The sequence below is a fragment of the Nocardia sp. NPDC003726 genome, assembly GCF_053586955.1.
Genome location: NZ_JBSFNF010000026.1, coordinates 1 through 56,292, shown reverse-complemented (window position 1 = coordinate 56,292; position 56,292 = coordinate 1). Strand labels below are relative to the sequence as shown.

56 protein-coding genes and 1 pseudogene (1 of these 57 only partly in view) are annotated in these 56,292 nt (G+C 69.2%); 23 read left to right on the top strand and 34 right to left on the bottom strand.

All coding sequences use genetic code 11. The annotated features are described in order from the left end of the window. Positions 1-811, bottom strand: partial view of a DUF2157 domain-containing protein gene (locus ACWDMM_RS27650; RefSeq protein WP_357103626.1) — the 5' portion only. The gene continues 161 nt to the left of window position 1, outside the view; 811 of the gene's 972 nt are visible here — the first part of the coding sequence; its start codon is at positions 809-811; its stop codon lies off the left edge, out of view. Positions 812-1,004: 193 nt separating this feature from the next. Between ACWDMM_RS27650 and icmF the strand changes: the two genes are divergently transcribed. Both icmF and ACWDMM_RS27640 read left to right on the top strand, forming a co-directional pair. Further along, entirely contained in the window at positions 1,005-4,223 is a 3,219-nt protein-coding gene (gene icmF, locus ACWDMM_RS27645) for a fused isobutyryl-CoA mutase/GTPase IcmF (RefSeq protein WP_357103629.1), read from the top strand. 185 nt (positions 4,224-4,408) lie between these two features. Then, positions 4,409-5,479, top strand: a complete 1,071-nt coding sequence (locus ACWDMM_RS27640) for an amidohydrolase family protein (RefSeq protein WP_195080579.1) — start codon at positions 4,409-4,411, stop codon at positions 5,477-5,479. An 18-nt stretch (positions 5,480-5,497) separates the two neighbouring features. Here ACWDMM_RS27640 and ACWDMM_RS27635 read toward each other — a convergent pair whose 3' ends face one another. The 3 genes from ACWDMM_RS27635 to ACWDMM_RS27625 all read right to left on the bottom strand — a co-directional run bounded on the left by ACWDMM_RS27635 (position 5,498) and on the right by ACWDMM_RS27625 (position 10,153). Next, a complete protein-coding gene (locus tag ACWDMM_RS27635; protein WP_195080578.1) occupies positions 5,498-6,295 on the bottom strand; it encodes a helical backbone metal receptor in 798 nt (265 codons plus the stop codon). 283 nt (positions 6,296-6,578) lie between these two features. After that, positions 6,579-7,346, bottom strand: a complete 768-nt coding sequence (locus ACWDMM_RS27630; RefSeq protein WP_357103633.1) for an SWIM zinc finger family protein — start codon at positions 7,344-7,346, stop codon at positions 6,579-6,581. After that, entirely contained in the window at positions 7,343-10,153 is a 2,811-nt protein-coding gene (locus tag ACWDMM_RS27625) for a DEAD/DEAH box helicase (protein WP_357103635.1), read from the bottom strand. The genes ACWDMM_RS27630 and ACWDMM_RS27625 overlap by 4 nt, the downstream gene beginning before the upstream one ends. Before the next feature lie 149 nt (positions 10,154-10,302). On the opposite strand from ACWDMM_RS27625, the gene ACWDMM_RS27620 reads away from it, so the two are divergent. Further along, the gene (locus tag ACWDMM_RS27620) at positions 10,303-10,665 is read left to right on the top strand and encodes a hypothetical protein (protein WP_195080575.1); all 363 of its coding nucleotides are present in this window, start codon (positions 10,303-10,305) and stop codon (positions 10,663-10,665) included. A gap of 4 nt (positions 10,666-10,669) precedes the next feature. On the opposite strand, the gene ACWDMM_RS27615 is transcribed toward ACWDMM_RS27620, so the two are convergent. Then, positions 10,670-11,488 (bottom strand): sulfurtransferase, encoded by an 819-nt coding sequence (locus ACWDMM_RS27615; RefSeq protein WP_449940220.1) that lies wholly within the window; start codon positions 11,486-11,488, stop codon positions 10,670-10,672. Between the two features lie 173 nt (positions 11,489-11,661). On the opposite strand from ACWDMM_RS27615, the gene ACWDMM_RS27610 reads away from it, so the two are divergent. Then, complete coding sequence (locus ACWDMM_RS27610; protein ID WP_195080573.1) at positions 11,662-12,861, top strand: benzoate/H(+) symporter BenE family transporter; 1,200 nt, start codon at positions 11,662-11,664, stop codon at positions 12,859-12,861. 242 nt (positions 12,862-13,103) lie between these two features. Here the strand turns inward: ACWDMM_RS27610 and ACWDMM_RS27605 are convergent, their stop codons facing one another. Together ACWDMM_RS27605 and ACWDMM_RS27600 are read right to left on the bottom strand one after the other, a co-directional pair. Further along, positions 13,104-13,910 (bottom strand): SDR family oxidoreductase, encoded by an 807-nt coding sequence (locus ACWDMM_RS27605; RefSeq protein WP_357103642.1) that lies wholly within the window; start codon positions 13,908-13,910, stop codon positions 13,104-13,106. A gap of 145 nt (positions 13,911-14,055) precedes the next feature. After that, positions 14,056-14,547, bottom strand: coding sequence for an Lrp/AsnC family transcriptional regulator (locus ACWDMM_RS27600; RefSeq protein WP_195080571.1), 492 nt, complete (start codon positions 14,545-14,547; stop codon positions 14,056-14,058). Positions 14,548-14,684: 137 nt separating this feature from the next. Between ACWDMM_RS27600 and pdhA the strand changes: the two genes are divergently transcribed. The 3 genes from pdhA (at position 14,685) to ACWDMM_RS27585 (ending at position 18,276) form a co-directional block, all read left to right on the top strand. Continuing rightward, the gene (gene pdhA, locus ACWDMM_RS27595; protein ID WP_357103645.1) at positions 14,685-15,797 is read left to right on the top strand and encodes a pyruvate dehydrogenase (acetyl-transferring) E1 component subunit alpha; all 1,113 of its coding nucleotides are present in this window, start codon (positions 14,685-14,687) and stop codon (positions 15,795-15,797) included. Further along, a complete protein-coding gene (locus ACWDMM_RS27590) occupies positions 15,794-16,777 on the top strand; it encodes an alpha-ketoacid dehydrogenase subunit beta (RefSeq protein ID WP_195080569.1) in 984 nt (327 codons plus the stop codon). The genes pdhA and ACWDMM_RS27590 overlap by 4 nt, the downstream gene beginning before the upstream one ends. Positions 16,778-16,842: 65 nt before the next feature. After that, positions 16,843-18,276: a dihydrolipoamide acetyltransferase family protein gene (locus ACWDMM_RS27585; RefSeq protein WP_397070883.1), complete on the top strand. Its 1,434-nt coding sequence runs from the start codon at positions 16,843-16,845 to the stop codon at positions 18,274-18,276. Positions 18,277-18,288: 12 nt separating this feature from the next. On the opposite strand, the gene ACWDMM_RS27580 is transcribed toward ACWDMM_RS27585, so the two are convergent. Together ACWDMM_RS27580 and ACWDMM_RS27575 are read right to left on the bottom strand one after the other, a co-directional pair. Then, the gene (locus ACWDMM_RS27580; protein WP_357103651.1) at positions 18,289-18,711 is read right to left on the bottom strand and encodes an acyl-CoA thioesterase; all 423 of its coding nucleotides are present in this window, start codon (positions 18,709-18,711) and stop codon (positions 18,289-18,291) included. A gap of 58 nt (positions 18,712-18,769) precedes the next feature. Further along, positions 18,770-19,735: an AraC family transcriptional regulator gene (locus ACWDMM_RS27575; protein WP_357103654.1), complete on the bottom strand. Its 966-nt coding sequence runs from the start codon at positions 19,733-19,735 to the stop codon at positions 18,770-18,772. Positions 19,736-20,121: 386 nt separating this feature from the next. Between ACWDMM_RS27575 and ACWDMM_RS27570 the strand changes: the two genes are divergently transcribed. Next, positions 20,122-21,465: an MFS transporter gene (locus ACWDMM_RS27570; RefSeq protein ID WP_357103657.1), complete on the top strand. Its 1,344-nt coding sequence runs from the start codon at positions 20,122-20,124 to the stop codon at positions 21,463-21,465. Positions 21,466-21,470: 5 nt separating this feature from the next. Here the strand turns inward: ACWDMM_RS27570 and ACWDMM_RS27565 are convergent, their stop codons facing one another. The 6 genes from ACWDMM_RS27565 to ACWDMM_RS27540 all read right to left on the bottom strand — a co-directional run bounded on the left by ACWDMM_RS27565 (position 21,471) and on the right by ACWDMM_RS27540 (position 27,053). Further along, complete coding sequence (locus tag ACWDMM_RS27565; RefSeq protein ID WP_357103660.1) at positions 21,471-21,920, bottom strand: nitroreductase family deazaflavin-dependent oxidoreductase; 450 nt, start codon at positions 21,918-21,920, stop codon at positions 21,471-21,473. A gap of 26 nt (positions 21,921-21,946) precedes the next feature. Continuing rightward, positions 21,947-22,687, bottom strand: a complete 741-nt coding sequence (locus ACWDMM_RS27560) for an LppU/SCO3897 family protein (RefSeq protein ID WP_195080565.1) — start codon at positions 22,685-22,687, stop codon at positions 21,947-21,949. Positions 22,688-22,858: 171 nt separating this feature from the next. Further along, positions 22,859-23,980, bottom strand: coding sequence for a DUF5925 domain-containing protein (locus tag ACWDMM_RS27555; protein WP_195080564.1), 1,122 nt, complete (start codon positions 23,978-23,980; stop codon positions 22,859-22,861). 129 nt (positions 23,981-24,109) lie between these two features. After that, positions 24,110-25,540: an NAD(P)(+) transhydrogenase (Re/Si-specific) subunit beta gene (locus ACWDMM_RS27550; RefSeq protein WP_195080563.1), complete on the bottom strand. Its 1,431-nt coding sequence runs from the start codon at positions 25,538-25,540 to the stop codon at positions 24,110-24,112. Next, a complete protein-coding gene (locus ACWDMM_RS27545; RefSeq protein WP_449940209.1) occupies positions 25,540-25,857 on the bottom strand; it encodes an NAD(P) transhydrogenase subunit alpha in 318 nt (105 codons plus the stop codon). Before ACWDMM_RS27545 ends, ACWDMM_RS27550 begins: the two co-directional genes overlap by 1 nt. Further along, a complete protein-coding gene (locus ACWDMM_RS27540; protein ID WP_357209011.1) occupies positions 25,857-27,053 on the bottom strand; it encodes a Re/Si-specific NAD(P)(+) transhydrogenase subunit alpha in 1,197 nt (398 codons plus the stop codon). The genes ACWDMM_RS27545 and ACWDMM_RS27540 overlap by 1 nt, the downstream gene beginning before the upstream one ends. A gap of 406 nt (positions 27,054-27,459) precedes the next feature. Here ACWDMM_RS27540 and ACWDMM_RS27535 point away from each other — a divergent pair, with 406 nt between their 5' ends. From ACWDMM_RS27535 to ACWDMM_RS27525, 3 genes are read left to right on the top strand one after another with little or no spacing between them, the layout of a single operon-like run. Then, positions 27,460-27,921, top strand: a complete 462-nt coding sequence (locus tag ACWDMM_RS27535) for an HIT family protein (RefSeq protein ID WP_195080562.1) — start codon at positions 27,460-27,462, stop codon at positions 27,919-27,921. Continuing rightward, a complete protein-coding gene (locus tag ACWDMM_RS27530; RefSeq protein ID WP_449940205.1) occupies positions 27,918-28,754 on the top strand; it encodes a maleylpyruvate isomerase family mycothiol-dependent enzyme in 837 nt (278 codons plus the stop codon). The genes ACWDMM_RS27535 and ACWDMM_RS27530 overlap by 4 nt, the downstream gene beginning before the upstream one ends. 3 nt (positions 28,755-28,757) lie before the next feature. Next, positions 28,758-29,411, top strand: coding sequence for a Type 1 glutamine amidotransferase-like domain-containing protein (locus ACWDMM_RS27525; protein WP_449940202.1), 654 nt, complete (start codon positions 28,758-28,760; stop codon positions 29,409-29,411). A gap of 107 nt (positions 29,412-29,518) precedes the next feature. Here the strand turns inward: ACWDMM_RS27525 and ACWDMM_RS27520 are convergent, their stop codons facing one another. Beyond that, a complete protein-coding gene (locus tag ACWDMM_RS27520) occupies positions 29,519-30,028 on the bottom strand; it encodes a GtrA family protein (protein ID WP_449940199.1) in 510 nt (169 codons plus the stop codon). A 60-nt stretch (positions 30,029-30,088) separates the two neighbouring features. Beyond that, positions 30,089-30,409, bottom strand: coding sequence for a hypothetical protein (locus ACWDMM_RS27515; protein ID WP_357103673.1), 321 nt, complete (start codon positions 30,407-30,409; stop codon positions 30,089-30,091). A gap of 232 nt (positions 30,410-30,641) precedes the next feature. On the opposite strand from ACWDMM_RS27515, the gene ACWDMM_RS27510 reads away from it, so the two are divergent. After that, positions 30,642-32,000, top strand: coding sequence for an FAD-binding oxidoreductase (locus ACWDMM_RS27510; RefSeq protein ID WP_357103676.1), 1,359 nt, complete (start codon positions 30,642-30,644; stop codon positions 31,998-32,000). Positions 32,001-32,031: 31 nt separating this feature from the next. Continuing rightward, positions 32,032-32,331 (top strand): annotated as a pseudogene (locus ACWDMM_RS27505) (GNAT family N-acetyltransferase); the annotation flags it as partial. A gap of 109 nt (positions 32,332-32,440) precedes the next feature. On the opposite strand, the gene ACWDMM_RS27500 reads toward ACWDMM_RS27505, so the two are convergent. Further along, the gene (locus ACWDMM_RS27500; protein WP_195080555.1) at positions 32,441-32,644 is read right to left on the bottom strand and encodes a DUF397 domain-containing protein; all 204 of its coding nucleotides are present in this window, start codon (positions 32,642-32,644) and stop codon (positions 32,441-32,443) included. After that, entirely contained in the window at positions 32,641-33,525 is an 885-nt protein-coding gene (locus ACWDMM_RS27495) for a helix-turn-helix domain-containing protein (RefSeq protein WP_195080554.1), read from the bottom strand. Before ACWDMM_RS27495 ends, ACWDMM_RS27500 begins: the two co-directional genes overlap by 4 nt. A gap of 226 nt (positions 33,526-33,751) precedes the next feature. On the opposite strand from ACWDMM_RS27495, the gene ACWDMM_RS27490 reads away from it, so the two are divergent. Together ACWDMM_RS27490 and ACWDMM_RS27485 are read left to right on the top strand one after the other, a co-directional pair. Beyond that, positions 33,752-34,270 (top strand): DNA-directed RNA polymerase subunit beta, encoded by a 519-nt coding sequence (locus ACWDMM_RS27490; protein WP_449940192.1) that lies wholly within the window; start codon positions 33,752-33,754, stop codon positions 34,268-34,270. Next, the gene (locus ACWDMM_RS27485; protein WP_449920056.1) at positions 34,263-34,484 is read left to right on the top strand and encodes a hypothetical protein; all 222 of its coding nucleotides are present in this window, start codon (positions 34,263-34,265) and stop codon (positions 34,482-34,484) included. Before ACWDMM_RS27490 ends, ACWDMM_RS27485 begins: the two co-directional genes overlap by 8 nt. Before the next feature lie 160 nt (positions 34,485-34,644). Here ACWDMM_RS27485 and ACWDMM_RS27480 read toward each other — a convergent pair whose 3' ends face one another. The 6 genes from ACWDMM_RS27480 to ACWDMM_RS27455 form a co-directional block, all read right to left on the bottom strand. Then, the gene (locus tag ACWDMM_RS27480) at positions 34,645-35,244 is read right to left on the bottom strand and encodes a hypothetical protein (protein ID WP_357209018.1); all 600 of its coding nucleotides are present in this window, start codon (positions 35,242-35,244) and stop codon (positions 34,645-34,647) included. 219 nt (positions 35,245-35,463) lie between these two features. Then, a complete protein-coding gene (locus ACWDMM_RS27475) occupies positions 35,464-36,621 on the bottom strand; it encodes an acyl-CoA dehydrogenase (RefSeq protein WP_195080551.1) in 1,158 nt (385 codons plus the stop codon). 165 nt (positions 36,622-36,786) lie between these two features. Beyond that, positions 36,787-37,449: a TetR family transcriptional regulator gene (locus tag ACWDMM_RS27470; protein ID WP_195080646.1), complete on the bottom strand. Its 663-nt coding sequence runs from the start codon at positions 37,447-37,449 to the stop codon at positions 36,787-36,789. A gap of 180 nt (positions 37,450-37,629) precedes the next feature. Next, positions 37,630-38,682, bottom strand: a complete 1,053-nt coding sequence (locus tag ACWDMM_RS27465; RefSeq protein ID WP_323123970.1) for a hypothetical protein — start codon at positions 38,680-38,682, stop codon at positions 37,630-37,632. Between the two features lie 28 nt (positions 38,683-38,710). Further along, positions 38,711-39,670 (bottom strand): RNA polymerase sigma-70 factor, encoded by a 960-nt coding sequence (locus tag ACWDMM_RS27460; protein WP_195080550.1) that lies wholly within the window; start codon positions 39,668-39,670, stop codon positions 38,711-38,713. 175 nt (positions 39,671-39,845) lie between these two features. Then, the gene (locus ACWDMM_RS27455) at positions 39,846-41,045 is read right to left on the bottom strand and encodes an NAD(P)/FAD-dependent oxidoreductase (RefSeq protein ID WP_195080549.1); all 1,200 of its coding nucleotides are present in this window, start codon (positions 41,043-41,045) and stop codon (positions 39,846-39,848) included. A gap of 66 nt (positions 41,046-41,111) precedes the next feature. Here ACWDMM_RS27455 and ACWDMM_RS27450 point away from each other — a divergent pair, with 66 nt between their 5' ends. Continuing rightward, a complete protein-coding gene (locus ACWDMM_RS27450; RefSeq protein ID WP_357209020.1) occupies positions 41,112-41,648 on the top strand; it encodes a helix-turn-helix domain-containing protein in 537 nt (178 codons plus the stop codon). 27 nt (positions 41,649-41,675) lie between these two features. Here ACWDMM_RS27450 and ACWDMM_RS27445 read toward each other — a convergent pair whose 3' ends face one another. Genes ACWDMM_RS27445 through ACWDMM_RS27435 form a run of 3 tightly spaced genes read right to left on the bottom strand, consistent with a single transcriptional unit; the run spans position 41,676 to position 44,133 of the window. Further along, the gene (locus ACWDMM_RS27445; RefSeq protein ID WP_195080548.1) at positions 41,676-42,401 is read right to left on the bottom strand and encodes a phosphotransferase; all 726 of its coding nucleotides are present in this window, start codon (positions 42,399-42,401) and stop codon (positions 41,676-41,678) included. Positions 42,402-42,404: 3 nt separating this feature from the next. Beyond that, entirely contained in the window at positions 42,405-42,920 is a 516-nt protein-coding gene (gene purE, locus ACWDMM_RS27440) for a 5-(carboxyamino)imidazole ribonucleotide mutase (protein ID WP_195045335.1), read from the bottom strand. Further along, positions 42,913-44,133 (bottom strand): 5-(carboxyamino)imidazole ribonucleotide synthase, encoded by a 1,221-nt coding sequence (locus tag ACWDMM_RS27435; RefSeq protein WP_449940185.1) that lies wholly within the window; start codon positions 44,131-44,133, stop codon positions 42,913-42,915. Before ACWDMM_RS27435 ends, purE begins: the two co-directional genes overlap by 8 nt. Before the next feature lie 39 nt (positions 44,134-44,172). Here ACWDMM_RS27435 and ACWDMM_RS27430 point away from each other — a divergent pair, with 39 nt between their 5' ends. Then, positions 44,173-44,712, top strand: coding sequence for a GtrA family protein (locus ACWDMM_RS27430; protein ID WP_067803340.1), 540 nt, complete (start codon positions 44,173-44,175; stop codon positions 44,710-44,712). Between the two features lies 1 nt (position 44,713). On the opposite strand, the gene ACWDMM_RS27425 is transcribed toward ACWDMM_RS27430, so the two are convergent. The 3 genes from ACWDMM_RS27425 to ACWDMM_RS27415 are packed head-to-tail and all read right to left on the bottom strand — an operon-like array spanning position 44,714 to position 47,257. Next, the gene (locus ACWDMM_RS27425) at positions 44,714-46,015 is read right to left on the bottom strand and encodes a sensor histidine kinase (RefSeq protein ID WP_195080547.1); all 1,302 of its coding nucleotides are present in this window, start codon (positions 46,013-46,015) and stop codon (positions 44,714-44,716) included. Between the two features lies 1 nt (position 46,016). Continuing rightward, a complete protein-coding gene (locus tag ACWDMM_RS27420) occupies positions 46,017-46,694 on the bottom strand; it encodes a response regulator transcription factor (protein WP_039796233.1) in 678 nt (225 codons plus the stop codon). Between the two features lie 17 nt (positions 46,695-46,711). Then, a complete protein-coding gene (locus tag ACWDMM_RS27415; protein WP_195080546.1) occupies positions 46,712-47,257 on the bottom strand; it encodes a PH domain-containing protein in 546 nt (181 codons plus the stop codon). Between the two features lie 159 nt (positions 47,258-47,416). Here ACWDMM_RS27415 and ACWDMM_RS27410 point away from each other — a divergent pair, with 159 nt between their 5' ends. After that, the gene (locus tag ACWDMM_RS27410; protein WP_449940180.1) at positions 47,417-48,370 is read left to right on the top strand and encodes an acyl-ACP desaturase; all 954 of its coding nucleotides are present in this window, start codon (positions 47,417-47,419) and stop codon (positions 48,368-48,370) included. A 30-nt stretch (positions 48,371-48,400) separates the two neighbouring features. Here ACWDMM_RS27410 and ACWDMM_RS27405 read toward each other — a convergent pair whose 3' ends face one another. After that, complete coding sequence (locus ACWDMM_RS27405) at positions 48,401-49,204, bottom strand: biotin--[acetyl-CoA-carboxylase] ligase (RefSeq protein WP_323123972.1); 804 nt, start codon at positions 49,202-49,204, stop codon at positions 48,401-48,403. A 27-nt stretch (positions 49,205-49,231) separates the two neighbouring features. Further along, a complete protein-coding gene (locus tag ACWDMM_RS27400) occupies positions 49,232-49,420 on the bottom strand; it encodes a hypothetical protein (protein WP_195080544.1) in 189 nt (62 codons plus the stop codon). Positions 49,421-49,623: 203 nt separating this feature from the next. Here ACWDMM_RS27400 and ACWDMM_RS27395 point away from each other — a divergent pair, with 203 nt between their 5' ends. The 3 genes from ACWDMM_RS27395 to ACWDMM_RS27385 all read left to right on the top strand — a co-directional run bounded on the left by ACWDMM_RS27395 (position 49,624) and on the right by ACWDMM_RS27385 (position 52,418). Beyond that, positions 49,624-51,264: an acyl-CoA carboxylase subunit beta gene (locus ACWDMM_RS27395; RefSeq protein WP_195080543.1), complete on the top strand. Its 1,641-nt coding sequence runs from the start codon at positions 49,624-49,626 to the stop codon at positions 51,262-51,264. Positions 51,265-51,465: 201 nt separating this feature from the next. After that, a complete protein-coding gene (locus tag ACWDMM_RS27390) occupies positions 51,466-51,789 on the top strand; it encodes an acyl-CoA carboxylase subunit epsilon (RefSeq protein ID WP_397070748.1) in 324 nt (107 codons plus the stop codon). Further along, positions 51,786-52,418: a nucleoside triphosphate pyrophosphatase gene (locus ACWDMM_RS27385; RefSeq protein WP_195080541.1), complete on the top strand. Its 633-nt coding sequence runs from the start codon at positions 51,786-51,788 to the stop codon at positions 52,416-52,418. The genes ACWDMM_RS27390 and ACWDMM_RS27385 overlap by 4 nt, the downstream gene beginning before the upstream one ends. On the opposite strand, the gene ACWDMM_RS27380 is transcribed toward ACWDMM_RS27385, so the two are convergent. Next, positions 52,347-53,120, bottom strand: a complete 774-nt coding sequence (locus ACWDMM_RS27380) for a helix-turn-helix transcriptional regulator (RefSeq protein ID WP_195080540.1) — start codon at positions 53,118-53,120, stop codon at positions 52,347-52,349. The two genes, ACWDMM_RS27385 and ACWDMM_RS27380, sit on opposite strands and share 72 nt — an antisense overlap. Before the next feature lie 168 nt (positions 53,121-53,288). Between ACWDMM_RS27380 and ACWDMM_RS27375 the strand changes: the two genes are divergently transcribed. Together ACWDMM_RS27375 and ACWDMM_RS27370 are read left to right on the top strand one after the other, a co-directional pair. Next, positions 53,289-54,206: a sulfurtransferase gene (locus ACWDMM_RS27375; RefSeq protein ID WP_449940245.1), complete on the top strand. Its 918-nt coding sequence runs from the start codon at positions 53,289-53,291 to the stop codon at positions 54,204-54,206. Between the two features lie 197 nt (positions 54,207-54,403). Further along, positions 54,404-56,209 (top strand): acetyl/propionyl/methylcrotonyl-CoA carboxylase subunit alpha, encoded by a 1,806-nt coding sequence (locus tag ACWDMM_RS27370; RefSeq protein WP_195080539.1) that lies wholly within the window; start codon positions 54,404-54,406, stop codon positions 56,207-56,209. Positions 56,210-56,292: the final 83 nt, after the last annotated feature.

The window sequence follows — 56,292 nt, the reverse complement described above, 5'->3', positions numbered from 1 at the left end:
CGACCGCGATGGTGACCCCACCCCCGATGACGAGCACCGCCGAGCGCTGCGTCGCGTACAACGCGAAGCAGACCACGGCGATCACCGCCGTCACCCCATAGGCCCAGGCCCGGCCGTCGAGACTCTGCGCTGCCGCGACGGAGGTGACGATCGCGATCAGGTATCCGACCCGGAGGTCGGCCGTGGCGCCGGTTCTGGTCAGGCCGAACCACCCGGCGCCGAGCAGTAGCACCGCCACGGCGGCCCACATGTCGTCGAGGTCGAACACTTCGGTCAGCACCCCGGCGACGGCCGCGGGCACGAAGCAGGCGCAGACGAGCATGCCGAGCACGGAGGGCAGCGCGAGGTAACCGAGCACCGCGATCACCGCCCCGGCCGCGCACGCGAAAACCCAACCGGCATCGGCTCCGTCGAGCGCGGTGCCGACGGAGCCGGCGACCGCGACGGAACCGAGGGCGAACAGCGCGGCCGCCAACCTGCCGCGGGCGCTGTGGGCGTTCCCGCGACCGGACGGCAGCCCGGCGAGCAGCACTCCTCCGAGCAGCAGACCGGCCGCCACGACGGCGAGCACGCCGACCCGTACCGGCCGATCGAGCGCATCCCAGGACGAGGCCGCCACCAGGGCGATTCCCCCGAACAGCAGACCCGCGCCTACGTACGAGGCGATTTCGGCGAGCACCCTGCCGCGCGCCGACGCCGCGGCCCGCTCGACGGCCAACGCCGCGAGCACCGCGTCGGCCTGGTCACGGGTCAGCACGCCGTCGGCGACCAGCCGCCCGATCGCGGCGTCCGCTCTGCCGTCGCTCACCATGCGCCCAGTATGTCCGAGTCCGCCGCTATGACAACACGATCGGCCGCGCGACCGACCGGAGTTCCAGGTCCATCGCTCGACAGCAACACGAAGACACCGCCGCGCGACGCGCTGGCGATGTGACGCCAGTCACCGTACGATTAGTTTGACGTCCTAGTATCGGGCGACAATGGAATCCCCGGAGGAATCCCCAGTGGCCGACAGCAGCGCGCTCTACACGCCCACCCATCCCGTTCGCTTCGTCACCTCGGCGGCCCTGTTCGACGGGCACGACGCGGCGATCAACATCATGCGCCGCATCCTGCAGAGCCAGGGCGCGGAGGTGATCCACCTCGGCCACAACCGCTCGGTCGGTGAGGTGGTCGACGCCGTGCTCACCGAGGACGCCCAGGGCGTCGCGGTCAGCTCCTACCAGGGCGGCCATGTGGAGTACTTCGAATATCTCGCCGACGCGCTGCGCGAAGCCGGAGCCGGGCACGTGCGGATCTTCGGCGGCGGCGGTGGCGTGATCGTGGCGGAGGAGATCGCGCGGCTGGCCGCGTCCGGCGTGACCATCTTCTCCCCCGAGGACGGACAGCGACTCGGCCTGCCCGGCATGATCAATCAGCTGATCCGCGCTTGCGATGTCGACCTCGCGGCCGAGCCGCCCGCGCCGGACGCGGTGCTCGCGGGCGAGCGCGCCGCCCTGGCGCGCGCCATCACCTGCCTGCAAGCGGACGCGCTGCCGGAGGCCGACCGCAGGAAGCTGGCCGAGGCCGCGGCGGCGCGCACCGTGCCGGTGCTCGGCATCACCGGGACGGGCGGCTCAGGAAAGTCCTCGCTCACCGACGAATTGGTGCGCAGGCTGCGGTCGGACCAGCAGGACAAGGTGCGCGTGGCGATTCTCGCCGTCGACCCGACCCGGCGGCGCGGCGGCGGCGCGCTGCTCGGCGACCGCATCCGGATGAACGCCCTCGACGGCGAGCACGTCTTCTTCCGCTCGCTGGCCACCCGCGGCGGACACGAACTGCCGGACAACATCGATCTCATCGTGGCCGCTTGCAAGGCGGCGGGCTACGACCTGGTCATCCTGGAGACGCCGGGCATCGGCCAAGGCGACGCCGCGGTGATCGACCACGTGGACGTGTCGATGTACGTGATGACGCCCGAGTTCGGCGCCGCCTCCCAGCTGGAGAAGATCGACATGCTGGACTACGCGGACGTGGTGGCGATCAACAAGTTCGAGCGCCGCGGCGCCGCGGACGCGCTGCGCGACGTGGCCAGGCAGCTGGTCCGCAATCGCGAGGCCTTCCACGCCGCGCCGGAGGACATGCCGGTGTTCGGCACCAGCGCGGCGACGTTCAACGACGACGGCGTGACGGCGCTCTACCAGCACCTGACCGGCCTGCTCGCGAACCACGGCCTGCGGCTGGAGCCGGGCGCGCTGCCCCGGGTGGACACCCGCGCGTCCACCCGCTTCGCCCAGCTCATCCCGCCCGCGCGGGTGCGCTACCTGGCCGAGATCGCCGAGACCGTGCGCGACTACCACGCCGAGACCGCCGCGCAGGTGCCGGCCGCGCGACGGCTGCAACGTCTGGAGCAGGTCGCGGCCGAACTGCCCGACGACACCGCCGTCGCGGAACTGGCCGAACGCGCCCGCGCCGATCTCACCCCCGCGAACGCCGCGCTGCTGGCGGAGTGGCCCGCGCTCGCCGAGTCGTATCGCGGCGAAGAACAGGTGGTCCGGGTGCGGGACCGGGAGATCCACACCCCACTGCGCCGGGAGACTCTGTCGGGCAGTTCGATTCCGCGCGTCGCGCTGCCCCGTTTCACCGACCACGGTGAGCTGCTGCGATTCCTGCGCGCCGAGCATCTGCCGGGGCGCTTCCCGTTCACCGCCGGAGTGTTCCCCTTCAAACGCGACAACGAGGACCCGGCGCGGATGTTCGCCGGCGAGGGCGACCCGTTCCGCACCAACCGCCGGTTCAAGGTGCTCAGCGAGCATTCCGACGCGAAAAGGCTGTCCACGGCCTTCGATTCGGTGACGCTCTACGGGCACGATCCCGCCGAGCGGCCCGATATCTACGGCAAGGTCGGCACGTCCGGCGTGTCGATCGCCTCGCTCGACGACATGAAGGTGCTCTACGACGGTTTCGACCTGACCGCGCCCACCACCTCGGTATCGATGACGATCAACGGCCCCGCGCCGACCATCCTGGCCTACTTCCTCAACACCGCGATCGATCAGGCGCTGGACCGCTTCGCGGCCGAGCAGGGACGGCCGCCGACCGACGCCGAAGCGGCCGACGTGCGCGCCCGCACGCTGGCGACGGTGCGCGGCACGGTGCAGGCCGACATCCTCAAGGAGGACCAGGGCCAGAACACCTGCATCTTCTCCACCGAGTTCAGCCTGCGCATGATGGCCGACATCCAGGAGTGGTTCGTGCGCAACGGCGTGCGCAATTTCTACTCGGTGTCGATCTCCGGCTATCACATCGCCGAGGCGGGCGCGAACCCGATCAGCCAGCTGGCCTTCACCTTGGCGAACGGATTCACCTATGTCGAGGCGTATCTCGCGCGCGGCATGCACATTGATGACTTCGCGCCCAACCTGTCGTTCTTCTTCTCCAACGGCATGGATCCGGAGTACTCCGTGATCGGCCGGGTGGCCCGCCGCATCTGGGCGATCGCCATGCGGGACCGCTACGGCGCCAACGAGCGGTCGCAGAAGCTGAAGTACCACATCCAGACCTCCGGCCGCTCGCTGCACGCGCAGGAGATGAACTTCAACGACATCCGCACCACGTTGCAGGCGCTGATCGCGATCTACGACAATTGCAACAGCCTGCACACCAACGCCTACGACGAGGCGGTCACCACGCCCACCGAGGAATCGGTGCGGCGCGCGCTGGCCATCCAGCTCATCATCAACCGCGAGTGGGGCGTCGCGATGAACGAGAACCCGCTGCAGGGCAGCTTCCTGATCGATGAGCTCACCGATCTGGTCGAGGAGGCGGTGCTGGCCGAGTTCGAGCGGATCAGCGAACGCGGCGGCGTGCTCGGCGCGATGGAGACCGGCTATCAGCGCGGCAAGATCCAGGACGAGTCGATGCGCTACGAACAGCGCAAGCACGACGGTTCGCTGCCCATCATCGGGGTGAACACCTTCCGCAACTCCCACGAGGAGCCGCACCGGGAGCTGGAGCTGGCGCGCGGCACCGAAGCGGAGAAGCAGTCCCAGCTGCGGCGGGTGCGCGAGTTCCAGCAGCGCAACCGCGACGCAGCCCATGCCGCGCTGGCCCGGCTGGAGGCGGTGGCCCGCACCGACGACAACATCTTCGATGTGCTGATGGACGCCGCACGCGTGTGCACGTTGCAGCAGGTCACCGACACGTTCTTCACCGTCGGCGGTCAATACCGCCGCAACGTGTGAGCTGGACGCGCGGATTCGGAGCTGGCGGTGCTCAGCGGACGGCCGTTCGCGCTCGCGCACCGGGTTCGCCCGCCGATCCGGCCGGACCCGCCGCGCAGACTCGGCCGACGCGGATTCCGGACGCACCGCGCGCCGCGCATGTGACAATCGCCGGGCAAACCTTCGGCGCGGTTGGGACGGCAGACATGGAGCTATCGGGAATCCGGATCATCGACGCACATATCCACCAGTGGGATCCGTTCACCACACCGCGGGATTTCAGCGCTCTGGCGAAACTGTTCCGGCTGCTGCCGGTGCCGGTGGACGCGGCCAAGCGCCTCGCGCCGCGGCGGGACCGGGAGTTCGTCGGTGATCCGGTCGCCTACCTGCGGCCCTACCTGCCGTTCGACTACCGCGCCGACGCCGGGAACGCGCCGATCGAGGTGATCGCGCACATCGAGGTCGAGTGGTCGCAATCGGGACCGTTGGGGAAGGCCGGGGAGACCGCCTGGGTCGCGGGACTGCCGCTGGCGGAGGCGCCTCGGCTCGGCGCGATCCTCGCCGGCGGCGACCCGGCCGACCCGGGGTTCGGCGAACTGCTCGACGCGCACGCCGCCGCCTCGCCGCTTCTGCGCGGTATCCGCACCATGGTCGCCCACCATCCCGATCCCGGGGTGCGGTCGTTCACCGGCACGCCGGGCAAACTCGTCACCAAGGAATTCCTGGACGGCTTCGCACGGCTGGCCGAGCGCGGCCTTTCGTTCGAAGCGTGGGTCTACTCGCACGCGATTCCCGACGTCACCGCGCTGGCCGAGCGCTATCCCGAAGTTCCGATCGTGCTGAATCACCTCGGCACCCCCGCTGGCATCTTCGGGGCGGTGGGCAAACACACCGGCGCCAATCCGGGCCTGCGCAGGCAGTTGCTGGTGCGATGGCGCGACGATCTGGCCGCGCTGGCCGAGCGGCCGAACGTGGTCGCGAAGGTGAGCGGACTGATGATGCCGATCCTGGGGCATCCGATCCCGCCGCGCGGCACGCCGACACCGGCGCCGCAACTGCTCGACCGCATCGGCCCGCTGGTCGAGCACGCCTTGGACGTCTTCGGCGCGGACCGTCTCATCTGGGGGTCCAACTTCCCGGTGGACAAGCCGGTCACCAGCATCGCGAACAGCATCGAGGCGATCGCGACGGCCGTCACCGGCCACGGCGGCGGGCAGGCCGAACTCGAGCAGATCTTCCGGACCACCGCGCAGCGCGTGTACCGGATCGCGGACTGATCCGGTTGTCGGTGGGCGTTACGAATCGGGTTGAGCCGCCCTGGCCAGCTGCGCGGTAAGGGTCTCGCGGGCGGTCGCCAACGACGGCCCGTACCAGGTGAGGGCCCGGCCCTCGACCAGCGCGACCGGTATGCCCGGAAATGCTTCCGGTCCATCGGTTTCGGTGAAGACGTAGGGCTCGTCGGGCAGCACCGCGATGTCCACGCCTTCGGTCAATTCGGCCTCCGTGATGCGCGGATAGCGGTCGGGGCGATCGGCGTGCACGAGCCGCAGGCCGAGACGGCGGGCGATGTCGCCGGTGAAAGTGTTGCGGCCCACCACCATCCACGGATTCCGCCAGACCGGGATGACGGCCGCGCGTACCGGTTCGGGCGGTGGTGCGGCCCAAGCGGTTCGAGCCTCGGCGAGCCAGGCGGGGATGTCGACGCCGAGCGCCTCGACACACAGCCGGGCGAGGGAGGCCATGGCATCCTCGACGGTCTCGATCTCGGTCACCCACACCGGGATTCCCGCCGCGCGCAGCCGTTCGACGTCGCGGCGGCGGTTCTCCTCCTTGTTGCACAGCACCAGGTCGGGAGCGAGTTCGATGATCCGGCGGACATCCGGGTTCTTGGTCCCACGGACCCGCTCGACCGCCAAGTCGGCTGGGTGCGTGCACCATCGCGTTGCGGCCACCAAGACGTCCGGGCAAGTGCGCGCCACCGCCTCGGTGAGTGATGGAACGAGCGACACCACCCGGCGCGGAGGTGTTCGCAGATCCACCGGAGCGCCGAGGTCGTCGCGGGGCGACCCGGCCGCCGGGCTCTTTCCTGCCACACTGTCAGCGTATAACAGGATGTTTACGCAGGTCTGTGCGCTTTTGCGGCCCGGAGACGAGGCGTGCGGCGCTCCGGCGGCGCGAGGCCGACGACTCGGCAAGTTCGGCACAAGGGCAGCAGCCGGGCGTCGCTGGGGCAGTTCCCGCACGGGTTACGCGGCGCGACACTGGATGGTGGCACCCGGCGTCGGGAAGTCTCCGGTCCCTTCGCTCCGCCGGTATCGATCCCGCCCCGACAGACCGGCGGTAACCGACAGCCCCGATGCTGGGTGCCAACCAAACTCAGCGGTCGAACCGCCGATAGAGCGCGGTGAGATCGCGCAGACCGGTCGCCGCGACCGTCTCCTCCGCCGAGGTCATCCGCAGCGCCTTGCGCAGCAGCAACGGATCCAAGTCTTCCAGGGCGGCCCGGAATTCGACCGCGGGCAAGTCCGGCAAGATACTGCGCTCACCGTACGGATCGTCGGCGACCGTGGGGCTCGGCTCGCGTTCGATGCCGCCGATCAGGGTGTCCAGATCGAGTCCGCGCAGGGTCAGGATCTCGCGCGGGTGTTCGTCGAGCCGCTCGGCCATCAGGTAGCAGACCGCGGCCACGTGCTTGCACGGCCAGCCCGGGTCCGGGCAGGTGCAGGTGAAATCCAGGTCCGCCGCGGTGCTCGGCAGCAGCAGCGGCCCCAGCCCGGCGGGCAGCGCGCCAGAGGCGATCTCGGCGAGCATGCCCGGCGCCGAGCGGATGGTCTCGATGAGCAATTCGATTTCGTCCTCGCGCAACGGGCGCACGGTGAACACCGCCGTGAACGGGCGCGGTTGACTGCCCTGCACTTCCGCCGTCACCGCGCCCGGCTCGATCCGGTAGTTCACCACCTGACCGGATCTGGCGTAGTTGCGGCCGCGCGCCAGCCGCCCCGGCTCCGCCATCCGCTCCACCGATTCCACCAGCGCCTTGCCCCACCAGGTACGGCCGAAACCGCCGCGCCTGCTGCGAGCTTCCACTCCGCCGCGCACCGGCAGCTTCTTGCCGTACTCGGAGTAGTCGATGAAAGGACTCATTCGCCCACCGCCGCCGCGCCGAGGGCGAACAGATCGCGCAGTTCGTCGGTGCTCAGTTCGGTGATCCAGTTCTCCCCGGCGCCGACGGCCAGATCGGCGAGCTGCCGCTTGCCGTTGATCATCTCGTCGATCCGCTCCTCGATCGTGTCCACGCACACCAGCTTGCGCACCTGCACATTGCGCTGCTGGCCGATCCGGAAGGCGCGGTCGGTGGCCTGGTTCTCCACCGCGGGATTCCACCAGCGATCCAGGTGGACCACGTGATTGGCGGCGGTGAGATTCAGCCCGGTGCCACCGGCCTTGAGCGACAACAACATCAGCGGCGGACCGTTCTGCGCCTGGAAACCGGTGACCATCGCGTCGCGCTTCTTCTTCGGCACGCCACCGTGCAGGAACGGGATCTCGGCGCCGAACCGCTCGGCCAGATACGGCGCGACCAGTTCGCCGAATTCCCGGAACTGGGTGAACAACAGCGCTTTCTCGCCGTCGGCCAGCACCGCGTCCACCACGTCCTCGACGAGGGCGAGCTTGCCGGAGCGGTGCGCCCCTCGGTGCAGCAGGCTCGACCCGTCGCCCAGGAAATGCGCGGGATGGTTGCACACCTGCTTGAGCCGGGTGAGCGCCCCGAGCACGGCGCCCTTGCGGGCCATGCCTTTCGCGTCCTTCAGCTTGGCGAGCATGTCGTCGACGACCGCCTGGTAGAGGGCGGCCTGCTCGACGGTGAGGTTGGCCCGCACGGTCATCTCCAGCTTCTCCGGCAGGTCGCTGATCACCGTGGGGTCGGTCTTCACCCGGCGCAGCACGAACGGCTGGGTGAGCCAGCGCAGGCGGCTGATCGCGTTCTGGTCGCGCTCGCGTTCGATGGGCACCGCGAAGCGGGCGCGGAACGACTGCGGGCTGCCGAGCACTTTGGGCATCGCGAAATCCATGATGGAGCGCAGCTCCTCCAAGCGGTTCTCCACCGGAGTGCCGGTGAGCGCCAGCCGATGTCGCGCGGGCAGCGACCGCGCCGCCCGCGCCTGCCGCGTCCCCGCGTTCTTGATGTGCTGCGCTTCGTCCAGCACGACGCGGTCCCACTGCTGCCTGCCCAGTTCCCCGGCGTCGCGCGCCAGCAGCGCGTAGGTGGTGATCACCAGATCCGCGGCGGCGACCGTCTCGTCGAACTCGGCGCCCGCTCGCCGCCCCGCGCCGTGGTGCACCCACACCCGCAGATCGGGCGCGAACCGCTCCGCCTCGCGCTGCCAGTTGCCGACCACCGACATCGGGCACACCAGCAAAGTCGGGCCGGGCTGCGGCTCGGACGTCTCCCGTTCGTGCACCAGCAGGGCCAGCACTTGAACGGTCTTGCCGAGCCCCATGTCGTCGGCCAGGATCGCCCCGCACCCCATCCGGCTCATGGTCGCCAGCCAGGCCAGGCCGCGTTCCTGGTAGGGCCGCAGCTCGGCCTTCAGCCCGACCGGCGCGGCGACCGCTTCCGGTTCCCGAGCGCGGTCGAGCAGGTCCCCGGCCCATCCCGAGGCGGTGACCTCGGTGATCGGCACCTGCGGCACCCGGGAGACCGCGATCTCGCCGAGCATGTCCGCGAAGGTGATCGGCGAGTCGTCGGCGTGCGCGGCGACATACTTGGCCGCGGCGGCCAGCGCCTTGTGATCGGCCTGCACCCATTGGCCGCGCAACTGGACAAGATCGGATTTGGCGCGTACCAGCCGTTCCATCTCGGCCGTGGTGAGCACCATCCCGCCGAGCGCGAGTTCCCAGCGGTAGGAGACCAGGCCGCGCAGACCCACCGTGCTCTCCGCGGCGGGCACCGCGCTCTCCACCCGCAACCGCATGCTCGGCTCGGCGACGCTCCAGGCGCGCGGGAGCAGCAACTGAACGCCCGCGTCATGCAGGGCGTGTACGCCGTGGGCGACCAGATCGAGCACCACTTCGGTGGGCAACAGCAGATCCATGCTGCGCGGATCGCTCGGCAGATCACGCAACCTCGGATACGCCCGCTGGGCCGCGCCGAGCTTGTCCACCGCTATCCGGACCAGATTCGGATCATCGTGCAGCGGAATGGTTCTCGGCGCCTCGCCGGTGAGCCGCAGGCACACCTCCAGTCGCCACAGCGCCACCGACTCGTCGGCGGCGCCGAGTTCGCCGTCCGGCTCGAGCAGCCGCAGCACCAGTTCCGGTTCGTCACCGGTCAGGCTGGCCCGCCAGCGCTCGAGCACCTCGGCGACCTGATAGCTGCCGCTGTCGAGCGGAACATCGCCGACCAGGGCGGCCACCAGCGGATGCGGTGAGTCCGGCAGGTCGGCCAGTGACCGCGCGATCGGGTCGGTGAGTTCGGTGACCAGGTTGTCGAGCAGTGCCGCCGGACGCCCGGCCACCCGCAACGCCTCCGGCATGGCGACCGCCAGTTCGGCCAGCCAGGCCCGCTGCCGCTCCCCGCCGACCAGCCGCCAGCGCACCCACCACTGGCCGTCCTCCCTGCGCAGCTCCGGCACGACACGCCCGGCGCGCACCCAGCGTTCGATGCCGCTCGCGACATGTGCCAGGTAGCGCAGATCCCCCGACACCAGCTCGGTGGGCAACCGTTGCCGCAGGGCCCGCGCCGCCACGGCCGGGGCCAGGGCGTGCGCGCGAACCCGCGCCGTCCCGGCGGCCCCGCCCTCGACGACCATGACCTCGGCCCGGTGCCGGAACTTCGATGCCCGCAGCACGCCGCCCAGCGGATCGGGAAGATCGGCGGACGTCGTGGCGGCCTGCGAGTCGTGCCAGAGCAGCAACCCGGCACCCGGCGACCACAGTCCGTGCAGCATCACCCCATCCAAGCAGGCGGGTACGACACGGCCGCGCACACCGTGCCACGACCGTTGTGGATTTCTGCGCCCAACCGGCACATACTGGAATATCCGCAGGTCATCGCAGAACAACCGCAGCTTGGTTTCGAGAAAGCGGAGGAAGCAGCATGACGATTCTGCTCCAGGTTCTCGAGCAGAGCTTCACACCGACGACCACGTGGGAACGGCGCAAATTCACCTTCGTGCATGCCGACAAGATCGTCGGGATGCGCCTCGACGGGCAGTGTGGCGTGTGGCTGGACCTGTCGCGTCCGGGTGAATCGCAGCGGCTGGCCCGCACCACCGACCCGCGTGAGGCGATCACTTTCCTGCTCACCACCTTCGCCAAGATCGCCGAATGCGAGGAGCGCGGTGGCTCGTGGGTGATCGGCCACGACGGGACGCATATCGAGTCGATCGCGGCCACCCGGTTCCCGCCCCGGGTGAGCGAGGTCGCCGACGACGACCTCCTGGCCCGGGCCTGGCTGTAAGGCGTCAGCTACCGGTCGCGACCGGTCGTTTCGGATCGTTCGACCACTGCGACCACGACCCGGGATACAACGCCGCCTCCACGCCCGCGATGGCGAGCGCCGCCACTTGGTGCGCCGCCGTCACGCCGGAACCGCAGTACACGGCCACCGGCCCGGATCCGAAACCGGCGAACCGGTCGCGCAGCTCCGCCACGGCGCGGAAGCGCCCGGCCGCGTCGAGATTGTCGGCGGTCGGAGCGCTCAACGCGCCGGGGATGTGCCCGGCGCGGGGGTCGATCGGCTCCACCTCGCCGCGGAAACGCTCGCCCGCCCTGGCATCCAGCAGCACGCCCTTCCAGCGCGCCGCCGCGTCGGCGTCGATCACGGGCAGGTGGCCGGGGCGCAGTTCGACGTCACCCGGTTGCGGGTCGGGCTCGGCGCCGGTCGCGACGGCGCCACCCGCTTCGATCCAGGCGGGCAACCCACCGTCGAGGATGCGCACGTCCGCGACGCCCGCCCAGCGCAGCAGCCACCAGGCGCGCGCGGCCGCCATGCCGCCGGTGGCGTCGTAGACGACCACCGGGTCACCCTCGCACAACCCCCAGCTGCGCGCGCACTTCTCCAGCTGCGCGGGGTCCGGCAGCGGATGCCTGCCGCGCGCGGGTGAGGGCGGCGCGGCCAGCTCGGTTTCCAGATCGACGAACACCGCGCCGGGCACATGCCCGGCGAGATAGTGCTGCGGCCCGTCCGGATCACCCAGCGCCCAGCGCACATCCAGTAGGCGAAGCCGTTTGTCCGCCAACGCTTCCCGAAGCTCCTCCGGTGAGATCAGTACCGCGCTCAACTCAGCTCCTCATCCCGAATCGCGTCCTCGCGCACCGACTCCCCCACCCTACGCATCCGGATGTGCCGATGTCGCCGAACACTCGCGCCGCTGCCGCCCGCAGGTCCAAGTCAGGCCAGTTTCGCGGCACTGGCAGGCGACACGCCTTCGTGACCAGCGGCAATATGCCACCGATGTCGAACGTATCCACCGAGACCACTGCCACCCCGCAGCAGGAACGGTCGCGAGCCGGACTGGCGCTGCCGCTGGGCGCGGGCGCGGTGACGGCGCTGGTCGGATTCACCAGCTCGTTCGCCGTGGTGCTGAGCGGCTTGACCGCGGTAGGGGCGAGCCACGCCCAGGCCGCGTCGGGCCTGCTGGCGCTGTGCGTCACGCAGGCGATCGGCATGATGGCGCTGAGCTACCGCTACCGCATGCCGATCACGCTGGCCTGGTCGACGCCGGGCGCGGCGCTGCTGGCGGGGACGGGCGCGGTGACGGGCGGCTGGCCCGCCGCGATCGGGGCGTTCGCGGTGGCGGGGGTGCTGATCGTCGTCACCGGACTGTGGCAGCGGCTCGGCGCGCTGGTCGCGGCGATTCCGGTGGAGATAGCGCAGGCCATGCTGGCCGGAGTGCTGCTGCCGCTGTGCCTGGCGCCGGTGCGGGCGGTGCAGACCAGTCCGGCGGTGGTGGCGCCGGTGATCCTGGTCTGGCTGGTGCTGCAACGATATGCCCAGCGCTGGGCCGTGATCGCGGCGTTCGCCACCGCCGCGGTCGCCGCCGCCGCCAGCATCGCCGTGCAGCACCGGCGCCTCGACGTCGGCGCGATGGTTCCGCACCTGGAGCTGACGCTGCCGCAGTGGAGCTGGCAACCCGTGATCGGTGTCGCGATTCCGCTCTACATCGTCACCATGGCCTCGCAGAACATCCCGGGCACCGCGGTGCTGGCCTCGTTCGACTACCGGGTGCCGTGGCGCGCGGCGATGACGGTCACCGGGCTCGGCACCATCGTCGGCGCGCCCGCGGGCGGGCACGCGATCAATCTCGCCGCCATCAGCGCCGCGCTCTCGGCGGCTCCCTCGGCGCATCCGGACCCGAAGCGGCGCTGGATCGCGGCGTTCACCACGGGCGCGATCTACCTGCTGCTCGCGCTCGGCTCGGCCGCCTTGGTCACGCTGATCGCGACCGCTCCGGCCGGAACACTGGAAACCGTCGCAGGTCTGGCCCTGCTGGCGACCCTGGCCGCGGCGCTCGGGGCGGCGCTGCGCTCCGAACACCGCGAGGCCGCCGTGGTGACCTTCCTGATCGCCGCCTCCGGAGTCGGCTTCGCGAACATCGGCGCCGCCTTCTGGGCATTGCTCGCCGGTCTCGTGGTGCGCAAGGTGCTGTGCTAAGTCGCCGGGCCGAGCGAAGGCCGAGGCAGCCGCCCTATTAGACACAGCCGGACGCAGTCCGCCCACAGCCCGCGCCGGGCCGAGCGAAGGCCGAGGCAGCCGCCCTATTAGACACAGCCGGACGCAGTCCGCCCACAGCCCGCGCTGGGCTGAGCGAAGGCCGAGGCAGCCGCCCTATTAGACACAGCCGGACGCAGTCCGCCCACAGCCCGCGCCGGGCCGAGCGGAGGCGAGGCAGCCGCTTACGCGCGCAGCGCGGCCTGGAAGCGGCGCATGCCATCGATCCAGCGGTCGTAATCGGAACCTTTGTGGCGGTACATCTTCAGGACCTCGGGGTGGGGCAGGATCAGGAAGTGCTCGTCGGCCACTCCGGCGAGCACGATTTCGGCGACCTCTTCCGGTGTCAGCACCGCGCCCGCGCTGGTCACGGCCTTGACCGCGAGTTCGGCTTCGGCGGCATGCTCCGGCGGAACGAGGCCGCCGCGCAGCAGCCGCGTGTCAACACCCATCGGGCACACGCAGCTCACCCGCACCCCCTGGTCGCCGTAGGTCACCGACAGCCACTCCGCGAAACCGACGGCCGCGTGCTTGGACACCGCGTAAGGGGCCGAACCGAGCTGGGTGAGCAGTCCCGCCGCCGACGCCGTGCCGACGAAATAGCCACCGCCACGGGCCAGCCACCCCGGCACGAGCAGCCGCGCGGCGCGGACGTGGGCCATCACGTTGACCTCCAGCGCCGCCGCCCACTGCTCATCGGTGCTGTCCAGACCCGCGCCGCCGCCGATGCCCGCGTTCGCGAAGTACAAGTCGACCGGTCCGAACTCCGCCTCGGCGCGCTCGAGCAACGCGCGGATCACCGCCTCGTCGGCCACGTCCCCGCCGACCGCGACCGCATCCGCCCCGAGAGACTCCGCGACCCGCGCGGCGCTCTCGCCGTCGAGGTCGGCGAGCACCACGCGCGCACCGGCGGCGACCAGCCGGGCGGCCAACGCCGCGCCGATCCCCGCGCCAGCCCCCGTGACAATGGCAACTTTGCCCGAAATCTCCATTCCCGCACCCTAGCGGCAGATCACCGCCCCCCGCCGAGAAGACCGCGACCACCTGATACCGGTCGCGTGGCGTATCTGCGCGAACTGGAACCCGGTGCCCGGCCGAGAATTCGTGGGCTCTCGATCGGACTCGGCGACAAGGTTTTCAGCCCGAATTCGCCAGCCGCTCCAGCAGCGGAGCGGTGCGCGGACCGACCAGCTCCCGCATCACCAGCGCCATGTTCGTCCGCTCGACGCCGGGGATCTTGAGGATCTGCCCGGCGATGCGATACAGGTCGTCGGCGTCGCGCGCGACCACCCGCACGGTGAGATCGGTGAGTCCGGTCATGCCGCACACCTCGGTCACCTCGGGCACCTCGGCGAGTTCGTCCACCACCGAATCCAGCTGGTGCTGGTCGACGACCACCGCGACGAACGCCGCGAGCGGATAACCGAGCGCGCGCGGCTCGACGCGCCGCTCGAAGCTGCCCAGCACGCCGCCGGCCTCCCAGCGGGACAACCGGGCCTGCACGGTATTGCGGGACAGACCCAGCCGGGTGGCCAGCTCGACACCCGTCGCCCTGGGGTTGGCGACCAGTTCCAATAACAGCCTGGCGTCGGTGGCGTCCAGGCTCACGCCGGCGCTTTCTCTGGTCATACCACGCAGTATGACACCACCGCGCGGGTCGCAATTGAGCATTCTGCCCATGCCGCGGCCGACCACTTGCGCAGTTCGCATTGGGGTGGATGCTGTGAGTTAGGACACAATCCGACCAGTCGAGGAGGCGATCACCCATGCCGGGCAAACCCGAGTATCCGGTGCAGCTGGTGCAGCCGGACGGTCGCCGCGTCCTCGACCGTGAGCACGCCGCGCTGGTCGCCGACATCGGGCCGGACGAGCTGCGGGCGCTGTACGCGGACATGGTGGTGACTCGCAGGATCGACCTAGAGGCCACCGCCCTGCAACGGCAAGGCCAGCTCGGCCTGTGGGCGCCGATGCTCGGGCAGGAGGCCGCCCAGGTCGGCTCCGCGCACGCGCTGCATCCCGACGACTACGTCTTCTGCAGCTATCGCGAGACGGCGGTGGCCTACTGCCGCGGCGTGCCGCCCACCGATCTCACCCGGCTGTGGCGCGGCGCCGCGCACCATTGCTGGGACCCGCACGCGGTGAACATGACCAACCCCAACATCGTCGTCGGCTCCCAGGGCCTGCACGCCACCGGCTACGCGTTCGCGGCGCACCTGGACGGCGCGGAGATAGCCACCATCGCGTACTTCGGCGACGGCGCCAGCAGCCAGGGGGACCTGGCCGAAGCCCTCGGGTTCGCCGCGACCTGGAGCGCGCCCGTGGTGTTCTTCTGCCAGAACAACCAGTGGGCGATCAGCGCGCCGGTGCGGGTGCAGAGCGCGACGCCGATCGCCCGCCGCGCCTACGGCTACGGCATGCCTGGCAGGCAGGTCGACGGCAACGACGTGCTCGCCGTGCTCGCCGTGACCAGGCAGGCGATCGCCAGGGCGCGCACCGGCGGCGGACCGTCGTTCATCGAGGCGCTCACCTACCGGATGGGCCCGCACACCACGGCGGACGATCCCACCCGCTACCGTTCGGCCGCCGAGACCGAGCAATGGGCGCGGCGCGATCCGATCGACCGCATCCGCAGACTGCTCGAACGTGAGGGCCACTGGGACGACGCGTTCGGCACGCGGGTCGCCGAGCGATCGGACGCGGTGGCCGCGGCGGTGCGCCGCGCGACCATCGACATGCCCGATCCCGCGCCGAGCGAGCTTTTCGACCACGTCTACACCACCCCGCATCCGCTGATCACCGAACAGCGGCGGGCGTACGCGGAATACCTGGCCGGCGATCCCGGCGGGTCCTCCGCACGAGGAGAAGGAGTCCCGCGATGATCACCACCTTCGCCGCCGCGCTCAACACCGGCCTGCGCCGCGCGCTGGAGGATGATCCGAAGGTCTTGCTGATGGGCGAGGACATCGGCCGCCTCGGCGGGGTCTTCCGGGTGACCGACACCTTGCAGAAGGACTTCGGCGACAACCGCGTCATCGATACGCCGCTGGCCGAATCCGGCATCGTCGGAACGGCTTTCGGCATGGCGCTGCGCGGGTACCGGCCGGTGTGTGAGATCCAGTTCGACGGCTTCGTCTATCCCGCCTTCGACCAGATCGTCTCGCACGTCGCCAAGATCAACTACCGCACCCAGGGGAAGGTGCACGCGCCGTTGACCATTCGCATCCCGTTCGGCGGCGGGATCGGCTCGGTCGAGCACCACTCCGAATCTCCCGAAGTCTATTTCGCGCACACCGCCGGACTGCGCGTCGTGTCACCGAGCAACCCGGCCGACGCGTACTCGATGATCCGGGCGGCGATCGCGCTGAACGATCCGGTGATCTTCTTCGAGCCCAAACGCAGGTACTGGGACAAGGCCGACGTCGATTTCGCCGCGCTCGATCGCGACGGCGGCCTGCCGCTGGATCGCGCGCGCGTGTGCGCCACGGGTGCGGACGCGACCGTCGTCGCCTACGGCGGGACCGTGGCGACCGCGCTGGCGGCCGCGAAGATCGCTGAAGGGGAGGGGCACTCGCTCGAGGTGATCGATCTGCGCAGCCTCTCGCCGATCGACTTCGACACCGTCGAGCGGTCGGTCGCGAAGACCGGGCGGCTGATCGTCACGCACGAGGCTCCGGTATTCGCCGGGCTCGGCGCCGAGATCGCCGCGCGGATCACCGAGCGCTGCTTCTACCACCTGGAAGCGCCCGTGCTGCGCGTCGGCGGATTCGACATCCCCTACCCCCCGGCTAAGCTCGAAAAGCACCATCTGCCCGACCCCGACCGCATTCTCGACGCGGTCGACCGTTCCCTCGCCGCGTGAGGCGGGCTCGCCGTAGTGAGAGGTGCCGCGTGGAGAATTCTGCCGGCCAGGATCTTCCGGCCTCCGTGCTGGAGTTCCGGCTGCCGGACCTCGGCGAAGGGCTGACCGACGCCGAACTGGTCTCGTGGGCGGTGGCCGTGGGCGACACGGTCGAGCTGAACCAGGCCATCGCCGACGTCGAGACGGCCAAGGCGGTCGTCTCGTTGCCGTCGCCGTTCGCGGGCCGGGTGGTCGAACTGCTGGCGCAGCCGGGCGACACCGTGGCGGTCGGAGCGCCGCTCATTCGCATACGAACAGCGGGAACAGAACAGACGACGAACGAAGCGGGCCGCACGTCGGTCCTGGTCGGCTACGGCCCCGAGGCGGAGGCGACGTCCCGGCGGCGCCCTCCGGCACAGCCCGGCGTCTCGCGAACCGAAAGCATGAACAGCCCGGCGGAACCCGGCCTTTCGCGGCCCGGTGGCGTAGGCGGCCGACCAGGAGAATCCCGCGCCTCGCGGCCCGATGGCACGGGCGGCGAGGCGCAGGAGCCCGGCGTCTCGCGGCCCGGCGATGTCGGCGCGGCGGAGGAACCGCACCGGCGACAACCGGATCATGCGCCCGGCCCGGCCCGCGCGGCGGCGACGCCCGCCGCGCGGAAACTGGCGCGCGAACTCGGCCTGGACCTGTGGTTCATCGCGGGTTCCGGTCCCGGCGGCGCGGTCACCGTCGAGGACGTGCGCGGCGCGGTACCCGTCTCGCAGCCGCGCGCGGCAACCGCGCCCACCGTCGCGGATGCCGGACCGGTCCGGCCGTCCATTCGCGAAGAGCGCACCCCGATCAGCGGCATCCGCAAGCGCACCGCGGCGGCGATGCTCACCAGCGCGCGCACCATTCCCCAGGCCAGCACGTTCGTCACCGTGGACGGCACCGCCTCGATGGAGCTACTCGATCATCTGCGCAGTACGAAACCCTTCGCGGGCCTCACCCTGACCCCGCTGGCCCTGGTCGCGCAGGCGGCGCTGGCCGCGCTCGCCGACTTCCCCGGCATGAACGCCTGCTGGGACGAAGCCGCTCAGGAGATCGTCACCAAGCACTACGTCAACCTGGGCATCGCGGTGGCCACCGAGCGCGGGCTGCTGGTGCCGAACATCAAAGAGGCGCAGACCTTGAGCCTGCGCGACCTGACCAAGGAGATCGGCTGGCTGGCCGACACCGCGCGCGCGGGCGGCGCGACGCCCGCGGAGCTGCGCGGCGGCACGTTCACCATCACCAACGTCGGCGTCTTCGGTGTGGACGCCGGAGTCCCGCTGGTCAATCCGGGCGAGGCCGCGATCCTGTGCCTGGGCTCGATCCGCAAGCGGCCGTGGGTGGTTCGCGACGAGATCGCGGTCCGGTGGGTCACCACCGTGGGCGTCAGCTTCGACCATCGCATGGTCGACGGCGAACTCGCCGCCCGCTTCCTCGCCACGGTCGCGGGATTCCTGGAGGACCCGCTCACCCTGCTCAGCCGCGTCTGACCGGCCCGGCGGTCACTCGGTGACGAGCGCGGCCGCGGCCGTGCGGATGACCTCGGGAATCTCGACCGGCTTGCGCGTATCGGCGTCCACGTAGACGTGCACGAAGACACCGGTGGCCGACAGTTCCAGCTCGCCGTCGGCCTCGCGGAAGATGGCCAGGTCGTAGGTGATGCTGGAGCGTCCGAGCCGGGAGATGCGCAAGCCGACCTGCAACTGGTCCGGGAAACTGATCGAGCCCAGGTACTGGCAGGAGGTCTGCGCCACCACGCCGAGCGCGGGCAGCTCGCGGATGTCGGTTCCGGTGGCGTGCATCAACCACGCGTTGACCGCGGTGTCGAAGTACGAGTAGTAGGTCACGTTGTTCACGTGCCCGTAGTGGTCGTTGTCGGCCCACCGGGTCGGCACCGGCCAGAGCACCGGATACTGCTGCGTCACCCGGCCGACGATAGCTCAGTAGTCGTCCCGCTGTGTCGATCGTGCCGCGTGCGGGGCCCTACGTGGCTACGCGAGCTCCCTCCTCCGGGCCTGACCGCACGCGGCTGTGCCGGTGGTCGCGCGGGGAGACACCGAAGTGCCGTTTGAACGCGGCGCTCAGCGCGAAGGCGCTGCCGTACCCGACCTGACGGGCGATGGCCTCGATGGTGGCGTCGGATTCCTGCAGCAGATCGGCGGCCAGCGCCAGCCGCCATTCGGTGAGGAACGCCATCGGCGGCTCGCCAACCAGGTCGGTGAACCGGCGCGCCAGCGCGGCCCGCGACATCCCCACCGCCTCGGCCAGGCCGGCGACCGTCCACCCGTGCGCCGGATTGTGCTGCAACAGGCGCAGGGCCTTCCCGACCAGCGGGTCGCCGTATGCGTGGTACCAGGCGGGCGCGTCGTTGCGGGAGAACCAGGCACGGAGCGCGGCGATCAGCACCAGATCGAGCAGACGGTCCAGCACCGCGCTCTGCGCGGGCTCGTCCTTGGTCACCTCGTCGACCAGCAGGTCGAGCACCCTGCTGTCCAACTCGCCGCGCCGCAACACCAGCACCGGCGGGAGCGCGCGCAGCAGGCGACGGCTGGCCGCGCCCGCGGACTCGTAGGTTCCGGTGACCATCAGGGTGGCTCCGTCCGGATCGGTGCCCCACTGCCGCACGCCCAGACTCAGCGTCTCGCAGAGAATTTCGCCCTGCGGCGTCTTCGTCACCTGACCGGGATGGATGATGATCTGCGGTTCGGTCGCCGGGTCGTCGGCCACCGTGTACGGCGCGGGCCCGCGGAAGATCGCCACATCGCCCGCGCCGAGCTGCCGCGGCGCGCCCGCGTCGGTGACGATCCAGGCGCCGCCGCGAATCATCGACAGCACGGTCAGCGGAGCTTCGTCCTGGATGCGCAGCGACCACGGCGGATCCAGCAGCGAACACATCAGGAACGCGCCGCGAGCGCGAGGGCCTTCGAGCAGACTGGCGAGCGCATCCACCCCTCCACGGTAGACGAACGCGCATGATCACGAGCTGTTGCGCAATGCTCCGTCTCGGCGTGACCGGCTCCGACAACGGGCATTCGGGAGTCGGCTCCCGGACCTGTTCGGCACGGTGCTCGACGGCCGCAACGCGGAGCACGCCGATAGCGTGCCGGTGCGCGCCGCGCCGGAGTCCGAAGGATCGCACCTACTCGTCATGGAAACCATCGGAATCCGGAATACCCCGGGTGCGTGACACGTTTCACATTGTGCAAAGGACTCGCTCGCGGACGAGACGCGCAATGTCGAGCGTCCCGCACGGTCGCACGACCAGGTCAACGGCGCCCTGGACCGGTTCCGCGGGCGAGGCTGCCCATGGGGGAGATTTTCTCGGTACCGTCGAAATGGTGTTGAGCCCGACGGTCGATCGCCGGATCCGCGTGGCGCGTGCCGCGGTGTTCACGGTCTTCGGGTTGAACGGCTTCCTGCTCGCCATGTGGGTGGTGCACATCCCGGTCGTCACCGACCGCACGGGCGTCTCCAAATCGACGCTGGGCATGTTCATTCTGCTGATGTCCGGGGCGGGCATCATCGGGATGCGGCTGGCCGGCCCGCTCGCCGATCGGTTCGGCAGCAGGACGCTGGTCGGGGCCGCGGCGTGCTTCGGATCGGTCGCGGTGGCCGGTCCCGGCTTCGCCACCGGGCCGTTCACCTTGGCGCTCGCGCTGGCCTGCTTCGGTTTCGGCAACGGGGGGCTGGACGTGTCGATGAACACCCAAGCGGTGCACGTGGAACGGGCCTACCGGCGTCCGATCATGGCCGCCTTCCACGCGTTGTTCTCCGGTGGGGGCCTGCTCGGTTCACTGCTCGGCGCCGCCGCTCTGCGGGCGGGCATGGACCTGCGGGTCACCTTGGTCGTCGCCGCGGCGTGCGGCGTCGCGCTGACCCTCACGCTGGTGCCGCGGCTGCTGCGCGAGTCGGCAACCGGCGCGGAAGCCGCGGAGTCCCCTGACGTCGCGTCCGTCCACAGCGGCGGCCTCGACGCCACGCCACCGGAACACAGCGGGAAACGCGCTTCGTCCCGGCACGACAGCGTGCCGATCGGGGCCGGCGCGGAGTCCACCGCGCGGCCGCAGGGCCGCGACCAGGTCTCCCGCGCCCATGCCCCGACCCACCTCCACGCCCGAGCGCGCAGCCGAAAAGTGCTCACGCTGGCCGCTATCGCGTTCGCCCTCCTGCTGGCCGAAGGCGTGGCCGCCGACTGGAGCGCCTTGCAGTTGCGCGAACACCTCGGCGCCGACGCGGCCACCTCGGCACTGGCCTTCGGCGCCTTCTCCACCACGATGACGGTCGGGCGTTTCGGCGCCGACCGGGTGAACCACGTCTTCGGCGGGGTCGCGGTGGTGCGCTACGGCTCGCTCCTGGCGGCCGTCGGCTTGGCCGTCATCGTGGTCTCGCCGTGGATACCGCTGACGCTGTTCGGCTGGGCCATGACCGGACTGGGCCTTGCCGGAGGTGTCCCGCAGATCTTCAGCGCCGCGGGGAATCTGGGCTCCCACACGGCCGCGACCGATATGTCACGGGTGTTCAGCGTGGGCTACCTGGGCTTGCTCGCCGGGCCGACGATCATCGGCTGGCTCACCGCCGTGGTGCCGCTGACCACGGCGATGGTCGTGCCGATGCTCGCCGTGCTGCTGTGCTGCGGGTACGCGGGCGTCGTCGCCACGCCGCGCGAGCCGGCACGCTGACCGGATCACGAATCCCAGGACAGCTCGACCATCGGCACCCGGCCGATCGCCGTGCTCGTGGCTTCCTCGATGATGCGACTCAGATTCCGGTACGCCCGCGGGCGCGTGCGCCGGTAGTCGTCGAGAACCGCGGCGGACTCGCCGGAACTCAGCACCCGGGCCACCGCCGGAACCCGGTGGCGCGCCGCGATGCTCACGTAGCAATGCGGATCGGCGGCGAGATTGCGAAACCACTGCGCCTGCGCGCCGAACCCGGAGGCGATCACCGCGCGAGTGCGGCCCGGCCGGGCCACCGTCTCCAGCACCACATAGCGCGGACGTCCCGAGCGACGGCCGGTGTGCTCGAGCAGCAGGAGCCGTCCACCGAACAGGAAACCGAGCCGAGCCCGGAACACGGCGATCGGCGCGCGCACGAACCATCTGGTCCGCAGCAACCGCGCGCCGACGCTCGTCATCGCTTCAGGCTAGCGTTCATCGACCGCTACTTGGGGGCCACCAGGCACAGGGTGATCGGCTCCGGCTTGGGGTAGACGATCGTGTCGTTCTCGGTCGCCTTCGCCCCGCACGCGGACTTGTCGGCGGTGCCGCGCACGATCCGGCCGATCTTGAAGTCCGCCGACGAGCCGCAGGCCACCTTGGTGCTCGCGCCGAGGAAACCGCCGTCGATGCAGTCGCCCTCCTTGACATTCAGCCGCAGGCACAGCGTGTACTCGTTGCTGCCGGTCTGGTAGTAGCTGGCGTAGTCCTTGGTGGGGCAGTTCGCGTTCGCGCCGTCGAGCCGTTGCGCCACCACGTAATTGGCTTCGGGATCGGAGCATTCCTTGGTCGCGAACTCGGCTTTGACGGTGGTGCCGGACAACTTCGCGCACTGACCGATATCGATCTTCTCGCCGTCCGAGCGGAAGACGGTGCGCGCGCCCACGATCAGCAACCCGATCACCAGCACGACGCCGAGGATGCCGAGGATCTTGCCGACGCTGCTCCCGCCGCGATTCTGCTGGGGCGGGGGTCCTGGCGGCGGGAATCCGCCGCCGGGGTAGCCCGGCTGCTGCGGGAAACCACCTTGCGGCGGATAGCCCGGCTGCGGCTGACCGGGATAACCGGGCTGCGGATAACCCTGCGGCTGGCCCGGCTGCCCCGGCAAGCCCTGTGGCGCACCGGCAGGCGGCTGCTGCGGATAGCCGGGCTGGCCTGGATACGGTTGATTCGGTGGTGTGGTCATGGATCCCCTCCCCGGGTCTCGCTTGGTTCCGTGCGCGCAGGGGCGACGGGCGAACCCATGGAATCTAGCCGATCGGCGTCAGTGCCGCCGTGCCGGACGCCAGCCGGTCTCCCAGACCGCATCGGCGAACCGCCGCAACGGATTCGGCTCACCGAAGCCGTCGCGGCGGGTTCACAGATACAGTCCCGGATTCACCGCGTCCACGGCGACGGCGTCGATCCGTGCCTCGCCGTCGCGCGCGGAGACCAGTTCGGCCAAGGTCGCGCCGTTCGGAAACGCGGCGGACGCGCCCGGCTGCTCCCGCTCCAGCCAAGCCGCCGACTCGGCGGAGGACAGCCGCCCGATCTCGATCCGCGCCAGGCACCGTCCCGGCCGCGTCACCGCCGGATGCAGACGGGACAGGTCCTCGTTGGTCGTGATGGCGACGAGCACGTCCCTGCCTTGGCCGAGCATGCCGTCGGTCAGGTTCAGCAGCCGCGAGAGACCCTGTCCCGCCGCTTCTTTCGCCTCCCCGCGAATCAGCTCGTCACAGTCCTCTAGCACCAGCATCCGCCAGCGCGGCGCCTCCTCGTCGGCGTTGTCCACACCGGCGGCCACCTCCATGAGGTAGCCGGGCTTGCCGAACATCACCTCGGGATCGAGCACGCAGTCCAGCTGGCACCAGCCGCCCCAGGCACGCGCCAGTGCGCGCAGCGCGGTGGTCTTCCCGGTGCCGGGCGGGCCGTGCAGCAGCACCAGCCTGCCGCGGACGTCGTCGGCGGTGAGCGACATCAGCCGATCGAGGGCGGTGGCGACCGGTCCCCCGTAGTTGCCGCGGATCGTCGACCACTCCGGGGCCGTGATCGAGCGCGCCCGCCGCTGTGGACCGTGATTGTGCATGTGCCAGAAGCCCATCTCGACGGTCTCGCCCACCTCGGGCGGCGCCGCCGCGTCCCGGATCGCCTCGGCGAGCAGTTCGTCCGCGAGCGTGTCGGTGACGGCGGTGACCTCGACCATCGCCGAGCCGCCCGACCAGCGCACCGACCGCAGCGACCAGCCGGGGCCGACGACCAGCGTGGCCCCGCTGTCGTTGTCGCGCACGGTGCGCACCACGCGGCCACGACTCGGACGCAACGGCGCGTCCGGCCGCACCCGTTCCAGATGCGCGGTGCGCGCGCACGGATGATCGCCGCGCAGGAACGGCCCGAGCGCGAGGGCATCGATCGCGTCGCGGATGGAGTAAGTGGAATCGACTACGACGGTCCATGGCAGCCGCTCGGCCGGATCGGCCGAGGGCTCCCCGGGACCGATCAACCGAAGAGGCTCATGACGTGCGGACACTCGGAGAATGATCCGGGGCGGCGTGGCACGGTGTCCATCGAATTACGACAGTGCCCCCCTCCGCGCCACGGCGGAGGGGGGCACTGCGCGGAAACGCTTCGCCTACAGCGCCTTCAGTTCCTCGGTGACTGCTCCGACGGACTTCTTGGCGTCGCCGAACAGCATGGAGGTGTGGTCGGCGTAGAACAGCGGGTTGTCGATGCCGGCGAAGCCGGAGTTCATCGAGCGCTTGAGCACGATCACCGACTTGGCCTGGTCGACGTTGAGCACCGGCATGCCGTAGATCGGACTCGAGGCGTCCTCGCGGGCGGCGGGGTTGGTGACGTCGTTGGCGCCGATCACCAGGGCGACGTCGGTGCGGCCGAATTCGCCGTTGATGTCGTCCATTTCCTTGAGCGCGTCGTAGGAGACCTCGGCCTCGGCCAGCAGCACGTTCATGTGACCCGGCATGCGACCGGCCACCGGGTGGATGGCGTATTTGACCTCGACGCCCTTGGCCTCCAGCAGCGAGGCCATCTCCTTGACCGCGTGCTGCGCCTGTGCCACCGCCATGCCGTAGCCGGGCACGACGATCACCTGGTTGGCGTAGGCCATCTGGATCGCGGCGTCCGCGGCGGAAGTGGCCTTGGCCTGCTTCTGCTCGCCGCCCGCGCCGCCGACGGCCGCGCCGCCGCCACCGAAGCCGCCCGCGACGATGGCCGGGATGGACCGGTTCATCGCCTTGGCCATCAGGTTGGTCAGGATCGTGCCGGACGCGCCGACGATCATGCCCGCCACGATCATGGCGGTGTTGTTCAGCGCCAGACCCGCCGCCGCGGCCGACAGCCCGGTCAGCGCGTTGAGCAGCGAGATCACCACGGGCATGTCCGCGCCGCCGATCGGCAGCACGACCATCAACCCCAGCACGCCCGCGAGCACGAGCACCGCGATCATCCACAGCTGCGACACCCCCTCACCGGTGGCGCCGACGCCGATCACGACCGCCGCGGCGATCGCGCCGAGCAGCAGCAGAAGGTTCAACGGCTGTTGCAACTTGCCGATCCCGATCGGACGGCCGGGCAGGATCTCCTGCAACTTGCCGAACGCTATCAGCGATCCCCAGAACGACACCGAACCGATGATCGCCGCGAACAGCGATCCGATCACGATGTGCACCGTCGGCTCTTCGTCGAAGTGCGAGAACCCCTGGGAATTGATGAATTCCGACCAGGCGATGAGCGCGACAGTGCCACCGCCGACACCGTTGAACGCGGCCACCAGCTGCGGCATCGCGGTCATCTTCGTGTATTTCGCCGGGGGCACGCCCAGCACGACGCCGACCACCAGACCGGCGACGATGAGAATCCAGTTGCTGGTGTGGCGGATCGAGATCAGCGTCGCGACCACCGCGATCACCATGCCGACCGCCGCGATCAAGTTGCCGCGCACCGCGGTCTTCGGGCCGGTCAAGCCCATCAGACCGTAGATGAACAGCGCGAACGACACGATGTAGAGACCGTTGACCAGGTAGGTCACGTTGTCGAAGGTGTGCATCACTCACCCGCCTTCTGCGCGGCAGCGGGCTTCTTGCCCTTGAACATGCCCAGCATGCGGTCGGTGACCACGAAACCACCGATCACGTTCAGTGTCCCGAACACCACCGCGACGAACAGGATGATCTGGGTCAGGATCGACGGATCCTGCACGTTGCCGAGGGTGACCAGCGCACCGAGCACCACGATGCCGTGGATGGCGTTGGTGCCCGACATCAGCGGCGTGTGCAAGGTGTTGGGCACCTTGGAGATCACGGCGAAACCGACGAACCCGGACAGCACCAGGATCGCGATACTCGCCAGCAATTCGGTATACATCAGTTCTCCACCTTCGCCTCGGTCGCGTCCTTGACCTGCGCCGACTCCGCCGCATCGGTCGCGCCTGCCGCCGCGGCGGGCGCGTCCGGCTCGCGGGTGACGCAGGAATCCGCCAGCACCTGGTCGCTGAAATCGGGGGCCAGCTTGCCGTCGACCAGCATCAACTCCAGCAGCGCCGCGATGTTCTTGGAATACAACTCCGAAGCGTGCTCGGGCATGGTGGCGGGCAGGTTCAACGGCGAGGCGATGGTCACCTCGTGCTTGACCACGGTCTCACCGGGCTCGGTCAGCTCGCAGTTGCCGCCGGTCTCCCCGGCCAGATCCACGATCACGCTGCCGGGCTTCATGCCCTCCACCGCGGCGGCCGTCACCAGTCGCGGCGCGGGACGCCCCGGCACCAGCGCGGTGGTGATCACCACGTCGAAGCCCTTGATCGCGTCCTCGAGCGCCTGCTGCTGCTTGGCCTTCTCCTCGTCGGTGAGCTCACGGGCGTACCCGCCTTCACCGGCCGCGTCGATGCCCAGGTCCAGCCACTGCGCACCCACCGACCGCACCTGATCGGCGACTTCGGGACGCACGTCGTAACCGGTGGTCCGGCCGCCGAGGCGCTTGGCGGTCGCCAGCGCCTGCAAACCCGCGACGCCGACACCGAGCACCAGCACCGTCGCGGGCTTCACCGTGCCCGCCGCGGTGGTCAGCATCGGGAAGAACCGCGTCGACTCCGACGCCGCCAGCAACACCGCCTTGTAGCCCGCCACGTTCGCCTGCGAGGACAACGCGTCCATCACCTGCGCACGCGAGATCCGCGGGATCGCCTCCACCGCGAAGGCCTGCACTCCCGCCGCCTTCAGCGCGCCGATCTGATTGTCGGCGTTGCGCGGCGCGAGGAACCCGATCAGCGTCTGCCCCGACGACAGTTTCGCGACTTCGGCGTCACTGGGCGGAGCCACCTTCACCACCACGTCCGCCGACCACGGATCACCGATCGACGCGCCCGCCTCGACATAGGCTTCGTCGGGAATCAGCGCGCCCTTGCCCGCCCCGGACTCCACGACGACCTCGACGCCCTGCTTCACCAGGCTCGGGATGATCTTCGGCACCAATGCGACACGTCGCTCGCCCGCGTTGGATTCGCGGACGACACCGACACGCGCGCCGCGCGGCGATGGATCGCCTACGCTCTGCGTTGTCTCCACTTGTCAGACTTCCTTCTCTTACTGAGCTTCAGGCAACGGGTAGACGACCGGGCGATGTTACCGATGAGTAAGTTCGCCCAAATCCTCGCCACTGTACCTGGCCCGCGGTGAGCCTAGCTGAGATGCCCGTCACACACGCCGGACGAATCGCGCCGGTGACGCCCGAAAACGTCGGGTCGCCACCGAGCGAACAGCGGGCCGCCGGGGACGGTCCATCTTTTCCTTTCTCGTGTGTGATCGTGGTCTCCCCAGGTGAACACGGCAAGACCGTACAGAGAAGTTGGTTACCCACCTCGAGGTTGGCCACCAGGTGAGACGTGTATCCCACAGCGGAGTAGTGACGTGCGTCATGCCGATCGAGGATCCGGGGTGTTCGGCTCGGCTCGTACGCCGTATGGTCCAGCGTGTGAACGACTGCGTCTTCTGCCGCATCGTGGCGGGCGAGGCACCGGCGGCGAAAGTGTACGAGGACGACACGCTGTGCGCGTTTCTCGACATCCGGCCGATCGCGCGTGGGCACACGCTGGTGATACCGAAGCGGCACGCCGCCGAGCTGGAGGACCTCGACGCCGAACTCGGCGCGCAGATCTTCCGCGTCGGTCATCGGCTCGCCCTGGCCATCCGGCGCAGCAGCCTGGCCGCCGACGGCGCCAATCTGGTGCTCAACGACGGAAGGGCGGCGTTCCAGACCGTCGCGCACGTCCACCTGCACGTGATCCCGCGCAGACACGGAGACACGCTGCGGTTCGCAAAAGGCTTTCTCCTGCGCCGTCCGCATGATCCGGTCGCCACCGCCGCGGCCATCCGGGACGGCATCGCGGCATTGGACAACGAGGGCGCGAGCCCGGAAAAGGAAAACGAGGGATGACCGAGACGATCGATCGGGCCACGCTGATCGACCTGCTGTCGCGGCAGTGGGAGGCGATCGACGCGCTGATCGCCCCGCTGGACGAACAACGCTGGCGCACCCCGTCGTCGCTGCCCGGCTGGACCGTGTTCGACATCGTCGCCCACGTCATCGGCACCGAATCCTTCCTGCTGGGTGACCGGCCGCCCGCGCACGACCCCACCAGGGCCAAGACCGACGTGCGCACGCTGCCCTACGTGCGCAACGAGACCGCGGTGCTCAACGAGATCTGGGTCGACCGCCTGCGCCCGCTGCCCGGCGCCCGCCTGCTCGAGCTGTATCGCGACGTCATCGACCGCAGGCGCACGGCGCTCGCGGCGATGGACGATGCGGAGTGGGAGAAGGAGACGGTCTCGCCGATCGGCCAGGTGACCTACGGCAGGTTCATGCGGGTGCGGTTGTTCGACTGCTGGATGCACGAACTCGACATCGCCGACGCGCTCGGAGTGCGGGTGGCGGAGGGCGGCCCCCGCGGCGAGCTGGCGTTCGCCGAGTTCGCCGGCAGCATCCCGCGTGTGGTGGCGAAGAAGGGCGAGGCGCCGGACGGCGCGCGGATCGCCTTCGCGCTCACCGGTCCGCTGGCCAGGACCCTGCGCATCCAGGTGGCGGGCCGGGCGAGCTACGTGGACGCGTTCGACGGACCCGCCACCGTCGAGATCACCCTTGATTCGGGGCTTTTCGTGCGCTTGGGCGGCGGCCGGACGACCGCCGAAGAGCACGTGGACGAGATCACCATCGAGGGCGACGACGAACTCGGGCAGCGCCTCGTCCGCCATTTGGCCTTCACCATCTGACCCGTGCGACTGTTCCTGTCCAGCTACCGGTTCGGCGCGCACTACGACCGGCTCGCCGCGCTCGCGGGCCCGCCGGGCCCGGTCGCGCTGATCCCGAACGCCTGCGACGCCTGGCCGCAGGCATGGGCGGGCGCGGTGACCAGCGACCTGGCGCCGCTGCGCAAACTCGGCTACCGGCCCGAGGTGCTCGACCTGCGCGAGTACGTCGGCGGGGAGGCCGAGCTGGAACGCAAGCTGGCGCAGTTCCCGCTGCTGTGGGTGCGCGGCGGCAACACGTTCGTGTTGCGCGCCCAGTTCGCCCGCAGCGGCGCGGATCGGATTCTGCCCCGGCTGCTCGCCGCCGACGCGCTCGTCTACGCCGGTTACAGCGCCGGGGCCTGTGTGATGACCCCGGACCTGCACGGCCTGGAATCGGTGGATGATCCGGCCGAGGTGCAACCGGCGTGCGGCGTCGAACCCCGATGGGACGGACTGGGTTTGGTGGACCGCCGGATCGTGCCGCACATCGATTCGGCCACCGACCCCACCGGTGACTGCACTCGCCTCGCGGCTCGTTACCGCGCCGATGGCGTCGCGCACTGGGCGTTGACCGACGACGACGCGATCGTCGTCGACGGCGAGCGCACCGAAGTGCTGGTCGATCGGGCCGCGTCGTAATCGTTCCCCGCTCGCACTCGGGCTCTCCAGAGCGGCGGTCACCTCGTCCGCACGCGGCTCACTCGAAGCATCCGCTCAGCTAGCGGCGTCTGCGAAAACCTTGACACCTACATCGCGTCGGGCGCGAGTCCGGGTTCCGGTTCGGCCGCGCGGCGGAAGACCACCCAGCGCATCGCGCTGTACATGTAGACGGCCTCGCACGCACCCGCCAGCAATCGGGACAGGTGGTACTCCAGGCCCAGCGCGGTGAGTCCGCTGCCGATGCCGAGGATGAACGCGAGGTAGTTGACGACGACCACCACGACGTACACCGCGGCCTGCCTGCCGACCGGAGCGTGGGAGTGGAAGTTGAACGTGCGGTTGAGCACGAAGGCGAGCCCGAACGCGCAGACGTAGGCCACCGTCACCGACGACCACACCGGCAGATCCAACCAGCCGTGCAGAACGGTGAGCAGTGCCAAGTCGACGGCGAAGGTGCCGCTGTTGATCAGCGCGAAGCCGAGCAAGGTCGGCGGAACGAGCCGGTTCAGCGCGAACGGCAGCCGGTGCGCGACCGCCTCGCACCAGCGGGTGAACCGGTCGGCGATGGTGTCGGCGGTCTCGGACAGCTCGTGCACGCGGCCAGCGTGCCAGCGGCAGATGTCCGGCAGATGAGCGGACGGCGACCGCGGGGTGGCTCAGCCGATCTGGGCCTGGCCGGGATTCTCCGCGGCGTGCTCCAGGCTCGCCCAGGCCGCCATGCACCGCCGCCGCGCGACATCGTCCGCCTCCGCGAGCAGCGCCTCCAGCAACTCGCGCGGCTCGCGCCGCCACAGGTCGGCCAGCTCGGCGATGGCCTCCTTGCCGAAGACACCGGAGCGGTCCAGCGCGGTCAGCCATTCCTCGTGCTCACCCGCGTGCACCCGGCGCAGCGCGTCCGGGTCGAAGCCGTCCTCGACGAACTCGCTGGAGAACATCGCGGCGACCAGTTCCCGGCGACTCGGTTGTTCGCCCTGCATCCGTTCCATCCCTCCAAGTGGTACGCGGCGAACCGCATGGACTGCCGGCGCCACGACACAGCGCCAGGAGAACTCGATGCCCCGAACAGTCAAGCCCCTGTCGGCATTCTGGTCTCCCGTAGGCGGTAATACCACTGTGGCGGGTGACATCACATTCCGGGGCTTCCGTTCGCCACGGGCGCGCGGGTCGCCCGATCAGCAAATATCGGGCACGGGGAGCTAGCGTGAGGTGGTGGACCTGCATGACTTGATCGCCGCGCTCCCCGACGGCGCGGTGCTCACCGATGCCGACCTGCTGGCGAGCTACCGGCAGGACTGGGCCCGCGATCCCGGCGCGGGCACCGCCCTGGCCGTGGTGCGTGCCACCAGCACCGACGACGTGGCCACGACGCTGCGCTGGGCCACCGCCCGGCGCGTCCCGGTGATTCCGCGCGGGGCCGGCTCGGGGCTGTCCGGTGGCGCGACGGCCGTCGACGGCGCGATCGTGCTGAGCACCGAGCGGATGCGGGAGATCTCCGTCGACCCGGTGACCCGCACCGCGGTGGTGCAGCCGGGCTTGCTCAACGCCGAGGTCAAGCGCGCGGTCGCGGAGCACGGGCTGTGGTATCCGCCCGACCCGTCGTCGTTCGAGATCTGCTCGATCGGCGGCAACGCCGCGACCAACGCGGGCGGCCTGTGCTGTGTGAAGTACGGGGTCACCACCGATTACGTGCTCGGCATGCAGGTCGTGCTCGCCGACGGCACGGTCGTGCGGCTCGGCGGTCCGCGTTTGAAGGACTCGGCCGGGTTGTCGCTCACCAAGCTGTTCGTCGGCAGCGAGGGCACGCTGGGCGTGATCACCGAGTTGACCCTGCGGCTGCTGCCCGCGCAACCGCCGCAGAGCACGGTCGTCGCCAGCTTCCCCACGCTCACCGCCGCCACCGACGCGATCCTGGCCATCACCGGCGAACTGCGCCCGTCCATGCTCGAGTTCATGGACTCGGTGTCGATCAACGCCGTGGAAGACGAACTGCGGATGGGATTGGACCGGAAGGCGGCCGCGCTACTGGTCGCCCGATCCGACGCCCCCGGCGAATTCGCCAGGCGCGAAGCCGAGATCATGGCGGCGGCCTGCGAGAAGGCAGGCGCGACAGAGGTTTTCCACACCGAGGACCCTTCCGAGGGCGAGGCGTTCACGGCCGCACGACGCTTGGCGATTCCCGCCGTGGAGAAGCTGGGGCCGCTGCTGCTCGAAGATGTCGGCGTACCGCTGCCCCGGCTCGGCGACTTGGTGAGCGGCGTCGCCGAGATCGCCGAGCGCAACGCGGTGACGGTGTCGGTGATCGCGCACGCGGGCGACGGCAACACCCACCCGCTGATCGTGCACGACCCCACCGACGCCGATCACACCGCGCGAGCGCACCGCGCCTTCGGCGAGATCATGGACCTCGCCATCGCCCTCGGCGGCACCATCACCGGCGAACACGGCGTCGGCCGCTTGAAGAAGGCCTGGCTGCCCGATCAGCTGGGCCCCGATGTGATGGCCCTGACCCGCCGCATCAAGGACGCACTCGACCCCGACGGCATCCTCAACCCCGGCGCGATCCTCTGACCGCCCCGCCGGAACATTCCCTTCGCACGAGGAGTTCTACCCCGACATGACGACCAGGCTCGAACACAACGTCGCCGACACCCGCTTCGAGATCTACATCGACGACACCCTCGCCGGGTACGCCGACTACGCCGAACGCGAGGACACCAAGACCCGCGACTTCCACCACACGCTGACCTTCCCCGAATTCCGAGGCCGAGGCGTTGCCGCCCAAGTCGTCGAATACGCCCTCAACGACTCCCGCGCCGCCGGTTTCTCGGTCATCCCCACCTGCTGGTACGTCGAGCAGTACATCTCCCAGCACCGCGAATACGCCGACCTGGTCAAGTAGACCTTCGACGCACCCGCGAGTGGCACACCACCGAGAGGTCTAGTCGCGTTTCGCCGCAGCCATGTGCCACTCGCGGGGTGCTCCGCAGGCTCCCGTGGGGATGGTTGGGTCAGGAGCGTTCGAGTGTGCCGTCAGCAAGGCCGGTGGTGAAGGTGTCCCACTCGTCCGGCGTGAAGATCAGTGCTGGGCCGGCCGGGTTCTTCGAGTCCCGTACACCGACGCCGCCCGTGAGAAACGCGACCTCCACACATGCTTTGTCGCCACCGCTACGGCTGCTCTTGAACCACTTCGCCTCAGAGAGGTCTGCATTCACCGTGTGTACTCCCTTGCCATCTGCCGGAGCAGATTCTTGCTCTGATCCGGATCCAGCGCCGCGCGCTCGAGCTGCCGGTAGGCGTCGACATACCGATTCACGGCGCGGAGCTTCTCCAGGTACAGATCACCTGTGAAGCTCTCAACGTAGACAACAGTAGGCTCTTTCGGTTGTCGTTTGCCGTCGCCCCCAGACTTCAAGATCACGAATGGACCGACAGCCACGCCCATGGGGAATCCAGCCGAGAAGGGAAGCACCCGAATCGTGACGTTGGGCAAACCCATGAGGTCCACAAGATGACGGAGCTGGGCGGACATGACTCGATCGTCGCCAACCAGCCCGCGTAGCACCGACTCGCGAAGGATGGCGTTCACGCTCACAGGTTTCGTTTTTCGCGTTATCAATGCTTGGCGTTTGCGCCGGAGATGTACTCGACGCTCGTGTTCCAGCGCTGTGTCATCCGGGTAGACGGCACGAATCAACCCGCTCGCGTACGCGGGCGTCTGGAAGATTCCCGGCACCAGTTCCGGTTCGTACCAGGTCAGCGACCGCGCGGTGGCTTCCAGGTCGACGAACACATCGAAGTTCTCGGGAATCAGGTCGCCGAACTCGTGCCACCAGGACTTCACGCTGGCCTGTTTCGCCAGGCCGACCAACGCGTTCGTGTACTCCTCGGTGAAGTCGTAGATCTTGCACAGCGCCTCCACATCGACGGTGCGAATGCGCTCGGTCTTGCCGACTTCCATCCGTTGAACGGTGCTGACACTCCACTGCATCCGTTCACCGACATCGGCCAAGGTCAATCCCGCCGCTTCACGTCCGTTCCGCAGATGCCTGCCCAGCTGACGGCGCGGGAGGGTGGAGCCACCACTTTCGGCCATGCGATTCCTGTCCACTCGGGCGGCCCTGGCTTCTCATCGCCGGGCCGATTCTCATCTCAAAATGAAAAACATGCTGGTGGAGCTGATGAGATCTCATAGTGACGTAGTTCATCGGCTTGGTCCAGTGGTTCTCTGAATGAGCGCCCGGCAGAGGGATCGCGGAAAGCGACATGCCGCAACATAGTTCGTCCTCGACCCGGGGACTTGCCGCAGCCTCGGGCGCACCATGAACCCCTCCGATGAAGCAGAGGTCTCGATGCGCCACATAGCGTTCGGAGACACGCCGTTGTCTCGCTGCCACTACTACCGGCAGGTATGCGGTCTACCCGCCATCGTGGACCCTCCCCAGATCGGGCGGATCGTCGTCCGCACCGCAATGGTCTGGGGCATAACCATGCCCGCCGTGCTCGGACAGCACGTGAAGATGTGGATGCAGGACCACGGCCACGAGCTGGGGCCGATCCTGTCGCATCCGCGCTCGAATCGATGGACGTTCCTCATCCGCCCCGATCTGCCGGACGACGTGCCGCTGTTCGCCGAGATGTTCCGATTGAACGTGTCCATCATCCGTTGCGGCGGCATGATCGCGCTGCCGAGCCCCGCTGACCGAGGGACCAAGTTCCGCGCGTGGATTACCAACCCGAACACGGCCTTTCGCCCATCTGGCTGCGTGGTCATCGCGGCGGTCCGCCATTGCGTGGCCGCGAAGCTCGCGCGTGGTCGGCGGGTGACCACATATGCCTGACCGCGCAGTCTCCCCCATCCCGTCCGAGCCGGATGTCCACCTGTCGGTGTTCTGGCACGGAGCCCGCCTGGACTTCGTCGCCTGCGTCACGGCCGCATGCCTTTTCGTCCAGGAATGGCGCGCCCGGCACTGGCACGACGCGGTGGAAGTATCCACAGACACCACCGACGCCTACCCGAGGCTCCCATGCGAACGCCTCTACCTGGAGCCCTGACAGCACCCCACCGTCATCGCCCCGGCAAAGTCGGCGACATACGTACACGAGTGGCACACCAGCGAGAGGTGCACTCGCGTTTTGCCGCAACCATGTGCCACTCGTGGCGGCCATCCGTGGTGGATGGGGACTTTCCGCTGGAGTAAGTCGTCTTGCCGGGTTACGAGTCGAGCGAGCCCGCTGCGGCCAAGAGGCGGGTCACCTCTTCCGCTCGTTGTACGTAGGTCAACGCCTCGCCGACGTTCGGCTTGTGCAGCCCATGTGCGACTTGATTGCGAAGGGCCCTGAGTTCATCGAGTGGTTTGACGACACGGTCAGGAAGAACTCCCGCACCCACAAGGCTTCTGGCCTTGACGTAGATCGGCTTCGGCCGACGGTCTCCGGGCTCGAGCTGCTCGTAAAGCAGGTCTATCGCGCGTTCGACGTCCATCCACGCTTTCACAACACCCAGCTCTGGCATAGCCTGCACGATGCGGAGTAGACCGTCGTAGCCGCTGAATTCATCGGCCGGCGTTCCCGATCGCCGCTCCGCGGTATCGCCTTCTCCGTTGGTGGATGGAGCCTCGAGCTCGTCGACATGTTCCTCCAACTGGGCCAGTCGTTCGCCGAAATCTCCCGTGACACCGAACGCCTCGATTCGGGTGAGGCGCTCGACCACGCTTCTAAGAGGTTTGCGAAGAATAACCAGCCCAACCACCACCACGACCGGCCACGACACAACAATCTCGAGAAGCTTGACCACGAGTTCCTGCCATGCCATGGGGATAGCCTACGGCTTCTACTGTGTATCTGCGCTTTTCGGTGCAGGCAGGTGAAGCACGCACGGGATGGCCCCGCTGACAGTTGGGCCGTCGAGCTTTGAGCGGGCGCGGCGATGCGATCGACAGAATGTTCGGGCGGCCTGTGCTGCTCGACGGCCTGGAGACGGCCTGAGACGCGGTTGCAGGCACGCCCGAACATCCGGCGATCTACAACAACCTCACTTGAGCAGGGCGCGGCTCATCACCAGGCGCTGGATCTGGTTGGTGCCCTCGTAGATCTGGGTGATCTTCGCGTCGCGCATCATGCGCTCCACCGGGAAGTCGGTGGTGTAGCCCGCGCCGCCGAAGAGCTGGACGGCGTTGGTGGTGACTTCCATGGCGACGTCGGAGGCGAAGCACTTGGCGGCGGCGGAGATGAAACCGAGGTTCTGCTCGCCGCGCTCGGCGCGGGCGGCCGAGGTGTACACCATGAGGCGGGCGGCCTCGATCTTCATCGCCATGTCGGCGAGCATGAACTGGGTGTTCTGGAAGTCGGCGATCGACTTGCCGAACTGCTTGCGGTCCTTGGTGTAGGCGATGGCAGCGTCCAGCGCGCCCTGGGCCAAGCCGACGGCCTGCGCGCCGATGGTGGGGCGGGTGTGGTCGAGGGTCTGCAGCGCGGTCTTGAAGCCGGTGCCCGGCTCGCCGATGATGCGGTCACCCGGCACCCGGCAGTTCTCGAAGTACAGCTCGGCGGTGGGCGAGCCCTTGATGCCCAGCTTGTGCTCGAGCGGGCCGACCACGAAGCCCTCGTCGTCCTTGTGCACCAGGAATGCCGAGATGCCGTTGGCGCCCTTCTCCGCGTCGGTCACCGCCATCACGGTGTACCAGGAGGACTTGCCGCCGTTGGTGATCCAGCACTTGGAGCCGTTGATGATCCAGTCGTCACCCTCCTGCTTGGCCCGGGTGCGCATGCTCGCCGCGTCGGAGCCCGCCTCGCGCTCGGACAGCGCGTAGGAGGCCATCTCGCCGTTGACGATGTCCGGCAGCACCTTCTGCTTCAGCTCCTCGGAGCCGTTCAGGATCAGGCCCATGGTGCCGAGCTTGTTGACCGCCGGGATCAGCGAGGACGAACCGCAGACGCGCGCGACCTCTTCGATCACGATGCAGGTGGCCACCGAGTCGGCGCCCTGACCCCCGTAGGCCTCGGGCACGTGCACGGCGTTGAAGCCGGAGGCGTTGAGCGCGGTCAGCGCCTCCTGCGGGAAGCGGGAGTTGCCGTCGACGTCCTTGGCGTGCGGGGCGATCTCCTTCTCCGCGAGGGCGCGGATCGCTTCGCGCAGCTCATCGTGGAAATCCTCGAGCTTGAACAGGTCGAAATCGGGGTTTCCCGCCATCGGGCTTCACTCCTGATCGTCGGTGGTCGGCGCCGCTTTCCGTGGAACAAAAGCAGCAAATCGGCACTCAGTGCCACATATGAGTCGAGTATACCCCCATGGGGGCCGATCAAGTGGGCCAATGAGGTGGCACTCAGTGTCAGATAGGTCGCACTCCGGGCCGGATCACAGCGAACCGAGCTTGCGGACCAGCAGGTCGGCGATCTGCCTGGGCGGAACGTCGCGCGGGAACACCGCGACGACCAGTTCGTCGGCGTCCGCGGCGCGCCCGGCTCCGCGCGGGATGGCGGCCAGCTCCATGCGCAGGTCCGCCGCACCCGCGTCCGACTCGCCGCGCACCATCCGGCGCAGCAGATAGTTGTGTGTCGCCGTCACAGCGGCGGTGAACTGCACCCGCGCCAGATCCGGGGCATCGGGCAGCCGCTCGCGCAGGTAGTCGGTGAACAGCCGTTCGTAGCGGAACACGGTGACGATCTCGCGCTCCCGCAGCGCGGCCACCCGCCGGACCACCTGATAGCGCCGCGCCGCTATCTCCCGCCACTGCGTGAACCGCTCGAAGACCTGCACCACCGCCGAGCACACCGCCTCCCACGGGTCCTCGCGCGAGGCGGCCAGGAACTCCGCGGCCTGCGCCAGCTGCGACTCGTGGTCGGCGAAGATCACGTCCTCTTTCGACCGGAACTGCCGGAAGAACGTGCGCCGCGAGATGCCCGCCGCTTCCGCGATCTCGTCGACGGTCGTCGCCTCGTACCCCTTCTCGGCGAACAACCGCAGCGCCTGATCCACCACCGTGAGCCGAAAATGCGCGGTGTCGTCGCCTCCCCGCATCCGAGCGATATCCCCTGTAGTCACGACCTCACACCGTAGTCAGCGGGCCGAGAGCGCGAGTCCCCACACCGGGAGCTTTCGCCGTATCGGCAGGCGAGGGTGCCGAGTCGCGCCGTGGATTCGATTGCGCCGCGGGAAGATAGGCACTACATGCCCGAACCATCTCGAAGGCAGTGCAGGTCAACTCGCGAGGGTACCGACATGGCCCGGCGCCGCTGATCCGTGCGTCCCGCGCAGTCCTCTCGCGCCACCTGCCGCACGGCGCGCACGCAGCCCCCCGACCAGGCACAACGACAGCCCGAGCAGGAGCCAGGCCAGCAGGACGAGAACAGCGTGGGTGGCGCCGCGGCCGTCGAAGAACGCGGTGGACCGCAACAACCACCCACCGGCACCGGGCGGCAACATCCGGCCGAGCGCGCCGGACCAGCCGGGCAGCATCTCGGGCGCGGTGGCGGTACCGGAGAGAGGGTTGCCGATGAGCATCATGACGACGGCGCCGATCCCGATCCCGGCGTATCCGAGCAGCGCCTCGAGCCCGAGAACGGTCGAAGCGATGGCCGCGATGGACAAGCCGACGGCGCCGGCGTTGGCGAGGTAGGAACCGCTCACCGAGCCGAGCCAGAACTGCAGGATCGCGGCCACGGCCAGGCCGCCCGTGGTCGCGAAGGCCAGCGCTCCGACAACCCTGCGGAACGTGCCGCGAACAAGCCTGGTCAGCAGCACCGCGGCCAACAGACCACCCATGACCAAAGGCAAGGCGCCTGCGGCCAGACCGGCTCCTCGCGGATCACCGGCAGGCAGGGCGGCGAGGTCGCGGACCGTCGCGCCGGGACTCCCTGCCCGAGCCAGGCCACCGGCCACCCCCTGCAAGGTCTGGGCGACCGCCGGACTGGCGGCCGAGGCGACGATCACCTGCGCACCGCCGGAGCCGAGGTCGATCGCCCCGTAGACCCGCCGGTCGCGGACGAGTTGTTCGGCAGCCGTGGTGTCGGCGACTTCGGTGATCACGAAGCCGCCCGGCAGCTGTCGATCGAGCGCGGCGCGGACCTGCGCGACCGCGGCGCTGGGACCCGCGACAGCGATCGGCACATCGTGGACCGACGACCGCACCGACGGCCAGGCGAAAGCGGCGAGCAACACGCTGACGATCGCCGTGAGCAGGAGCACCGCTCCGGCCACCGTGGGCCATCGTGACGGAAGGGAATCGGCGGCGAGCAGCGCCCGCGTGGTCATGTCTTCTCCTCGAGCAGGTGAGCCGGATTCAGTGCAGGGTGAGTGGGGTCTCGGCATCGACGTGGGTGAGTTTCTGCGGGTTGCGCACGTAGTAGAGGCCGGTGATACGGGTGTCCTCGACGCGCATCGCGAGAACGCCGTCCAGTTCGCCGTTCATATGCAGAGCCAGCGCGGGGCCGCCGTTGACCGTGGTCACCTCGACGGTGAGCGCGACATCGTTTCTGGTGAGTCCGCCGACGATGAAACGGGCCACCTTGTCGGCGCCGGTGACGGGGTGCGGTGTGGCCTGCTTGATACCGCCGCCGTCGCTGATGGCGACGACGTCGGGGGCCAGAATGTCCAGCAAGCCTTGCAGGTCGCGCGTCTCCAGCGCACGCCGGAACGCCTCGGCCGCCGCCTCGACCTGGCGCGCCGTCACCGACCGGCGTGGACGGCGCGCTTCGACGTGACGGCGGGCCCGGTGGGCGATCTGGTGAACCGCGCCGGGCGTCTTGTCGACCGCCGCCGCGATCTCCTCGTAGTCGAACCCGAACGCTTCACGTAGCACGAACACCGCCCGCTCGGTGGGGCTCAGTGTCTCGAGCACGAGCATCAGCGCCATCGACACGCTTTCGGCGAGTTCGACGTCCGCGGCCACGTCGGGTGTGGTGAGCAGCGGCTCCGGCAGCCAAGGGCCCACGTACGCCTCCCTGCGGCGCTGCACCGAGCGCAGCCGGTTGAGCGCCTGCCTCGTGGTGATCCGGACCAGGTAGGCGCGCGGCTCGGTGACGTGCGCCGCGTCGACTCCGACCCAACGCAACCAGGTCTCCTGCAAGACGTCGTCGGCGTCGGCCACCGAGCCGAGCATCTCGTAGGCGACGGTGAACAGCAGGTTGCGGTGGGCGAGGAACGTTTCGGTCGCCACGGCGGTGGCGTGCTCGCCGCTGTCGCGGCGTTTCGACTCCGGATCGGCCGACTGTTGCCCACCGGCTCCACTGGCTGCTTCCATGAGGTCCTCTTCTGTTGGTAATTCGATCCGGCTCATCGGAAGGTCGATACACAGCCCCGGCGCACGTCACCGCTCGCGGCGGATCGCCGAGGTCGCACGGGCGCGGCGGCAAGGGACGACGCCGCAGCACCCTCCCCGGTCGAGGTAGTTCGACCGGCGACCTCTTGTAGCGCTGTTACACAACCTGCTCGGCGGCGGCCTGCGCACCGCCACGCTGGGCCTGCAACAACTGCGGCCGGTGCTTGCCGTCCTTGGGCCAGTGGTGCGAGCCGGGCTTGCGCGCTTCGTTCGCCAAGTGCTTCACGCTGGAGAGGCAGGCGAACTCCTTGAGTTTCTTGCCCGCCAGACCGCTGAAGTACAGCGGCATCGCGGTGTCGTCCTTGCGGCCGAGCTGGAAAATTCCGGCGCCCCGGCCGAAGCTGATGCACATCGCGGGGAAGGACAGATCGATCGGCTCCGGATGCTCACCCGCGATCCGATTCAGCACCGTGTCGGCGGCATGCGCGCCGAGGCAACCCGCGGCATAGGCGCTCATCCGGAACGGCAGGTCCGACGGCGCCGCCGCATCCCCGGCCGCCACGATGCGCTCATCGTCGACGCTGGTCAACGTCTCATCGGTGAGCAGCCGCCCCGCGGTGTCCGTGCTCAGCCCGCTGCGGGCGGCCAGATCCGGCACACCGAACCCGGCGGTCCAGATGGTGACCCGACTCGCCAACCCACGGCCGTCACCGAGTTCCACGGCATCGCTCGTCACCGCCGCCACCGCCGCATCCGGACCCTCCAGCACGGTGACCCCCAGCCCGGCAAGGTACTTGCGAGCCTTGCGCCGCGCCTTCGGGTGCAGGTACGGACCGACGACACCGCCACACACCAACGTGACGGCGCGCCCCCGCTCGGCCAGCTCCGCGGCGGTCTCGATGCCGCTCGGGCCGCCACCGACGACCGTCACCGGAGCCGTCATCGGCGTGTCGAAGAGCACCGACCGCAGCCGCTGCGCCGCCTCCAAAGTGGCGACCGGGTAGGCGAACTCGGCCGCGCCCGGCACTCGCGGCCCCGCGCTGCCGCTGCCTACCGCGTACACCAAGTAGTCGTAGCGAAGGCTGCCACCGTCGGCCAGCGTCACACTGCGCTCGGCCGCGTCGATCCGCGTCACGCTGTCCGCAACCAGCCGAACGCCCTCGGCCAGCACGTCCTGATAGTCGACGACCGCATCGTGGGTGCCGCCCACCAACTGATGCAACCGCAGCCGTGGGACGAAGACCTGGCGCGGATTGACGACGGTCACCCGCACGTCGTCACGCTGCGTCAGGCGATTGGCCGCCATCACCCCGGCATACCCGCCGCCGATCACGACCACATCGATGTTCTCGCTCATGGGTGTCTCCTTCGCTCCGAGAGGCTCGAGCACAAGACACCGCATCCCCGACCATCCTGACACGATGTGACGCAGATCACTGAACTATGGCCGCTGGGCGGCGCGCACCGTATCCGCACACGACAGCGCGCAGCCGCCGCATGGCCATTCGATTTCCGAGACGCCAAGCGCGCCGAGCCAGGAGCCATCGACGCAGACGTCGCAGCTCGCGCGATGCGCCGGATCAAGGACTATCTGATGCGACACCCAGGCGAGCAGACCATTCAGGTGGCCCCTGAGCATCCAGGGGATGACGCCTTGGTGTTGCCCCGGCAGGCCGTCAGCATGTTGGCCTTCATCCTGGCGCAAGCAGCAGAGGGTCGCGGTGTCACCGTGGTGCCCTCGCACGCCGAACTCACCACGCAGCAGGCGGCAGACATGCTGAACGTGTCGCGGCCTTACGTCGTGACGCTGCTGGAGACAGGCGAGATCCCCTTCCGCCTGGTGGGTCGCCATCGCCGGATCCGATACGACGACTTGAAGCAGTACCAGCAGCGAGCCGAGGTCAAGAGCCGAGCCGCGATGGACGAATTGGCGGAACTCGGCCAAGACCTCGGCATCTGACCATGGCCGCAGGTCGACTTCGTCGCGCTACAACGCGGCTTCCAGCTCGGCGCGATGCTCGGTGACCCATCGCTGTGCGGCGCGAATGCGTGCGGGCACGCCGTTCGCGCTGAGGCGCACCATGGCGGGTTCGCCGGCAACGGAGGCGATTTCGATGCCGCGCGCGCAGCGCTGCTGCCACCACAGGATCGTGTCGACGAGTTCGGCGCGTTCGTCGGTTCCGTAGGCGTCGCACATGAGGCGCAGCAGCGCGGCGGTCCTGGCAAGATCGCGGACGCCGGGACCCAGATCGAGAAACTGCCAGCAGGCATGCGCGAGATCGTGGATGCGGCGACCGGGGGCGGCGAGGTCCCAGTCCAGGAATGCCACGGGCCGGATGCCATCGCGGTACACCGTGTTCCGGGGCGAGAGGTCGTTGTGACACACCACCTCCGCAGCCCCGGCGAGGTCGGCACCCGCGGTCAGATCGTGAAACTCGCGGATCAGCTCCGCTACCTGAGACAAGGCCGCGTAGGAGCCGGTCGACGGCGAGCGGAGTCCATCGAGCGGCACCTGCCCGTCGAGGTAGGTGAGGATTTCGCGCCCTCGCTCGTCCGTACCCAGGAAGCGAGGTGCGCCCGCCCAGCCGGATTGCTCGAACCATGCGAGCAGTCCGTGCACGAAATCCGCGCGCGCGGCCGGGCGGCGGCGAACGGTGTCGCCGACCCGCACCACGACGTTGACCGAACCCCCAGGTAAGGGGACCTCGGGCACCGCTCAGCCCAGGAGTTTGGTGCGCAGCGCGTCGTCCTTTTCCAGGACCATCTGCTCGAGCCCGGCTTGGAACTGTTCCATGCGGGTGCGCAGGGAAGGGTCGTGGGCGGCGAGGATGCGGGCGGCGAGCAGGCCCGCGTTGCGGGCGCCGCCGATGGAGACGGTGGCGACCGGAACGCCTGCGGGCATCTGGACGATGGACAGCAGCGAATCCATGCCGTCGAGGTACTTCAGCGGCACCGGCACGCCGATCACCGGCAGCGGAGTCGCGGAGGCGACCATGCCCGGCAGGTGCGCCGCGCCGCCCGCGCCCGCGATGATGACCTTCAACCCGCGCCCCGCCGCCGAACGCGCGTAGTCGAGCATCCGCTGCGGGGTGCGGTGCGCCGAGACGACGCCGACCTCGAACCGGATCCCGAACTCGGCCAGCGCCTCCGCGGCGGCCTCCATGGTCGGCCAGTCCGAGTCGCTGCCCATGATCAGGCCGACCGCGGGGGCGATGGCCAGTTCCTCACTCATGCGGATCCCATCCGTCGGTCCAGATCGCGTGCGACATCCAGTGCGCCGCCCGCTCGGCCTTCTCCCTGACCTCGGCCACGTCGTCGCCGAGGATGTTGACGTGCCCGATCTTGCGATCCTGGCGCTCGCCCTTGCCGTACAGGTGCACCTTCGCCTCCGGAATCCTGGCGAACAGGTGGTGCAGCCGCTCGTCCATCGACATCTCCGGGGCCTGCGGCGCGCCGAGGATGTTCGCCATCACGGTCACCGGCGCCAGCGGCGCGGTGTCGCCGAGCGGGTAGTCCAGCACGGCGCGCAAATGCTGCTCGAACTGCCCGGTGCGGGCGCCGTCCATGCCCCAGTGCCCGGAGTTGTGCGGGCGCATGGCCAGCTCGTTCACCAGCAGCTCCCCCTCGGCGGTTTCGAACAGCTCCACCGCCATGACACCGACGACGCCGAGTTCCCCGGCGAGATTCAACGCCATGGTCTCCGCCGCGGCGGCCGTGTCATCCGGCAGGCCGGGCGCGGGCGCGATGACGACCGCGCACTGCCCCTTGCGCTGCACGGTCTCCACCACCGGCCAGGTCGCCGCCTGCCCGAACGGCGAACGGGCCACCATCGCCGAGAGCTCTCGTTTCAGCTCGACCTTCGTCTCGGCCAGCAACCGGACGCCGTAGGCGAGCTGATCGGTGGCGATCGCCGCGGCCTCCTCGGCGGACTCGGGCATCCAGACGCCGCGCCCGTCGTAGCCGCCGCGCACCGCCTTCAGCACGATCCGCCAACCGTGCTCGTCGCCGAAGCGCACCGCGTCATCGACCGAGGCCACCGGCGTGAAGGCGGGCACGGGCAGCCCGAGTTCGCTCAGTTTCACCCGCATCGCCAGCTTGTCCTGCGCGTAGACCAGCGCCTGCGGCGGCGGCTGCACGTTGACGCCCTCCGCGACCAGCGCCTCGAGGTGCTCGGTCGGCACGTGCTCGTGGTCGAAGGTCAGCGCGTGCGAGCCGACCGCCGCTTTACGCAGCGCGGTCAGATCGGTGTGGCTGCCGAGCACCACCTCCGGGCTGACCTGGGCGGCCGGGTCGTCGGGGTTCTCGGCGAGCACGCGCAGCCGCTGGCCGAGCGCGATCGCCGCCTGGTGGGTCATGCGCGCCAGCTGGCCGCCGCCGATCATGGTGACGGTGGGCATGGCCGATGGATCGAAGGAACGTGCGCTCACGTCGGACAATATTGTCATGTCCGGCGCAAATGACAGCGACCGGTACACTCCGGTCTTGTGTCATTCGTCGACGACGTGGTCAGCGTCCTCCCCCAGCCGCTGCAAGATATCGCGTACCGGCAGCGGGAATTGATCAAGTTCGCGATCGTCGGCGCGACCACGTTCGTGATCGACAGCGGCATCTTCTACGTACTCAAGTGGACGGTGCTCGCGGAGAAACCGGTCACGGCCAAGATCATTTCCGGTGTCATCGCCGTGATCGCGTCCTACATTCTGAACCGGGAATGGTCGTTCAAGAATCGCGGCGGGCGGGAACGTCATCACGAAGCGCTGCTGTTCTTCGTCGTCAGCGGCGTCGGCGTCGTTCTCGCCTTCACCCCGCTGTGGATTTCCAGCTACGTCTTCGACCTGCGCCAGCCCAACGTGAGCTTCACGGTCGAGAACATCGCCGACTTCATCAGCGCGTTCATCATCGGCAATCTGCTGCAGATGGCGTTCCGTTTCTGGGCGATGCGCCGCTGGGTCTTCCCGGACGAAATGAGCGAACTGGAAGCGGAATTCGTCGACCTCGTGGAAGAGGAACTCGGCCGCGGCTGAGTCACCGCGGCTCGGGCGCCACCGAGCTGGCCGGACGGGCCTTCGAACCGAGGAACACCGCGAACAGCGCGGGCCTGCGCCGCTGCAATTCCAGCCGCCCGCCGTCCGCCTCGACCAGCGCCCGCGCCAGCGCCAGCCCGACACCGGTGGAACCGCCCGCGGAGAAACCCCGGTCGAAGATGTGCGGGGCCAGCTCGTCGCGCACCCCGTGCCCCTCGTCGGCAACCTCGACGCACACCAGCGGCTCGCGATCGGCTCCTGGCCGCACCGAACGCACCGACACCGTGCACGTGCCACCGCCGTGCATGAGCGCGTTGTCCACCAGCACCGCCACCGCCTCGCGCAGGCGCGAACCCGTGATCGGGGCGCGCAACGACTCGTCGCCGGTGAGCGTGAGCGTGCGGCCCGCCTCGGTGAACGGGTGCTTCCATTCGGCCACGACGCCGCGCAGCTCGTCCATCACCGGAACCGGATCGCGGTCGGCCGCGTCCTCGTCGCGGGAGGCGCGGACCAGGTCGTCGATCGCGTCGGTGAGCCGGTCGACCTGGGCCATCGCCTCCTCGGCCTCGTGCACCACCTCCGGGTCGGCGTGCGCGGACAACTCGTCCAGGCGCAACCGCACGGCGGTCAACCTGCTGCGCAGCTGATGGGAGACGTCCGCCACCAACGCGTGTTCGCGCTGGAGTCGTCCGGCGATCTCCACCGTCGCCGAGTCGAGCACGTCGGAGACGCGATCCAGTTCGGAGATGCCGTGCCTGCGCGGGTCGGGCCGGAAATCGCCCATGGCCAGCCGCGCCGCGCGCGCGGCGACGTCCCGGAGCGGATCGGCCACCCGCCGGGCGGTGACCACCGCGACCGACACCGCCGCGCCGAGCGAGGCGAGCACCGCCAGCGCGACCACCGCAACCGCTTGACGCTGCATGGCGTGCATCGGTGCGGATGGCACCTCCAGGCGCAGCGACGCGGACTTGCCCATCGACAGCGACTCGACCAGCGGGTCGGACACCTGCGCGACACCGATGTCGCGACGCACCGCGTTGTCCTGCCGCGAGGGATAGACGATGGTGAGCCGGCCGTTCTCGGGCACCAGCGGCGCCACCGACCGGACGTCCAGCTCGCCGGAGACGGTGCCGTCGCGTTCCTGCGCGATGATCTCGGCGGCGATCCGGTCCAGCCGGTTCTGCAGGTCGTTGCGCGTGATGTCCTCCACCCACAACCACGCCGTGTAGATGAGCGGCACGCCGAGCACCACCGTGGTGAGGGTCAGCACGGTGAGCATGGAACGCAGGATGCGGCGGCGCACGTCAGTCGGTGTTCAGCCGGAATCCGACACCGCGGACGGTGACGATGCGCCGTTCGGCCATGGGGCCCTCGTCCCCGATCTTGCGGCGCAGCCAGGACATGTGCATGTCCAACGTCTTGGAACCGCGCAACTCCGCGTCGCCCCAGACCTCGCGCAGGATGGTCTCGCGCGGCACCACCTGACCTGCCCGGTCGATCAGCACCTTGAGCAGCTCGTATTCCTTGTTCGCCAAGCCGATTTCGACCCCGTTGACCAGGACGCGCCGGGCGGCAGGCTCCAGCCGGATACCGCCCACCTCCACCGTGTCGTCGCCGATCCCGCTGCGCCGCAACAGCGCTCGCACCCGGGCGAGCAGCTCGGCGAGGCGGAACGGCTTGCCCACGTAGTCGTCGGCGCCCGCGTCCAGCCCCACGACGAAATCCACCTCGTCGGTGCGCGCGGTGAGCATCAGCACGGCCAGATCGGCGCCGCGGGCGCGCACCTGACGGCACACCTCCAGCCCGTCCATGCCGGGCAGACCGAGATCGAGAATGAGCAGGTCGTGCCCGCCTTCCAGGGCCCGCTGCAGCACCGCGGGGCCAAAACTCTCGACGGTCACCGAGTAGCCCTCGCGGCCGAGCGCGCGCGACAACGGGGCCGCGATGGCGTCGTCGTCCTCGGCCAGCAGTACAGCGGTCATACGCCCAGGTTACGGGCTCACCGGTAGCTGCGGCGGTCGTCCCAGCGCTCGTCGCGCCCGTCCCGGTGGCGTTCGACCTCGAACACTTGGTGGTACAGCAGCGAATGCACCTGCTGGACCGAGGGGATGTCGTCGTATTCCAGCGGCTCCGACGAGGACGACTCGATGATCAAGGTCCCGGTGCCGAGCAGCCGATCGAAAAGCCCGTGCCGGAACTGCACGCTGGAGATCCGGCTCATCGGGATGTCGATGCCGCTGTGGGTGAGCACGCCCTGACGCACCAGCACCCGCCGGTCGGTGACGATGAAATGCGTCGACTTCCAGCTGATAATCGGTACGGCGCAACGCCATAGCAGAATCGCCACATACACCACGAGCACCGTGATGAGCAGCGCCGAGCCGGTGGTGCCGGTGGCCTTCTGCGAAATGAGTCCCCCTGCGAAACCCGCGAGAGCGGTGGCCACGATGAGTGTCACGATCGGCCAGAAGAGCATCTTCCAATGCGGGTGGCGATGCAGCAGCAACCGTTCGTCGGGCGCCAGCACATCCTCGGGATAACCCATGTCAGGAACACTACCGCGTCGAGATGCCGGAACGGCTGACACCGCAGCGCGTCATGCTGCACAATCAGCACCCTGCGTGTGACGATTCCGCGCAGTGGCTCTCTGTATCGCGCAACGCCCGGCTCACCATCATCGCCGATTCCGACCGTGGAGGAACGCGTGACCAAAGACCTGACCCCGCTGCAGATCCTGGCCGAACTCGAACCCGTCGCCGAAGCGAACGTCCACCGGCACCTGTCCATGGCGAAAGACTGGAATCCGCACGACTACGTGCCGTGGAGCGAGGGCCGCAACTTCGCCGCCCTCGGCGGCGAGGACTGGGCGCCGGAGCAATCGCGTCTCGGCGAGGTCGCCAGGGTCGCCATGATCACCAACCTGCTCACCGAGGACAACCTGCCCTCCTACCACCGCGAGATCGCCGAGAACTTCTCCCAGGACGGCGCATGGGGCACCTGGGTCGATCGCTGGACCGCCGAGGAGAACCGCCACGGCATCGCCATGCGGGACTACCTGGTCGTCACCCGCGCCGTGGACCCGGTCGCCCTGGAAGACGCTCGGATGGTGCACATGAGCAACGGCGTCCAGTCGCCGGACGGGTGGGGCGGATTCCTGGCGAGCGTCGCCTACGTCACCTTCCAGGAACTGGCCACCCGTGTCTCGCACCGCAATACCGGCAAGGCGTGTGAGGACGCCGTGGCCGATCGCCTGCTCCAGCGCATCGCCGCCGACGAGAACCTGCACATGATCTTCTATCGCTCGGTGTGCGGCGCGGCGCTGGACCTGGTCCCCGATCAGGCCATGCCCGCGATCACCAAGATCGTGACGAACTTCCTGATGCCCGGCGCCGGGATGCCCAATTTCCGCCGCTACGGCGTGCTGATGGCCAAGCACGGCATCTACGACCTGCGCCAGCACCTGGACGAGGTCCTCGAACCGGTGCTCAAGCAGTGGAACGTCTTCGAACGCGCGGATTTCGGGCCGCGCGGCGAGCGAGCGCGCGACGAACTGGGCGAGTTCCTGGAGAAACTGGGCAAGAACGTGATCAAGTTCGAGGAGCAGCGCGATCGCGCGCTCGCCAGGGACGCCGCTCGCGGCGCCGTCCAGCCCGTCTGAGACCGCGGCCGATCAGGGCGGCGGATGTCCTCAGTACTGGGCGCGCAGATGCGTCACGTCGCCCGCCGACACCGCTTCGCCGCCGATGATCAGGCGGCCGTAGTCGTCGACGCCCTCGGCGATGCCGGTGAGCATCCGGCCGCCGGGCAGTTCGGCGCGGACCTCCGTGCCGATCGTGGCGCAGCGCTCGCGGTAGGCGGCGGCCAGTTCGTCGGTCGCCCAGTCCGCGTCGCGCCAAGCGGTGAAGCGCTGTGCGAACTCGGTCAGCAGAGACCGCACGAGCACCGTGCGATCGGTCTGCCGCGCGCCCGCGACGGTCAGCGACGTCGCGTGCGGCACCGGCAGTTCTTCCCGGGTCAGACTCACATTGAGCCCCAGCCCGATCACGACGGCGGGCGCGCCGCCCCCGCTCGCGGCGACCTCGGCCAGGATGCCCGCCACCTTGCGGCCGTCGATCAGCACGTCGTTGGGCCACTTGAGCTCCGCGGCCACGCCCGCCGTGGTCCGCAGCGCGTCGACCACGGCGACGCCGGTGAGCAGCGCCAGCCAGGCCAGCGAGGCGGGGCCGATCCCGGGCAGACGCACGAGTATCGACATCGCCAGCTGCGCCCGCGGCGGGCTCACCCAGGCACGCGCGTGCCTGCCACGCCCCCGCACTTGGGTTTCCGCCAGCAGAACCACGCGGTCGGCGGCCGGATCGGCCGCCAGCGCGATCAGATCCGCGTTCGTGGACCCGGTCGACTCCACCACGTCGATCCGCGAGAAGAACGACAGTTCGGGCGAGTCGACGGCACTGCGCCGCAACTGCTCTGCATCCAACGGTGGCCTCTGCACACCGGCAGGCTACTCGCCGCGCGGCGGCTATCCGGCGAGGTCGTATCCGGAGACGACCGGGTCGCGGGCAGCCATGCCCGCGCCGTCGTCCTCCCGCTCGCCTTCCCCGGTCTCCGTCCAGCGCTCCGGCTCGCCGTACTTCGCGGCCGTCTCGGTGGTCCGCGTCCACGCCGCCGCGGCGGCGTATTCGGCGAACGTTCTACCCCATTCCCACATGACGCGCTCCTCCCCTGAGCCCGGAATCGTTCCCTCAGGGTATCCGGGCCCAACCGGCGGGCGATACTCATTTTCCGCCTCGCCAACCCTGCTACCGACCAGGAAGTTTGCCTCCGAAATCTGATCTAGCTGCGGTTTTCTACTCGTCGGTAGCCCCACTCTGGGTTACAGACACGCACTGGCACTGGTTACACTCCGAAGCCATGACGAGTGTCCAGCAGCAGCCCGCATCAGGTCCCGCGGGTTCCCCCGATATCCACACCACCGCTGGGAAGCTGGCTGACCTGCGGAATCGGCTGGAAGAGGCCAAGCACCCGATGGGCGAGGCCGCGGTCGACAAGGTGCACGCGAAGGGCAAGATGACCGCCCGCGAGCGCATCCTCGCCCTGCTGGACGAAGGCTCGTTCGTCGAACTCGACGCCTTGGCCCGCCACCGCAGCGTGAACTTCGGCCTGGAGAACAACCGCCCGCTCGGCGACGGCGTTGTGACCGGTTACGGCACCATCGACGGCCGCGACGTCTGCATCTTCAGCCAGGACGTCACCGTGTTCGGCGGCAGCCTCGGCGAGGTCTACGGCGAGAAGATCGTCAAGGTCATGGACCTGGCCCTGAAGACGGGCCGTCCGCTGATCGGCATCAACGAGGGCGCGGGCGCGCGCATCCAGGAGGGCGTGGTCTCCCTCGGCCTCTACGGCGAGATCTTCCACCGCAACATCCAGGCCTCCGGCGTGATCCCGCAGATCTCGCTGATCATGGGCCCCGCCGCCGGCGGCCACGTGTACTCCCCCGCGCTGACCGACTTCGTCGTGATGGTCGACGGCAGCAGCCAGATGTTCGTGACCGGCCCCGACGTCATCAAGACGGTCACCGGCGAGGACGTCACCATGGAGGACCTCGGCGGCGCGCACACGCACATGACCAAGTCCGGCGTGGCGCACTACGTCGCCTCCGGCGAGCAGGACGCCCTGGACTATGTCAAGGACCTGCTGTCCTACCTGCCCAGCAACAACCGGGCCGAGGCCCCGCGGTTCCCGGCCACCGATCCGATCGATGGCGCGATCGAGGACTCGCTCACCGAAGAAGACCTCGAGCTGGACACGATCATCCCGGACTCGCCGAACCAGCCCTACGACATGCATGAGGTGATCCGTCGCCTGCTCGACGACGACGAGTTCCTCGAGGTGCAGGCCGAGCGCGCGATGAACATCATCGTCGGCTTCGGCCGGATCGACGGGCGCAGCGTCGGCATCGTGGCCAACCAGCCCACCCAGTTCGCCGGCTGCCTCGACATCGACGCCTCGGAGAAGGCCGCGCGCTTCGTGCGCACCTGCGACGCGTTCAACATCCCGATCATCACTCTGGTCGACGTGCCGGGCTTCCTGCCCGGCACCGGACAGGAATACAACGGCATCATCCGCCGCGGCGCGAAGCTGCTGTACGCCTACGGTGAGGCCACTGTGGGCAAAATCACGATCATCACCCGCAAGGCCTACGGCGGCGCCTACGACGTCATGGGTTCCAAGCACATGGGCGCCGACGTGAACCTCGCCTGGCCGACCGCGCAGATCGCCGTCATGGGCGCTTCCGGCGCCGTGGGCTTCGTCTACCGCAAGCAGCTGCAGCAGGCCGCCAAGGACGGCGCGGACGTCGATGCGCTGCGGCTCGAGCTCCAGAACGAGTACGAGGACACGCTCGTGAACCCGTACGTCGCCGCCGAGCGCGGCTACGTGGACGCGGTCATTCCGCCCTCGCACACCCGCGGCCAGATCGTCTCCGCGCTGCGGCTGCTCGAGCGCAAGATGGTGACTCTGCCGCCGAAGAAACACGGCAACATCCCGCTGTGATCGAGCGATACCCTCGATAAGCCGCGCGCAAAGGGTGGCATCGGCCTCGGTAACACTTACGCTGGCGTGTACCGGCTTGTTGCAGAGAAGCAATGAGTGCCTCCGAGGACGATTGCTTCATCCATAACTTGTCGGAAAACGGGAACAGCCTGATCAGTTCCGCTGATAGAGGCGAAGAGAGGACCTGGCACTGTGACGACCGTGGCAGAAGAAGATGTGTTGAGCGCCGTCGAACTGGATCTCACAGTCGACCCGATCGCGGACGAGGCCGGGTCGGCCGGCTCGAACGCGGCAGCGCAATCCGCCGAGGCCACCCCGGAGCCGTTCTTCCGTGTCGTGAAGGGCTCGCCGACCGACGAGGAACTCGCCGCGCTGGTGTGCGTGCTTTCCGCCGTCGCGAACAGCGCGGCGCCGGCCGGTCCGACCGGCCCGCCGGACCTGTGGGGTCACCCGACGCTGCTGCATCGCGGCGCTTCCCCGTTCTCCCCGTACTCCTTCCCGCAGTTGTCCCACCTGCGCGGGTGACGCGGCTGATCCTGGCCTCCGCGTCCCCGGCCCGCCGGGAGGTGCTCCGCTCGGCGGGCATCGACCCGATCGTCCGGGTCTCCGCCGTGGACGAGGACGCGGTCGCCGCGGCCCTTCCCGCCGGCACGCCTCCGCAGGGCGTCGTGGTGGAGCTGGCGCGCGCCAAAGCGGCGGCCGTCGCCGCAGCGATCCCGGAGTTCGCCGACGATTGCGTTGTGGTGGCCTGTGATTCCATGCTGCTCGTGGACGGCGAGTTGCAGGGCAAGCCGCACACCCCCGAGGTCGCTCGCGCGCGCTGGGGCGACATGGCGGGGCGCAGCGCGGATCTGGTCACCGGCCACTGCGTGGTGCGGATGCGCGAGGGCGGGATCATCGCCGAGGCGGTCGACTGCAGCAGCACCACCGTGCATTTCGCCAAGCCGGAGCCGGACGAGCTGGACGCCTACATCGCCACCGGCGAGCCGCTCGAGGTGGCGGGCGCGTTCACCCTCGACGGGCTCGGCGGCTGGTTCGTCGATCGCATCGATGGCGACCCGTCCAGCGTCATCGGCATCGGGCTACCACTGCTGCGCCGATTGCTTGGCGATGTTGGGATCGGCGTTACGCAGTTGTGGGGCCATACGGCCTGACGGCGTGGTCAACGCCTCGGCGTCACCGCCGGGGGGCACCTTCGCCGTCTCCTGGGCCTCCGCGCGCTGCGCCGCGATGAGTTCCAGCCGGGCCACGCACAGCTCGGGCTCGACGAACGGATGCATCCGCACGTCGATCCCCTGCGCGCCGCCTCGGCGCAGCACGTCTTCGAGCAGCCCCAGGTGCACGCCGCAGACCACGTCGGAATGCGTCCGCGCGAGTTCGCGCAGCGGACACGCCGTCATCCGGATCAGCACCTTCCCCTCGTGCTCCGGGGAAGTGTCGCGCTCGGGCGCGAAACCCAGTTCCGACATCAACGTCATCGTGAGGTCCTTGGCGTCCTCCAGCGACTCGACCCGATGGTCACCGACGTCGAGTCTGCTGCCCCAAGCGCGGCCCGCCGCATTCGCCGCCTCCGCTCTGCGCCGAGGATCGGGGCCGAGCTGGTCGGCGAGCACCTGCGCCAAGTCCTGGTAGCCGACCGATCGCTGCACCGCGCTGTATCCGATGCGCGGTCGCCCGCGGCCACGCGGCGGCTGCTGGAACTGCCGGACGAGGGATTCCCTGGTGAGCACGTCGAGATGGAATCGGACCGTGGTGACGTGCTGTCCGGTGATTCTGGCCAGTTCCTGGGCGTCGAGAGGCTCGCTGGCGCCACGTAGGATCGCGAGCAGTCGCCGCCGCGGCCAAGAATCGGACATAGCTCACCCCTCCTCCCGGGAGACTTTATCGGATGTAGGTGCCCTTTATTCGGCCCTCATCCGATTTGTGATCTGAAACGAGAGTCACTGTCGCCCCACAACTACCCTCGTTGTGAGACCTCGAACCGCCGCCACCGCCGTCCACCCATGCGTGAAGGACCCAACACCGTGCCCGTCGCTCCGGACCCTCATCCCTCACTCGGTTCCTACGCACACCCTCACCGACTAGTAACCACGGAGTGGCTGTCGGCAAACATAGGCGCGCGGGGACTCAAGATCATCGAGGCCAACGAGGACACGCTGCTCTACGACATCGGGCACGTTCCGGGCGCCACCAAACTGGATTGGCGAAGCGATCTGAACGATCCGGTCACGCGCGACTATATCGACGGAACGCGCTTCACCGAACTGATGCGCGCGAAAGGCATCAATCGTGACGACACGGTTGTGATCTACGGCGACCGGGGCAACACCCAGGCGGCGCACGCGGCCTGGGTATTCACCCTGTTCGGACACGAAGACGTGCGACTGCTCGACGGCGGCCGCGCGGCGTGGATCTCCGAGGGACGCGACACGACGTTCGAGCCCGACTGCCCGGTGCGCAGCGACTATCCGGCCGTACGCCGCGACGACGGCACCTTTCGCGCCTTCCGCGAGGACGTGCTCGCCCACCTCGGCAAACCGGTGCTCGACGTACGCTCCGCCGAGGAGTACTCCGGCGCGCCCGCGCTGGGACCGGCCGATCCGGAAGGCGCGGCATTGCGCGGCGGCCACATCCCGAGCGCGTCGAACATTCCGTGGTCGGAGGCGCTCACCGCCGACGGGCGTTTCCGCTCCCGCACCGAACTCGACGACGTCTACCGCGCGTTGACCGGTGCGGACGAGGTGATCGTCTACAGTCGAGTCGGCGCGCGATCCGGTCACAGCTGGTTCGTCCTGACCTACCTGCTCGGACGGCGCGGCGTACGCAACTACGACGGGTCGTGGACCGAGTGGGGGAACTCGGTGCGCATGCCGATCGCCACGGGCGGCGAACCCGGCGAAGTCCCCGCGCGCGCCGGGTCGCGACGCACGCGGAGCAGGTAGCCGGGGTGTCTCCCAAACACAGGACGCGTACGTTGTGATCCGCGACCTACTGTTCAGTAGGGCTAGCCGAGTTCGGCGACTGTTGGCAGACTGCCTACACTCGCCCGAGACGTAAGTTTGTCGATTACGGGAGCGGAGCATGCGCAGCGACCCCACCCCCCGGCGAAGCGACCAGAAGAATGCACACAGGAGGCTCAGTGCCCAGCCATGCCAGCGCGCGGATCACAAAGGTACTCGTAGCTAACCGAGGCGAGATCGCCGTGCGCGTGATCCGGGCGGCCAAGGACGCCGGTATCGGCAGCGTCGCCGTTTACGCCGAGCCGGATGCCGATGCCCCGTTCGTCAAGCTCGCCGACGAGGCCTTCGCCCTCGGCGGGCAGACCTCGGCCGAGTCGTACCTGGTCTTCGACAAGATCCTCGACGCAGCGGCCAAGTCCGGCGCCGACGCCATCCACCCCGGCTACGGCTTCCTGTCGGAGAACGCCGACTTCGCCCAGGCCGTCATCGACGCAGGGCTGATCTGGATCGGCCCCTCGCCCCAGTCCATCCGCGACCTGGGTGACAAGGTCACCGCCCGGCACATCGCCGAGCGCGCGAAGGCGCCGATGGCCGCGGGCACCAAGGACCCGGTCAAGGACGCGAGCGAGGTCGTCGAGTTCGCGAAGACCTACGGCGTGCCGGTCGCCATCAAGGCGGCGTTCGGCGGCGGTGGCCGCGGCATGAAGGTCGCGCACTCCATCGAGGAGATCCCCGAGCTCTACGACTCGGCCGTGCGCGAGGCGACCGCCGCCTTCGGTCGCGGCGAGTGCTTCGTCGAGCAGTACCTGGACAAGGCCCGCCACGTCGAGGCGCAGGTCATCGCCGACAAGCACGGCAACGTCATCGTCGCGGGCACCCGCGACTGCTCGCTGCAGCGGCGCTTCCAGAAGCTGGTCGAGGAGGCCCCGGCGCCGTTCCTGTCCGACGAAGTGCGCGCGAAGATCCACGCCTCGGCCAAGGCCATTTGCAAGGAAGCCGGTTACTACGGCGCGGGCACCGTCGAGTACCTGGTGCAGGGCGAGACCGTCTCCTTCCTCGAGGTGAACACCCGGCTGCAGGTCGAGCACCCGGTCACCGAGGAGACCGCGGGGATCGACCTGGTGCGCCAGCAGTTCCGCATCGCCAACGGCGAGAAGCTGGAGATCACCGAGGACCCGACGCCGCGCGGCCACGCCTTCGAGTTCCGCATCAACGGCGAGGACGCCGGCCGCAACTTCCTGCCCGCCCCCGGCCCGGTTACCGTGTACAAGGAGCCCGCCGGCCCCGGTGTCCGCGTGGACTCCGGCGTGGTGGCCGGCAGCGTGATCGGCGGGCAGTTCGACTCGATGCTGGCCAAGCTGATCGTCACCGGCGAGAACCGCACGCAGGCGCTGGAGCGGGCGCGGCGCGCGCTGGCCGAGTTCGAGGTCGACGGTCTGGCCACGGTCATCCCGTTCCACCGGGCGATCGTCGAGGATCCGGCGTTCATCGGTGACGGCGAGAAGTTCGACGTCTACACCAAGTGGATCGAAACCGAGTGGGTCAACACCATCGAGCCCTTCACCGGCTCGGGCGCCCCGGCCGACGAGGACGAGGAGGCGCCGCGGCAGAAGGTGGTCGTCGAGGTCGGCGGCCGCCGGGTCGAGGTGTCGCTGCCGGGCAACTTCACCGTCGGCGCGGGAGCGGCCGGAGCCGCGGGCAACGGCGCGGGCGTGATCCGCAAGAAGCCCAAGCCGCGCAAGCGTGGCGGCGCGGGTGGCGGCGCGGCCTCCGGTGACGCGGTCACCGCTCCGATGCAGGGCACCGTCGTCAAGGTCGCCGTCGAAGAGGGCCAGTCGGTCGAGGCGGGCGATCTGATCGTGGTGCTCGAGGCCATGAAGATGGAGAATCCGGTCAACGCGCACAAGGCGGGTGTGGTCACCGGCCTGTCCGTGGAGGCGGGCGCGGCGATCACCCAGGGCACCGTTCTGGCGGAGATCAAGTAGTACCCGGCGCAGGCCGGGACACGGGCGGGGGGGGGCCCCCCGGGGCGGGCCCCCCGCATTTTTTAAGAGGGCGGGCCGCCCGC

Excerpts from the sequence above, each read along its gene's own strand:
- ACWDMM_RS27640 (WP_195080579.1), top strand. The coding sequence starts at position 4,409 with ATGGAGCTATCGGGAATCCGGATCATCGACGCACATATCCACCAGTGG.
- ACWDMM_RS27630 (WP_357103633.1), bottom strand. The coding sequence starts at position 7,346 with ATGAGTCCTTTCATCGACTACTCCGAGTACGGCAAGAAGCTGCCGGTG.
- ACWDMM_RS27625 (WP_357103635.1), bottom strand. The coding sequence starts at position 10,153 with ATGCTGCACGGACTGTGGTCGCCGGGTGCCGGGTTGCTGCTCTGGCAC.
- ACWDMM_RS27620 (WP_195080575.1), top strand. The coding sequence starts at position 10,303 with ATGACGATTCTGCTCCAGGTTCTCGAGCAGAGCTTCACACCGACGACC.
- ACWDMM_RS27610 (WP_195080573.1), top strand. The coding sequence starts at position 11,662 with ATGTCGAACGTATCCACCGAGACCACTGCCACCCCGCAGCAGGAACGG.
- ACWDMM_RS27605 (WP_357103642.1), bottom strand. The coding sequence starts at position 13,910 with ATGGAGATTTCGGGCAAAGTTGCCATTGTCACGGGGGCTGGCGCGGGG.
- ACWDMM_RS27600 (WP_195080571.1), bottom strand. The coding sequence starts at position 14,547 with ATGACCAGAGAAAGCGCCGGCGTGAGCCTGGACGCCACCGACGCCAGG.
- pdhA (WP_357103645.1), top strand. The coding sequence starts at position 14,685 with ATGCCGGGCAAACCCGAGTATCCGGTGCAGCTGGTGCAGCCGGACGGT.
- ACWDMM_RS27590 (WP_195080569.1), top strand. The coding sequence starts at position 15,794 with ATGATCACCACCTTCGCCGCCGCGCTCAACACCGGCCTGCGCCGCGCG.
- ACWDMM_RS27570 (WP_357103657.1), top strand. The coding sequence starts at position 20,122 with ATGGTGTTGAGCCCGACGGTCGATCGCCGGATCCGCGTGGCGCGTGCC.
- ACWDMM_RS27565 (WP_357103660.1), bottom strand. The coding sequence starts at position 21,920 with ATGACGAGCGTCGGCGCGCGGTTGCTGCGGACCAGATGGTTCGTGCGC.
- ACWDMM_RS27560 (WP_195080565.1), bottom strand. The coding sequence starts at position 22,687 with ATGACCACACCACCGAATCAACCGTATCCAGGCCAGCCCGGCTATCCG.
- ACWDMM_RS27550 (WP_195080563.1), bottom strand. The coding sequence starts at position 25,540 with ATGCACACCTTCGACAACGTGACCTACCTGGTCAACGGTCTCTACATC.
- ACWDMM_RS27545 (WP_449940209.1), bottom strand. The coding sequence starts at position 25,857 with ATGTATACCGAATTGCTGGCGAGTATCGCGATCCTGGTGCTGTCCGGG.
- ACWDMM_RS27530 (WP_449940205.1), top strand. The coding sequence starts at position 27,918 with ATGACCGAGACGATCGATCGGGCCACGCTGATCGACCTGCTGTCGCGG.
- ACWDMM_RS27515 (WP_357103673.1), bottom strand. The coding sequence starts at position 30,409 with ATGCAGGGCGAACAACCGAGTCGCCGGGAACTGGTCGCCGCGATGTTC.
- ACWDMM_RS27495 (WP_195080554.1), bottom strand. The coding sequence starts at position 33,525 with ATGGCCGAAAGTGGTGGCTCCACCCTCCCGCGCCGTCAGCTGGGCAGG.
- ACWDMM_RS27490 (WP_449940192.1), top strand. The coding sequence starts at position 33,752 with ATGAACCCCTCCGATGAAGCAGAGGTCTCGATGCGCCACATAGCGTTC.
- ACWDMM_RS27485 (WP_449920056.1), top strand. The coding sequence starts at position 34,263 with ATGCCTGACCGCGCAGTCTCCCCCATCCCGTCCGAGCCGGATGTCCAC.
- ACWDMM_RS27480 (WP_357209018.1), bottom strand. The coding sequence starts at position 35,244 with ATGGCATGGCAGGAACTCGTGGTCAAGCTTCTCGAGATTGTTGTGTCG.
- ACWDMM_RS27475 (WP_195080551.1), bottom strand. The coding sequence starts at position 36,621 with ATGGCGGGAAACCCCGATTTCGACCTGTTCAAGCTCGAGGATTTCCAC.
- ACWDMM_RS27470 (WP_195080646.1), bottom strand. The coding sequence starts at position 37,449 with ATGCGGGGAGGCGACGACACCGCGCATTTTCGGCTCACGGTGGTGGAT.
- ACWDMM_RS27465 (WP_323123970.1), bottom strand. The coding sequence starts at position 38,682 with ATGACCACGCGGGCGCTGCTCGCCGCCGATTCCCTTCCGTCACGATGG.
- ACWDMM_RS27460 (WP_195080550.1), bottom strand. The coding sequence starts at position 39,670 with ATGGAAGCAGCCAGTGGAGCCGGTGGGCAACAGTCGGCCGATCCGGAG.
- ACWDMM_RS27455 (WP_195080549.1), bottom strand. The coding sequence starts at position 41,045 with ATGAGCGAGAACATCGATGTGGTCGTGATCGGCGGCGGGTATGCCGGG.
- purE (WP_195045335.1), bottom strand. The coding sequence starts at position 42,920 with ATGAGTGAGGAACTGGCCATCGCCCCCGCGGTCGGCCTGATCATGGGC.
- ACWDMM_RS27435 (WP_449940185.1), bottom strand. The coding sequence starts at position 44,133 with ATGACAATATTGTCCGACGTGAGCGCACGTTCCTTCGATCCATCGGCC.
- ACWDMM_RS27420 (WP_039796233.1), bottom strand. The coding sequence starts at position 46,694 with ATGACCGCTGTACTGCTGGCCGAGGACGACGACGCCATCGCGGCCCCG.
- ACWDMM_RS27415 (WP_195080546.1), bottom strand. The coding sequence starts at position 47,257 with ATGGGTTATCCCGAGGATGTGCTGGCGCCCGACGAACGGTTGCTGCTG.
- ACWDMM_RS27400 (WP_195080544.1), bottom strand. The coding sequence starts at position 49,420 with ATGTGGGAATGGGGTAGAACGTTCGCCGAATACGCCGCCGCGGCGGCG.
- ACWDMM_RS27395 (WP_195080543.1), top strand. The coding sequence starts at position 49,624 with ATGACGAGTGTCCAGCAGCAGCCCGCATCAGGTCCCGCGGGTTCCCCC.
- ACWDMM_RS27380 (WP_195080540.1), bottom strand. The coding sequence starts at position 53,120 with ATGTCCGATTCTTGGCCGCGGCGGCGACTGCTCGCGATCCTACGTGGC.